Here is a 57,671-nt window from a genome sequence, read left to right as displayed (position 1 = left end):
AAACCGTGATCATGCTTGGAAACAGTTACGTGCAAAATTGTATGAACTGGAAATGAGTAAGCGTAATGAAGCTGCTCAAGCACTTGAAGATTCAAAATCGGATATCGGCTGGGGCAGTCAGATTCGTTCATATGTACTGGATGACTCTCGTATTAAAGATTTGCGTACTGGTGTTGAGAACTCGAACACGGGTGCAGTATTGGATGGCGATCTAGATAAATTTATTGAAGCCAGCTTAAAACAAGGTCTTTAATTTAAATTTTTAACAAAAGCAAAGCTTTATCCGTATTTTTGCAATATATCTAAAAAAATCGATATTAAAATCGAAAAAATGCGATATATTGGGTGCAAAGATGCTGAATGGAGCTTTGCTCTGAATTGAATGTGTCTAAGATGGATATTGATTTAATTTCTAAAGCATTAGCGAATCCGACTCGCCGACAGATTTTGGAATGGCTCAAGAAGCCACAACAATATTTGTCGGAAGAGCAGTGCGGTGGCTTTGGTCGTGGTGTCTGTGCAGGGAATATCGAGAAGCTCGGTAATGTCTCTCAATCTACGATGTCAAATCATTTGTCTGTTTTGCAACAGTCAGGATTAATTCAGGCCGAGAAATATGGGCAATGGTCATATTTCTCGCGTAATGAAGCTTTAATTCAGCAATATATTGATTATCTACAAAACTCGCTTTAACACCTGATTTCAATCAGAAAGCGAGTGATGAGGCAAATATGGCTGAACTTAACTCTCCCCTTGTACTTGGCGATTTACATTTAAAAAATCGTGTCGTGATGGCGCCTTTAACCCGTAGCCGTGCTACCGCTGATCGGGTACCCACGGCGATCATGGCTGAGCACTATGCACAGCGTGCCAGTGCGGGTTTAATCATTACTGAAGCAACAGTGATTTCTGAACAGGCCAATGGTTATTTAAATACACCAGGGCTATTTACAGACGCACAAGTTGAAGGTTGGAAGTCTGTAACCCAAGCGGTTCATGATCAAGGTGGCTTGATTGTGGCGCAGTTATGGCATGTGGGACGTGTCTCACATCCAGATCTACTCGATGGTGAAACGCCTGTATCTGCAAGTGCAATACAACAAGCAGGACAAGTCAGCTTATTACGTCCAAAACGTGACTATGTCGTGCCACGCCCTTTGGAAATCTCCGAAATTCATACCATCACCGAACAGTTTAAACAGGCTGCAATTAAAGCCAAGGCGGCTGGTTTTGATGGCGTTGAATTACATGCTGCCAATGGCTACCTAATTGATCAGTTCTTACAAAGCTCAACCAATCATCGTGAAGACGAATATGGTGGTTCTGTTGAAAACCGTGCACGTCTTTTACTTGAAGTAATGGATGCTTTAATTGAAGTATGGGGCGCAGGCCGTGTGGGCATACATTTAGCGCCTCGCGGTGATGAGCATGATATGGGGGATGCTGATCCACGTGAAACCTTTGGTTATGTCTTGGAACAATTAGGTAAACGTAAAATTGCGTTCTTCTTTACACGTGAATATTTAGCCGATGACAGTATCAGCGAATATATGAAACAACGTTCAAATGGTGTGCCATATATTGCCAATATGCGTTTAAGCCGTGAAGATGCCATCAAACTCTTGGCATCAGGTCAAGCAGATGCGGTGTCTTTTGGTAAGGCTTATATTGCTAATCCTGATTTGTATGAACGTCTAATTCAAGACGCACCTTTAAATGAATTGGTGTTTGAAAATATGATTGGTTCACAAACTGCGGAAGGCTATATTGATTATCCTGCTTTAGGATAAAACAAAGACTGTATTTTCTCTGGATGTGAATGGAATACCCATTCACATCCACAACTCAGATAAATTTAACCAGTTTTCTTTTTGCATCGTTGAATCTTACAAGGCATATCTATTGTACGATGGCATGGATATCGCTATTGGTTAAGGCGTACAACACTACCTCTTAACCAATAAGCGTTTTTTCATCCCTGTAAAGCCAAGTTTTGCTAGTGTTGTTGCTGGTTGATGGATCAGATTTGCTCTAGCATGCGGTCGACTACCTTGCTGACAACAAATCGTTAAATATTATTCATTAACAACTGAATATGGCTCTGTTATATTTGCCCATTCATCTATATTGAGACATTCTGTTTGGCTACTCCTTTTTGGTATAACACAGCACTTAAAATCGTTAAGCCTTTGTATCAATGGCGTATCAAAAAACGTGCGAAAGATAGCGCAGAATACCAACAAGAATGTCTTGAGCGCTTTGGCCCCTTTCAAGATGTAAAGAATCAGCATGCCATTTGGTTTCATTGTGTTTCAGTCGGAGAAACCAATGCTGCTCAGCCTTTAATCGAACATTATTTAAAAGCAGGTCATGCTGTTTTAGTCACCAATACGACAAAAACAGGCCAAGCACGTGCCAAATCGTTATTCTTAAAAGCACCTTATCAAGCATTATTTCAAGCGGTATATTTGCCTGCCGATCAGCGCTATTTAGTTGCTGATTTTTATCAGAAATACCAACCCAAATTACTGATTTTGGTTGAAACTGAACTATGGCCAAATCTTATTGACCAAGCTCAACAGTTTAAAGTGCCTTGTATTTTAGTGAATGCACGGCTTTCGGAAAAATCTGCCAAAGGCTATGCTAAAGTTCCAAGCCTGACCCGTCCAATGCTACAGAAATTAGATCAGTTATTGGCGCAAGATGTTGCAACGAAGCAACGCTTTATTGATCTAGGTATGCCACAAAATAAAACACAAGTACTTGGAAGTATTAAATTTGATATTTCTGCACCTGAACAATTTATCCATAAAGCACAACAGTTGCAGCAGGACTGGAACTTAGCAAATCGAAAAATCATCACCATCGCCAGTACACACGCACCTGAAGAAGAAAAATTATTTCTCGCATTTAAAACCTATTTAGAACAATATCCAGATTGGTTGTTAATCGTTGTCCCGCGCCATCCTGAACGTTTTGATGAGGTTTTTGCTGCTGCACAAAGTTTAAATTTAACAACACAGCGTCGTAGCTTAGAGCAAGCAATCGAGTCGAATACCCAAGTCTATTTGGCAGACAGTATGGGTGAAATGTGGCTGTGGTATGCATTGAGTCAGGCATGTTTTGTTGGTGGGTCGTTAAATGAACCCGGTGGTGGACATAATATTTTAGAAGCTATGGTTTTAGATGTACCCACCGTGATTGGACCGCATTATTTTAATTTTCAAGCCATTGTGGATGAGTTCTTACAGGCAGATGCCTTAAAAGTGGGGCAAACTGTTGATGAGGTGGTTCAGTTATTGGTGCGCTGTTTGGAAGATCAAGCTTTTGCCCAGCAATTAAGCCAGCATGCGATTGATGTTTTAAAGCGTAATCAGGGTTCTTTATACAAACATATTGCAGTGATTGATCAGTATTTATAATTTATACATTGTTGATGAATAAACACCATCAGCTAAAAGTAAAACGAACCAGAATTTTTTATGAACATCGTCCTTCTTGATCCTCGTCAAACACAAGCTGAAACTTGGACAATCAGTTCAAAAAGGCAAGTTGAACATTTGCATAAGCATCTTGCTGCCAAAGTTGGAGATACGCTTAAGGTTGGCGTTCGGGGTGCCAGTCGTTATTTAACTGAAATTGTTGATATTTCAGAACATACGATTTTACTTCGACCGATTCAAGAAGAGCCTGTTCCTGCAAAATTACCCGTAACTTTAATTGTGGCATTACCACGCCCCAAAGTGTTACGCCGCTTAATTATGGATGCGGTGACACTGGGGGTAGAAAAATTAATTTTGATTCATAGTTATCGCGTTGATAAAAGTTATTGGCAAAGCCCTTTTTTACAGCAAATTGATCATTACATTACCTTGGGATTAGAACAGGCGGGGGATACCATCGCTCCTCAAATTGAACTTTACAAACGCTTTAAACCCTTTGTTGAAGATGTCTTACCTAGCTTCATTACGCCACAAAATCCTGCTTATGTGGCGCATCCGTATACTGAACAGAAAATGCCATTTGCTATCGATCATTCATGTACTGTGATCATTGGACCTGAAGGGGGTTTTATACCTTATGAGGTGGATTTACTGATAAAAAACGGCTGCCAAGCAGTGAGCTTAGGCAACCGTATTTTGCGTACTGAAACCGCGATCCCTTATGTATTGGGGCGTTTATTTAGCACGAGCTGATTCGATGTCATCCGCTGATGGATCACCGCGGTAGACTTTGACTTCCTGAACAGGATAAGGAATCGAAATATTATTATCCGCAAAGGCTTCTAGCACACGTTCTTGAATTTCACTGATCGAAGCCGCTGTAACCACTTGCGTGGTATCTACCCACCAACGAACGGTTAAATTGACAGAGAAATCCGCCAAAGCAGAAACATTCACTGTAAAGCCCGGCTGGCTTAAAATACGTTGATCTTTATCAAGCAATTTAAGAATAATGTCTTTGGCTTTCTGTACATCATCTTCATAACCGATCCCCACCACAAACTCACAACGACGGCGTTGGTAAGCGGTATTTACCGTCACGGCACTGGTATACACAGTTGCGTTTGGAATCACGATACGTCGCCCGTCAGGAGAACGTAAAAAAGTTGCACGAATTTGAATGTCTTCGACAGTACCTTCCATATTGTTGACAATGATGTCATCACCAATCTTGAACGGTTCACCCAAAAGAATCAAAATTCCAGAAAGTAGATTTTGGAAAATATCTTTAAATGCAAAACCAATCGCGACCGAACCAATCCCCAAAGCACTCATCAGTTGAGCAGGAGTAAAGCCGGGAATTGCAATGACCATGGCAATTAAAAACCCAAAAAAGATAATTGCGGTACTACCTACACGATTCAGTACCAGAACTAAATTTTGGCGCGTATAGGTACGGTTTTCGAGTGTTCTACGGACAAAGAATTTAAAAAGCTTAGACAGCAACCAAAAAATAGTGATGACGATCAGCGCAATACATAAATATGGCATACGCTCCCAAAAACCATCGACAAATTTATCGATGGTTGAGTATGCGTCTTTATATTTTTCAGTATGTTGAATCACTGTTTGTGCAGTTTTTTCGCCTGCAGAATGGATCAATTGAGTGGTGTCTTGCGCAACGGTACTCAATGCATTTGCTTCTTCAGCCACAATCATGTCCAATAAAATAATTGGCATATTTTGCCTGAAATTTCAAAGAAGTTAAGCTTTGATTACAGTTTTTCTTATGACGGACAAATAAAAATAATATTTGTGAATCAATATTCAACTCATGTTAAGGCATCATTAAGCATTAATTATCCTTAAAAATATTTAGTCCCTTTTTCAATGATTGTTGTTGGATTTTCAATTTCTCCAGTCCCCAGCATAAATGACACTACGCTTACAGAGGTCAATAAGCTGATGATAAAGCCTATTAGCATCAGCCAAGCCATTAATTTTTCAATAAAAGTTGATGGACGTGGGTGACCAAAACGATTGGCACGATTACAACCACGCGCAAGGAGTAAATACAGCAGCATCAAAAATTGCACAATGGGAATCAGCAATAACAGAATAAACCAACCAGATTTATTACGATCATGCAGTCTGCGAATAATCACAACCATCATTCCATATAAATAAAGACAGCTGAGTGCGAGGTAAGTGAACTGTCCTAATCCTGAAATCGAATTTATCGCATGTTGGCTGAATTGCAGTGAATGTAAATTCACAATGCCAAAGACTAGACCGAGGGCAAGCAATGCAATGGTAAAAATGAGATGCAAAAATCCAAACCAAGCAATATAACTCAAACGATTAAAGCGGCCTTGAGTAGAAAGGGGATGATCTACTGGTGATACTTGATGCTTTGAAAAAAAAGTCGACGATTCTTGTATTTGCATGACGATCGCGTCCAGTTGAATGAGTTCGGTAAGGAAATGTTTTTTTCTGAAAAAAACCATATGCACTTCTGAATACAAATTATAAGATCAAAAAAACTCCATAGATATTGAAAATTCGAATATTTTGGCAAATGACTTAAGATTTTCCGATGGTTAAAGTGACCCCCGTGTCTACGACCAAAGCACAATTGTTAACCGAAATGCGCTATCGTAATACTGAACACATGCAGCAAATAAAATCAAGAACGTAGGCATACATCTCGTGATGAGGTGACAAATCAAGGAAGCAGAATATGAATGAAATCTATCCAGTTCCAGAACAATTTGTTAAAACAGCAAGGACCAATGAACAAGAATACTTCGATCGTTATCAACAGTCAGTAGAGCATCCAGATGAGTTTTGGGCAGAAGCTGCAAAGAAATTGGACTGGATTAAGCCATTTACTCAAGTAAAAAACACCAGCTACGACAAAGATAATTTTAAAATTGAATGGTTTGCAGATGGGCAACTGAATGTCAGTGCCAACTGTTTAGATCGTCATTTAAAAGAACACCCACTGAAACCTGCAATTATTTGGGAGGGGGATCATCCATCTCGCCATAAAATCATTTCTTTTGAGGAACTGCATGATGAAGTGTGTCGTTTTGCCAATGTTTTAAAGAAAAATGGAATCGGGAAAGGTGATCGAGTCATTTTGTATATGCCGATGATCCCTGAAGCGGCGATTGCCATGCTGGCCTGTACCCGAATAGGGGCAGTGCATTGTGTGGTATTTGGTGGATTCTCTCCAGACTCATTGGCAAGTCGGATAGACGACAGTCAAGCCAAATTGGTGATTACTGCTGACCAAGGTATGCGTGGTGGTAAAACGATTCCGTTAAAAGAGAATGTAGATGCAGCATTGGCGCTGGATGGAACCACTTCCGTTGAAAAAATGATTGTAGTGCATCGTACAGGCCATCCAATAACAATGCAGGAGGGGCGTGACCTGTGGTATCACATGGAAATTATGACGGTCACAGATATCTGTCCGCCAGAACCAGTGAATGCCGAAGATCCTTTATTTATTTTGTATACGTCTGGGTCAACCGGAAAGCCTAAAGGGGTGTTACATACCACGGGGGGTTATTTAACCTATGTCAATTCAACTTTCCGTGAAGTTTTTGATATTAAACAAGATGATGTGTTCTGGTGTACTGCAGATGTGGGCTGGATTACGGGGCATTCTTATGTACTTTATGGACCATTATCCAATGGTACAACCACGGTCATGTCGGAAGGCATCCCGCAATATCCAACATGGGCACGCACAGGGCATATTGTAGATAAGCATAACATTACCATTCTCTATACTGCACCAACAGCGATCCGCGCCATGATGCGTGAGGGTGATGCTTTTGTGCGTGAAAGCGACCGTAGCAGTTTGCGTCTATTGGGTACCGTGGGTGAGCCGATTAATCCAGAAGCATGGAATTGGTACTATACCGTTGTGGGTGAAAGCCGTTGTCCAATTGTGGATACATGGTGGCAAACTGAAACAGGCGGTATTTTAATTTCTCCACTGCCGGGCGCAACTCCACTTAAACCGGGTTCGGCCACTCGTCCATTGTTTGGCGTACAACCGGCATTGGTTGATGCTGAGGGTCAAGAACTCGAAGGTGAAGCAGAAGGCAATTTGATTATTAAGAATTCTTGGCCGGGGCAAATGCGGACCATTTGGGGCGATCCTGAGCGATTTATTGAAGCGTATTTCTCGACCTATCCAGGCAGTTATTTTACTGGTGATGGTGCGCGTCGTGATAAAGATGGTTATTACTGGATTACAGGCCGTGTAGATGATGTTCTGAATGTTTCGGGCCATCGTTTGGGCACTGCTGAAATTGAAAGTGCATTGGTTGCGCATGCAAAAGTCGCTGAATCTGCAGTTGTTGGTATGCCACATGAGATTAAAGGGCAAGGCATAGCGGCCTATGTGACCTTGCAGGCGGGTGAAGCTGAAACTGAAGAATTACGTAAAGAATTGGTCAGTTGGGTACGTAAAGTGCTGGGACCTGTGGCAACACCTGATGCAATTTATTGGGCACCTGCTTTGCCAAAAACCCGTTCTGGAAAAATCATGCGGCGCATTTTAAGAAAAATTGCTGCCAATGAGCTAGATAGTTTAGGCGATACTTCTACTTTGGCTGATCCAGGTGTGGTAGATCAGTTAATTACGGAGGTTAAGGCCAATTCTTAGTGATTGAAGTCTCTTGATTTTGCTATCCAAAAGTTGAATACCGTTAGAGAAATTCTAGCGGTATTTTTTGTTATTGATTTTCAAACTACAGAATAAGTAATGCAGGCATTGAGATAAGGAAATCTTACTTGATTTGATAAGCTCAAGGCACTGGGAATAAGAGTAAATATGATGAATGCACCTCAACAGGCGGTAAACCTTTCTGCTTTAGCAACGGCAAAGCAATTGGCAGAACAATTTGCGCAGACTGCTGCTGAGCGTGATAAAGCAGGTGGTAATCCAAAGCTGGAACGGGATTTGATTCGTCAAAGTGGCTTATTGGGACTGTCTATTCCACAACAATATGGCGGGCAAGGAGCGAACTGGAAAACAATTTTCCAGACCATTCAAAGTATTGCACAAGTCGATAGCTCCTTGGCACATGTATATGGCTTTCATCATTTACTAATCGCCACCGTACAGTTATTTGCTCAACCTGAACAATATTCGTCATGGTTTGAACATACTGCCCGCAATAACTTGTTTTGGGGCAATACCTTAAACCCTTTAGATCAGCGCACGAAGGTACAACAACTCACTGAGAACGACTTTATTTTTCATGGTGATAAAAGCTTTTGCTCAGGATCAATAGATTCAGACATACTGCTTTGTTCGGGCTTTAATGAGGCTGGAAAATTACTGATAGCTGTGATCCCAACACGTCGAGAAGGAGTCAGCTTTTTAGGCGATTGGAATAATATGGGGCAGCGCCAAACAGACAGTGGTACCAGTCATTTTGAACAGGTCAAAATTCACAAAGATGAGTTATTGTTAAATCCAGGACCATTAAGTACACCTTACTCCAGTTTACGACCTTTGATCGCACAATTGATTTTTGTACATCTGTTTTTAGGCGTTGCTGAAGGTGCCTTTGATCTTGCACGACAAACCATACAAAGTCAGAAAGCATGGTCAACGTCTTTGGCTGAAAATGCGGTGAATGATCCGTTTACCCAAAAGCATTTTGCTGAGTTTTATGTACAGCTTGAAAGTGTACGTTTACTTGCCGATAAAGCCATTGCAGCATTGCAAACGGCTTGGAATATTGGTGAGCAATTAACAGCAGAACAACGTGGTGAAGTCTCAATTGCCATTGCGACTGCAAAAATTGCTGCAACCAATAGCTCACTGTTTATAACGCAGAATATTTTTCAAGTGATGGGTGCCAGAGCGACAACAGCCAAATTGAATTTAGATCGTTTTTGGCGAAATGTCCGTACTCAGACCTTGCATGATCCGATTGATTATAAGTATCAGGAAGTAGGGGAATGGGTATTGACTGGAAAAGTGCCCGATCCAAGTTTTTACGCTTGAACCTAAGCCGACCGATGACATTTTATAGACGTTCATTCTTAGCGCTTTAGCGTTGGTATTGCCTTATCTTAGATTGAAAAATCTGTGTTGGATAAGGGGTAGGTTATACCCCTACCAACAGCGACAATTATGTTGCCATGCAATAGATACAGTATGAATGATTTAACAATGCACAAAGTTAAAGCCTAGCCCGATCTGACGTGTTTCAGCATCAAGGATTGGATTTTTGCTTTAAGCTATTGAGCACTTCATACGCTGCCTTAATTCGTTCAGCATTGGGAATTTTTTTATTCATTAACATCACCAAGCCAAAGTTCTCTTGTGGAATATAAATCACATAGGTCCCAAAACCATTGGTAGAGCCAGTTTTATGAAAGACTCTTGAACCAGTCTTCACGAGAGTTTTTTCAACGGGGTTAGATTGCATCACAACCCGATCAGAATTGCTTTCTAATAGTGTGTTTAATGTGGCTGGGTAGCTGAACGATTCCCAGCCAAGGGCTTGGGTCATACCACCCATTTTAAAGTAACCCGTATGTGTCGCTAGAATCGCAGGTTTAATCGCTGCTTTGGCTTGATCTGGATTTAAGTTTAAATTTAAAAAATGTAGCATGTCAGGTAGGCTAGATTTCACTCCATAAGCTTGCGCATCAAAAGCGCCAGCAGTGACCCGAAGCGGGTGATTATTTTGATCATAACCAAAGGCATAGTTGCCTTGTTGTGCTTTAGGAACTTGGACATAAGTATGTTGGAGTTCTAGTTTGGGGAAGATCACTTGTTCTAATAAAGCACTAAAAGGCATGTTCATCGCTTTAGCGGTCGCTTCACCGAATAACCCTATGCTTGGATTGGAATATTGTCGAAATTGACCAATCGGGTTTTTGACTTTCCAATCTTGAAAATATTGAAGTGTTTGTGCATCTGTTTTTATTTGATCAGGAAATTGCAATGGAAGATTACCACTGGTATAGGTGGCCAATTCTAAGAGTGTGACTTGATTAATGTCTGAGTTTTTTAATGCGGGTATATATTTACCAGGATGGTCTTGAAGAGAAATTTTACCTAAATTTTGTGCATAAGTGCCAGCTGTTGCAGTAAATATCTTACTGACTGAGCCTAATTCAAAAAGGGTATTTTTATTTACGGCTTTCGCATTCGCAAGTGATTGTACGCCGTAGTATTTTTCATAACTTTTCCCGTTATACAAAACACCTATTGCCATACCAGGCACTGCATAAGTTTTCATTAATGGCTGAAATGCAGTATTCATCGCAGTTTCAACCTTTATAGACGTTGCAGGTATGTCGTTGGCGTTTACATAGGTCGTCAAGCTCATACTGCCAATGAGGACGCAAAATATCGTTTTTGTTTTATTTAAAACTACCATACCCACTTTTTCCATCTATGCTACAAAAAGGGCGTATTTTAAAGTTGAAAGAAAGTTTTTCCAAGATTGCGGTTGTTGAGTATATGTATAGAACAAATACACTCGATGATTCAATAAAACAAGAGTAGGCTAATTTATATAAGGATAATTGTACTGATTTATACGATTCTATTTTTATAAATACTTTTTATTTATTCTAAAAAAAATCCCTCAAGCCGAGTCAAGAGGGAAAGCTGCAAAGCTGTTTTAGTTATTTATTGTTGTTTTCACAGCACCATCGATGAAGAGATAAACCTTAAGCTGATTTTGCAGTAATTTGATCTTTTTGTGCTTCTTCAATTTGACGAACCAAAGGCAAGACCTTTTCACCGAAATATTCAACTTCTTCAATGAAATGTAAAAAGCCAGATAACACCAGATCTACCCCTACATTTTTGAGTGCAACAATACGTTCAGCAATTTGTTGCGGCGTACCAATCAGATTGGTTTTAAAGCCATCGTTATATTGCACCAAGTCTTCAAAGGTTGATTTTGCCCAGTTACCTTCACCTTCTTTAGATGCTGCGCCTGCTTCACGGGTTGCATCGCCAAAGGCATTGACCGCTTCAACATTGGCTTGGTCAATAATCTCTTGTAGCACTGCTTTAGCTTCTTCTTCAGTATCGCGAGCAATGATAAAAGCATTAACCCCGATTTTGACTGAGTGGTTATTTAGCTTGGCTTTTTCACGAATATCATCGATTTGTTTTTTGAGTTCCTCAGGTGTGTTGCCATTGGTAAAGTACCAATCTGAAACACGCGAAGCCATGTCACGTGCAGCACGTGAACTTCCCCCTTGGAATACTTCAATATGGGGTTTCTGCAAAGGCTTTGGTTTTAAAGTGTAGTCTTTAAACTGATAGTATTTACCATCAAAACTATAGTTATCTGTTGTCCAAATACCTTTTAACGTACGAATAAACTCTTCTGAGCGAATATAGCGTTCATCATGTTCAGGCCATGGCTCACCAATAGCATCAAACTCGCCACGGAACCAACCACTTACTACATTAATTGCTATACGCCCATTGGTCAGATAATCAATGGTCGCCAACTGTTTTGCGGCTAAAACTGGTTTCCATGGTCCCGGAAGAATCGCTGCAATCACTTTTAATTTTTCAGTCTTGGCTAAAAGTGCATGACTAAAACTCACAGATTCATGTTGATTTTCAGCGCCATACCCTGCGGTAAAACGAATTTGGGTGAGGGCATATTCAAAACCACTTTTTTCGGCAGCTTGTGCCAAACGGACATTGTAGTCATAGCTCCAGTCTGTCCGTTGTTCAATATTACTGACCACTAAGCCGCCACTGACATTGGGAACCCAATAGGCGAATCGAATTGCTTGACCATTATTCGATGAAAACTGTGACATATCATAACCCTCAATTTTTTATGATTTATTCATAACAAGGTTGCGTTTAAGCAACCTGTGATTGTGGTGTTTTGGATTTTGCATGTAGACGAGACTCTGCCGCATCCAAGTCTGGTATCGCCGCGGAAGGAAGCACATCATCTTGCTCAATCTGTTTGTTGATGCCTAAATTTTGATTGGCTTGTTCTGTTTTGGCTTTTACCACTTCTGCTCGCTGACCTTTTGCAGGCGCCCATTCTAAAATTGGCAATGCACGTGCGACAGCTAAAGTGATACGGTCTTGGATGTGTTCACTTTTAATGGTGTACTCAGGTGTGAAGTCACGATCTGTTGCATAGACACCAATAGGCAGCGTTTGCGCTTGAAAGAAGCTAAATAATGGACGTAACTGATGCTCTAGAACTAAAGCATGACGGTCACTACCACCCGATGCAGCAAGCAATACAGGAACATCGACTAGCGCTGTTTGTTCAACAAAATCAAAGAAATGTTTAAATAACCCAGTAAATGATGCACGATAAACAGGTGTTCCCACGATGAGCGCATCTGCTGCTTCTACGGCAGCTAAGTCATCTTGAACACGTTGTGGCAGTTGGTTGCGATAAATTGCGCCCCCTAACAAATGGCCTATTTCACTGAATTTAATAAAGTGAACATGAATCGGTGTTGCCTGACCCAGCTCATCTAAAATCGCTTGAACTAAACTTTCGGTTTTTGAAGGATTATTTAATCCCCCTGAAACAGCAACAATATTTAATGGTTTTTGTTGAGTATAAATAGACATGTTGGCAACCTAATAAATTGAATCTCGGAATGCCATTCATTAATCTATATTTGACGAAGCGCTGTAAAATAATGAAAAACAGATTGGTTATCTGTTTTTAAGATAAACCGGAAAGACATGGGATAATGCACGATTTCGTCTTTTAAGTATTTGAAGTTAAATAATATTCTTAAAATGAATAAGTAATTCATTTTTAACTGTTTATTTTATATTTAAAAGTGATATTCAAATCTTAATTTCGATAAATGACCTAAAGATTGTAGGGAATTTTAATTAAAGCCGACAAATTATTCAAAAATTCGTTAATATTTACGTATCCTAAATAGCAATAGTGCGGTTAGAATGAAATAACTGCGCTAGAGATCTCTCGCTTCGCTTATGAATATTTTAATCGTTGATGATCATCCACTGTTTCGCCATGCGTTAATTCAGGCGGTTCGTTATAGTTTGCCACAGGCTCAAATTAGTGAAACTGCGGCTGTTAATGAATTTTATGAGCGTTTGGAAAATGGTCCAGAACCAGATCTCGTCTTGTTGGATTTAAATCTGCCAGGCGCATCGGGTTTCTCTGCATTGGTACATGTTCGTGCACAGTATCCTGCACTTCCTATTATTGTGGTTTCTGCTCACGAAGATGCGTCCATTATTCAACGTGCAATTGCACATGGCGCAATGGGCTATATTCCTAAATCTGCACATCCAAGCCATATTGGGGAAGCAATTCGCCAAGTGCTGGATGGTGATATTTGGTTACCGCCAAACTTACCCGCAGCGAATATGAATTTTGACCCACGTGCCGCAGATGAAACCGCTTTAGCTGAACGTATTCAATCGTTAACACCACAACAGTTCCGCGTATTGATGATGGTTGCAGAAGGTTTATTGAATAAGCAAATTGCTTATGAACTTGATGTTTCGGAAGCGACCATTAAAGCGCATGTGACGGCAATTTTCCGTAAATTAGGTGTACAGAACCGTACTCAAGCGGTACTCGCAATCAATGCACTCAATATTGAAGAACGAAAAGTTTAAGATTCTTGCTGGTTAAATTTAACCTCAATATATTGAAAAATTACGAGAAGAGTGTATTAAAAATATGCTCTTTTTTATTTTCTTATTTCTGCATTTTCTCATGTAATTTTATTCTAAATCAAATATTTAAAATTCATATCTAACTTGAATCATCAAGGCATAGTCTGCAATAAAACTTTAGCTTTTATCAAGAGTTAAAAATAGGCGTATACTGAACGGACATGAGGAATAATTATGTCTGAAGCACCTGAATCTACAGCTTATATTGAGTATGGCACTCGGCCTTTTATCGCAATTTTACTTTCATTGTTTTTAGCTGGCTTTGCTGTATTTTCATCGTTGTACTGTGTTCAGCCGATGATGCCGTTTTTGGCAAGTTTTTTTCATGTTACGCCAACCCATAGCAGTTTCCCGCTTTCATTTTCTACCATTGCCTTAGCCTTAGGACTTCTTTTTGCAGGACTGATTTCAGATCGTTATGGTCGTAAGCAGATCATGGCCATTTCCTTATTTTCCACGGCAAGCTTGTTATTGCTGAGTTCGTTTTTACCGTATTGGGAAATATTTCTTGCAACCCGCATGATGATTGGCTTGGCTGTTAGTGGTGTTGCTTCTGTCGCAATGACCTATATCGGTGAAGAAATTGCACAAAAAGATGTTGGCTTTGCCATGGGACTGTATATTTCAGGGACAGCAATAGGGGGAATGGGCGGGCGTTTGATTGCAGGGGTATTGCTGGATTATATCTCTTGGCAAACTGCGACGATGATTATTGGTCTACTCAATTTATTGATCGCGATTACATTTTATATTGCCTTACCCGCCTCTAAACACTTTAAATCTTATCCCATTCAATTCACACGTTTTATCGAATCCTTTAAGAAAAATCTTTCTGACCCAAAGCTCAGATTATTGTTTGTAGAAGGTTTTATTCTGATGGGATGCTTTGTGACTGTGTTTAATTACATGAGTTACCATCTGTTAGAAAAACCTTTTGAATTGTCACAAACTTGGATTGGTTTAATTTCGATTGCCTATTTATCTGGCATTTATAGTTCACCTCGTGCAGCCAGTTGGAGTCGTCAATTTGGACGAGGTAAAGTACTGATAGTGATGTTCTCAAGCATGATTCTGGGGTTATGGATGATGCTGATTCCATCACTATGGGTGATCTTGATTGGCCTATTGATTTTCACTTTCTCATTTTTTGCCGCCCATTCCACATCAAGCAGCTGGGTATCAGTACAATCCTTACAGTATCGCGCAGTCGGCTCTTCGCTTTATCTATTTTGTTATTATCTTGGTTCAAGCTTCCTAGGCAGCAGTAGTGGTTTAGTCTGGGAAAAATATGGATGGTTAGGCCTAACGGTTACGATTACTTGTGTACTTTGTATCGGGCTCTTGGTGGCTTTAAAACTCAATCAAACACAGCATAAAGATCAGGTAAAAGTATGAGCGGCTACATCTAAATAGCGTTAAATAACTTTTTCTATTCAATTTCTCTGCGCTTTTAAACAATCCATTATGATAGGTAAATTTTCCTTTTATAAGGTATGACGAATATCTTTAACATCTTAAAAAGCTATCAATAACAGACTAAATAGAAGACCAAGAAGAAATGTTTACTTTTTAATCAAACAACATGAGTAAAATTCATGGTAAAATGATCAACTTTCATTTTAGATCTCTCCCGATCGCCAACTGCCAATCGAGAAACTCACCATGTCGACCGCTTATACTGCTCAGACAGCGCCTACTGCGTTGTTTGATTATGACAAATATTGGGCATCGTGCTTTGAACCAGCACCATTTTTGCCAATGTCACGCGAGGAGATGGATCAACTCGGTTGGGATAGTTGTGACTTTATCCTCGTATGTGGTGACGCTTATATCGATCATCCATCGTTCTGTTCAGGAATTATTGGCCGAACGCTTGAAGCACAGGGTTTTCGTGTCGGGATTATTGCACAACCAGATTGGACTTCTGCTGAAGCATTTAAAGTGCTAGGTAAACCGAATATTGCATGGGGTGTGACTGCGGGTAATATGGATTCTATGATCAACCGCTATACGGCTGACCGTAAAATCCGTTCTGATGATGCATATTCACCAGATAATTTACCCAATAAACGTCCTGACCGTGCTGCAACTGTATATTGTCAGCGTTGTCGTGAAGCATTTCCTGATGTACCCGTATTATTGGGCGGTATCGAAGCATCATTACGCCGTATTGCACATTATGATTACTGGTCAGACAAAGTTCGTCGTTCAGTGCTGATGGATTCAAAAGCGGATTTATTGATGTATGGCAATGGTGAACGTTCTGTTGTTGAAGTCATGCATCGTCTTGCCAAAGGCGAAAAAATTCATGAAATCACCGATGTTCGTGGTACTGCATTCATCGTCAATAAAATTAATCGTGTTTCTAAAGCCAAGTTTGTTGAAATTGCATCGAATGATGTCGATGCGATTGGTCGTGTTGATCCAATCATCAATCCTTATGTGATGACTGAAGATTTAGATGGTTGTGAAATTGAACAAGGTAAAGGAAATTCTTTAACCCAATATCAAAATTTCCAAAAAGAATTGGTGGCAAATCCTGTTGTTCGTGAAGGTGATCAACTGGATGAGAATACCCAGATTGTACGTTTATTGCCGACATCTAAAGCAATTAAACATAAATTACCGCCACGTGAATTGGCTGTGATTCGTTTGCCTGCTTTTGAAGAAGTGGCAACCGATCCTGTACTTTATGCACATACCAACCGTATCTTGCATCTTGAAACCAATCCGGGGAATGCTCGTGCATTGGTACAAAAGCATGGTGAACGTGATGTATGGTTAAATGCACCACCGATTCCATTGACCACTGAAGAAATGGATTATGTGTTTGACTTGCCTTATGCACGTCTACCACATCCAGCTTATGGTGAAGCGCGTTTCCCTGCATTTGATATGATCAAATTCTCTGTAAACATCATGCGTGGTTGTTTTGGTGGTTGTACATTCTGTTCGATTACCGAACATGAAGGCCGTATTATTCAAAACCGTTCAGAAGAATCAATTTTACGTGAAGTTGAAAAAATTCGTGATACAGCCCCAGGGTTTACAGGCATCATTTCAGATTTAGGTGGTCCAACTGCAAACATGTATCGCTTGCAGTGTAAAGATCCTGAGATTGAAAAGAACTGTCGTAAACCTTCTTGTGTGTATCCAGGTGTATGTCAAAATTTACATACTGACCATGCACCACTTACTCAACTTTATCGCAAAGCACGTTCGCTTAAAGGCATCAAAAAGATTCTGATTGGTTCAGGCTTACGTTATGACCTTGCGGTATTGAACCCTGAATATGTCAAAGAACTGGTTCAACACCATGTTGGCGGTTATTTAAAAATTGCACCAGAACATACCGAGAAAGGTCCATTGTCGAAGATGATGAAACCGGGAATCGGGACCTATGATCGCTTTAAACAGATGTTTGATCGTTTTAGTAAGGAAGCGGGTAAAGAACAGTATTTAATCCCGTACTTTATCGCAGCACATCCGGGAACAACGGATTATGACATGATGAATCTTGCGATTTGGCTTAAGAAAAACGGTTTCCGTGCCGATCAGGTGCAAACCTTTTATCCATCACCAATGGCGACAGCGACCACGATGTATCACACGGGGAAAAACCCGTTGGCCAAAGTGGCTCGTTATACCGAAAGTGTGGATATTGTAAAAGGTGAAAAGCGTCGTCGTTTACACAAAGCCTTCTTGCGTTACCATGATCCAAACAACTGGCCATTACTACGTGATGCATTACGTGAAATGGGTCGGGTAGATTTGATTGGTAACTCTAAGCACCATCTGATTCCAACTTATCAACCGCAAGGAACAGAAGGGCAATACCAATCTGCGCGTAAGAAAAACTCGACTGTAGACGGTGATTCGCAAAAGCGTACTGGGGATAGTCGTAATTCGCAGGCGAAAACGCAATCGCGTCCTTCCAATACCAAAAAGCGTCCTGAACGTGGTCAAATATTGACACAACATACAGGTTTACCACCGCGTGAAACGGGTGATAAAAAACCATTTGCTGGAAATAGCAAAGCAAAGTCTAAGCCAAAAAGTAGAGCTTAGGGTTTATTTGAGAAAGTAATAAGAAAGGATGCTTAAGCATCCTTTCTTAAATCATCAATTGAATAATAAAAATACTCAATTGTGGATAAGTCTTTGTAAACTGTTGAAAACTTTAGTGTACTAAAAACACACAATTCTCGAATATCCTTGTCCTACAATAGTACTCAAGATTCATTAAATTCAGTTGTATTCGCATTCAATACGCGATATATATGAAGTGTAATTAAATTCAGTTGGTTGAAATACCAAGTGAATAAAACAAATAATAGTTCAATAAATAAGTTAAAAATGTGATTTATTTGAGTATTTTGAAAAAGCAAATATGAGAATGCGTCTGGCATATTACAAAATTGAACTGATTAAAAATAGTATCTTTGATACACAAGAACTGGTCGTAGACCAAATTATAATAAAGAATTAGGAAATGAAAAATGGACATGATAATCGTTGCGAGTTTGATATTACTTGCTGTCGTGATTGGTGCTGCTTATAAAGGATTGAAAAATAAGCAACAAGCAGATAGTGCTTTACGAAGAAGAGCAGTATTTAACTCACATGAACAAATTACGTTTACGCGTTTAAAAGAAATTTTACCTGAAGCCAATATCTTGGCTCATGTATCTTTTGATGCCTTGTTAACGACAAAATATTTACATACACGTCGTAAGTATCAGCAAATGTTTGCAAATTTTGTTGTGCTGGACAAAGATTATAAAGTTTTAGCTGTGATTGCTTTAGATGATACCAATGCGATTAAGCGCTCGAATCAAAATACCTATGAAGATGCTTTGTTACAGTCGGCAGGTTATCGCGTGATTCGTTATATGGGAATTCCAGAATATCAGGATTTGCGAGAAGATTTTTTAACAGAATTTTCAGAAATGAGCCATTCGCAAATGTTGGAGGAACATGTACTGGGGAAGTTTGATCTCTACTCAAATCGCGCATATGGCTAATCAAAAAAATGCATGTTTAAACATGCATTTTTTACGCTTTCCAAAAATTAAATAACGAGCTTATTCTGGTTTGACCGCAACAACCGTCATTTCAACTAAAACATCAGGTCGATAAAGTTTTGTTTCTACGCAAGTTCTCGGCAGAGCTTGCATATCTGAACACCAAGCATCCCAGATTTCGTTCATTCCTGCATAATCATTTTCAATATCTTTTAAAAAAATCATCACAGACATAATATGCTTTTTATCTGTGCCCGCATCTGCAAGAAAACGATCAATGATATCTAAGGTCTGTTGAGTTTGCCCTTTGATATCCAAACTTAAATCCGTAGCCAATTGACCCGCCAAGTGAACTAAATTTCCCGAAATTGCGATTTCAGAAAAGCGTTTTTCTACGTGCAAACGTTGTACAGTCATGATCATTCTCAAAGTTTGTTTATGTTTTAAATTTTACGTCATGATTTACAATCTGCAAATTAACTTTGTTGCTTGTTGGTGAATCTATCTATACGAATGAGAGTTTTATACTTAAAAATAATCAAACAGTTATATTCTGGGCAAATAATGAAATTGCCTAAATTTAAAAATTGAATTTGCGCACCACGTAACTGATTTAAACAAAATGCAATTGAACATTGCAGAGGACAAAGTTGTTGCAACTGCTTAAAGTGTTGTTGCTCCTGTGGTATGGAAGTATTCATTGAAATACCTATTATTTAGAATCTATTTTAAAGCCAGTGAATCGCTTTAAGCTATTCACTGTGCCGTTATCAAGCTTGCGGAGGTGTATAGGATTTGAGTTTTTGTTCAGGCTTATTGTTGATTTGATACCAGTCGATATGCCGTGTAATAAACATCACCACAGTAAGTAAAACAAAGGAAATGATAGAGCCGATCAGGAAAGTTTTGCCTGAAGATTGCAACAGCATATACATCACGGCATAAAGTGAACTCAGGATGATGCTGAATAGGCCAGCGGCTTTAAAACCTTTCATCACATAGTATAAGTACCAGCTCATGAGCCCGACACAGGCAATTCCAGCAACGAAATAAGCCCATGCAAAGGCATAGTATTCACTGATCGAAAGCAGTAAAACAAAGAACACCACTTGAGCCATCGCCACCAAAGAATATTGAATGGGGTGAATCCGTAAGCTTTTAAGCACTTCAAAGAGAAAGAAACAAGCAAAGGTGATGATGATAATCACGATACCGTATTTAATTGCACGATCTGTTTGTGTATAGACATTGACTGATTCTAGGAATTCTGTCGATAAACCAATACTTTGACTAGGTTCACCCATATAAGCTGGCTCTTGGGAAAAATAGCCATTACTAAACTGGCGAATACACTCATTGTTGTCGCAATCAATCAACTTACTGATGTTTTGATGACCTAAAGCAATATTTTTCCATTGTGCAGTGAATTGTTGTGGTGTACTGGTTTTTGCAAAGGGTAAGTTTTGTCCTGAATATTTGGTATCCGCCCAATTGCCTTTGGCCTGATAAGTGACACTACGACTGGTTGGGATCAGGGTGAATTTCCCCAGACCCGTAATATTGGCGGTTAAATCAAAAGTGAAACCATTTTGAATGGCATTGATTAATTCAGGATATTTTTTTGCAGAAACATACATAAAGTCAAAACCAGAACTGTTACTGCCTTGAGCACTCATTTCAAAAGCATAAGTTTTATTGAGCATGTTTAAGCTCGGTTGGGTATCCAAACCGCGAGGATCATGCACAGGGAAGATAATTTCAGCTCGGTCCCATTGGTAATCTTTCTTTTCAAGTGTTGGTTTTTGGAATACCCCTTTGGCCATGAGATTGGCGGTGTAGCTAATTGCTCGATAGATGGTGCGTTTATAAGTGTTGTCAGAAACATTAAAGTTGGATGACCATTGTGTGCTGTCAGCACTGATATATAGCCATTGTTCCTCAGTACACAAATAGGCCACCTTCTTTTCATCTAGGCAGTTTTTTTGCTCATTGTAGGGCACACGGATATACGGTGAAATCACGGTTTGAGGGCTAATATTGTTTTGTGCAATTTCTTTCAGAAATGCCCGTTGATAATCTTGTCGTTCTGAGACCAGACTGGTAATAAAGAGTAAGCCTATCCAAAATAAGGCAACTAAAATTGAGATTGCAATAATTTTGAATGTCAGAAAGTTGGAGCGCATCACTGTTTTCCTTCGCCGTTGTTTTTTGTCAGTGTTGAGTGTGCGAAACAGCAATGTGTTTTGTTTGAGGTGTATCGGTTTTTTATATGAATTTTAAGTGAAGTTTGGCCGTGCTAAGGCAATTGAATTTTTACCAATACACCCTTTTGGTGGGGTTGTAAGATGGTGATTTCATTTCCTTGAATATTGCCAATGTGAATCTGTCCATGGTGTTGTTCAATGACCTGTTTAACAATGCTTAGTCCAATACCAGAACTGCGTTGCTGGCTAATCGGACGAGGCAAGGAAAAATAAGTATCAAACACTTGTGTAAGTGCATAATCTGGAATCCATTCGCCCTCATTAAAAACCTGTAATTCTACCTGCTGGTGTGTTTGACGATGAAGCCGAATCAGGATTTTTGCTGAATCTGCAGAAAAATCCAGCGCATTATCTAAAATATTGGCAAGGGTTTGTTGAATCCAAAATCGATCTGCACGAAGCATACAATTGGCTTCAATATCCAGTAAACACTGGATTTTTTTGGCCTGAATTTGACTGGCATGCTGGTCTAAAGTCTGTTGAATTAGTTCAGATAAATTGAAATCTTGCATTTCAATTTGATGTTTAGATTTTTCCAGACGGGTCAATAAGAGCATCCGATCAATCAGGCTACGTAAGCGCTGGCTTTGTTCATGAATATGCGTGGCAAATTGTTGTTGATCATTTAATGGTAAATCTTCTTTGAGTAGTTCTGCACTGGCTTGAATTGCAGTAAGTGGGCTTTTGAGTTCATGGGTCAGTGTATTGACATAGTGTTCTACATAAGCACGATCTTCGAGTTTTTCTCGCATATTTTCAACGGCTTGAGCAACTTGATTGAGTTCTTTTGCTGAACGAAAATAGGGGGTTTGATTGACAGGTGCAAGTGCCTGCGCGTATTTACGCACACGGTCAATACTGTGTTTTAGCCAATAGGCCACCAAACTGGCGAGAAACAGACTGAGTAATGTAATCCAAGCTGCTTGTCGGATCAGCTGATTTTCAGCGCGCTGAATATAAGGCTGTACTGAAATATTGGGCTTTCCAATGCTGACAACGCCAATCAATTGCTGTTGTTGACCAACTTGATAATAGATTGGCGCTGCAATAAACATAGTGCTGCTATTGCTGTCCTTTTCATAACTGCGTGTAGAGCGAACGCCGTATTTTCCCTTTAAGGTTAGGTAAACATCATTCCATCGTGAGTAATCTTGTCCTGTGGCGATACCTTGTGAGTCATAAATGACGATACCGTTGTTGTCGGTAATATAGATTTGTTGATTGATCTCATTTTTATTATGTTTCCAGATCGTAGCATTGAGTTTTCGATTCAGTGCTTTTTGAATTTTTTCATCAAACTGAACAGTACTGACTTTATTTTCATAGACATCTTCAGCCACTAACATCGCGATAATATTGGCATTTTCTGCAAGAGTATCTTCTACGACCTGTCGTACATTGGGCTTTACTTGTTGATTGAAGGTATAAGACATAAACCATAAACCCAGCAAGATGATCAATCCAAAGAAGAACCAAATGCGAATAAAAATGGACATGGTTTATCCTAACCTTTTTAAACTATAGCCAAAGCCTCGATGGGTTTCGATCGGGTCTTGCTCAGGAGAGATCTGCTTGAGTTTATTGCGAATACTTTTGATATGAGTATCGACTGTTCTTTCTAAACTATGTTCAGGGTGTTCCCATACATGATCCATCAATTGTTGACGGCTAAACACCTGTTCAGGGCGTTGAATCAATAATTTAAGTAAGCGATATTCATAGCGAGTCAGCTGTAGTATTGTGCCTAAGTAATGAATTTGTAAAGCCTCATCATTGCATTGCCAAACTTTAGCTGGCGTTGCAGATAGCTGTGTGTTTGGCTGTGAGGTGTGCTGTAACTGATTCTGTATCTCCATTCTGCGCCAAATGGCTTTAATCCGAGACACAATTTCACGCGAACTAAATGGCTTGGTACAGTAGTCATCTGCGCCAATTTCTAAGCCCACAATACGATCTATTTCGTCATCTCGTGCAGTTAAAAATAGCAAGGGTGTGTGATTAAAGAGACGAATTTTTTTACAGACATCAAAACCATTTAAATCAGGTAATCCGACATCTAAAATAATAAAATCAAAGGGTTGCTGTTGAATAAAATCAATGGCTTGCAGACCTGAATTGGCCCAAGTCACTTGCCAGTCTTCTCGTTCAAGTGCGTAACGTAACGGCATAAGAATAGCAGCATCATCTTCTACACATAAAATCTGTTTTTTATTATTCATTGCATTTAAAAACTCATAATCTCAATAGGAGTGTACTCAAATTGAAATACTTAGGCGAATGAATTTTCAGTGAAGTTTAGATGAACTGTTTTATTGTTTGAAATTGGCTGAATGCCTATTGGTGTGGGCTTTTACCCATGTGAATTTCTGAGCGCCCTGTAATCTTCGGATTTGATCGTCACGCCAATCACAGGACAGCAAATCAAAAGTATTGGTGACTTTTGATATCTCGGCAACGACATGGGTAATGTATTGCGGAAAATAGATTACTCTAATTTTGATCAATTTGGGTAAATTTTTATCGAATTATATTTCTTTTGAGTAAAAATTATTCAATTTGCCCACATATCTAAGCAAGGTTAAAAACGATTTTGAAGAATAAAACAGGATGCCAAAGCATCCTGTTTTAACGATTGATTGATCAGGCCATGCCTGAAAATTGGATCAGCGTTTAACTACAATAGAGTCAATACCACTATGTTGTAAGGTTTGTTGGGCAATTACTGCTGCATTTTGTGATTCATAAGGGCCTGAAATCACACGATACCAAGTTTTTCCAGCTTCTGTGCTTTGAACCACATCGGCAGATAAACCATTTAAGATAATTTCAGCACGACGTGCATCTGCAGCATCAGGATCATCATAACTACGAACTTGTAAAATATATTCGGGTTGAACAGGTGTTGTACGTTCAGCATTTACACCGACATCAACATTTTCAGATTGAGAAGGCGCTTCAACAATTACTGGTTGTTGTTGATTTCTGCTTTCAGGAACAGCTTGTTCAGGAATAGGGGTAACCTGTTGTTGAGGTAACAGATCATAAAAACGATAGTCTTTGTTGGTATCTTCTTGATAATGCTCAGACGTGATTTCGTTTTTGGGTTGGACGGGCGCCCACGGTTTCCAGAGCATCAGTGCGACACCAAAACTTAACACGATTAAAATGACGACAAGCATCCCTAACCATTTAGGAATCAATGGTTGTTTAGGTTTGGTTGGCCTTTCTGAAACACCGCGTTGCGTTTTTCCAAACACGTGGAACCCTCTTATTATGTATTGCTTAGATCGTGTTCAAGCATAGTTTTGCTTGAACACGATGTAAAGTAATGATTTATTACACACTTCAATGCTTACTTTGAGCCAGACCTTGGTCTTGGGAACATGTAAAGCAATTCTTGACTTACATACTTTCAGGTGCAGATACACCCAATAATTCAAGACCATTATGTAAGACTTGTTTGATATTTGCTGAAAGCAATAAACGGGCTTGAGTCAATTCGGCATCATCACCCAATACTTTATTCTCGTTGTACCAACCATGGAATAAAGCAGCAAGTTCTTTCAAATAATTACCAACTTGATGTGGTTCATAATTATTTGCAGCGCGAATAAGGACTTCAGGATAAGCCGCGAGTTTCGCTAAAATTTCAGTTTCAGCATCAAGTTCTAATTTTGCAGCAAATTGACGTGCATTTTCAGTATCAAATTGAATATTTGTTGTTGCTGCTTTTTCTAACATACGGCAAATACGAGCATGTGCATATTGAATATAATACACGGCATTGTCTTTGCTTTGAGATACCGCTAAATCTAAATCGAAATCAATGTGCTGTTCAGATTTACGCATCACATAATAAAAACGTGCTGCATCATTGCCGACTTCTTTACGAAGATCGCGCAATGTCACGAATTGACCTGAACGAGATGACATTTGTACCATCTCACCACCACGCCATAAGCTGACGAACTGTACTAAAAGTACCGTCAATTTAGATGAGTCATAGCCCATCGCATCAATTGCAGCTTTAACACGTGCAATATAGCCATGGTGGTCTGAACCCCAGATATCAACAAGGTCAGTAAAGCCACGTTGTAATTTATTTAAATGATAGGCAATGTCAGAGGCAAAGTACGTGGTTTGTCCATTACGACGTTTGACTACACGGTCTTTTTCATCACCAAATTCAGTTGATTTAAACCAAATGTTGCCATCTTTTTCATAAAGAAAACCACGTTGGTCTAATGTTTGTAAGGCTTCATCAATTTTTTCAGCCAAAGATGCTTCACTAAACCAGTGATTAAACGTTACGCCAAACTCACCAAGGTCATCTTTAATGTCATCTAAAATGGCATGTAAAGCTGCTTGATGGAATACACGATAACCTTCACCCACTAAAGCTTGTGAGTTGTGAATTAAGCCATCAATGTGCTTTTCTTTATCGCCTGAAATAACCACTTTATTGCCATCGGCATCAAGCTCTTCAGCATATTGCACATCTTCTGGAACATCTTTGTAAACATCAGCCACACTACGTACATAAGCATCAGCATGTTTGTCGATGATACCTTGGGCGATTTCTTTAACGTAATCACCTTGATAAGCATTTTTAGGGAAAACTAAAGTTTGGCCGCTTAATTCTAAATAACGTAAATAAGTTGATGTGGCGAGGATGTCCATTTGACGGCCAGCATCATTGACATAATATTCACGTTCAACTTTGGCACCTGTTGCTTCAAGTAAGTTTGCAACAGTCATACCATATGCAGCACCACGACCATGACCTACATGCAGGCTAGAGGTTGGGTTTGCAGAAACGAATTCAACCTGAATTTTCTTGGCTGCATTTGCTTGGGTTTTACCAAATTGTTCTTTTTGTGCTTGGATCTGATCCAACACAGTAAAGCGTTGATCGGCATTTAAAAAGAAGTTGATAAAACCAGGACCCGCAATTTCAGCTTTGGCAATATCAACCACTTCGGGTAAATTTGCCAAAATTTTCTCTGCAAGATCACGTGGCTTCATACCAGCAACTTTAGCGCCCATCATGGCAATGTTTGATGCGAAATCACCGTGGCTTCGGTCTTTAGTTCGCGTTAAAACACTCGTGTTTTTCCAGTCAGATGGAAGAGTCCCTTCAGCTTGTAGGGATTGCACTGCATGATCAAGAGCTGCTTGTATGGCCGTATTCATAATCTATAGAGAAATAAATGTCGCAGAAAAACGCTAAATATAGCAAATTTTGCGCCTTTTAGGTGAATGCATTTGTATAGAATAAAACTTATTCGATAAGAAAAATGGCAGTATGCTCAATTTCACTGTGTATTGGCGTTTAGATTTCAAATGGATTTGACGGATTACACTGCTTTAATCACTGGATAAAAAATATGTTTGTGAGTTTTTTAGATCAAATTGATCATGAGAGTATAGAAAAAGAACAAGTTATACAGTTATTTGCGAAGATTCAGCCCACAGACTTGGAATATTCAAATTCAGGTTATCTTGCGCTAGATATGCCAAAACAAGGTCAGATCATTTTATTGTTTTGGTGGATAGATACGACTCACTTGATTTTGCGTTACGATAAAAATATCCCTACTGCCCAACTAGGCGAGTCGTGGCTGTCTTGCAATGAAGATCTGAACTTAGCGTTATTTGATGTTGGTGATGACACCTGGCTCCCTTTAAATTCAATTATTTCACTCGATGATGCAATCAATGTGATATCTGAGCTCTATGATCAGCCTTTAAATTTGTCCAATCAAATCAAATGGCAAAATGTGGCCGATGTTATGTGGAAGGATTAATTGTTTCAGGTCCATTAAAAGAATAAAATGTGTCCTGTTGGTAAATTTAGAGCGATATATGTCAAATACTCCTCCCACAATTATTGGCAATATCCCAAAACTCCCTGCAAAATTTGCAGCATGGATTATGCCGTTGTTCTTATCTTGTTTAATGAGTGGCATGGTGTCATTGATTAATATGTTGATCAATGTGGGTTTGATTAACGGATTTTGGGTCAAATGGCTTGCTGCATGGATGGTATCATGGGCTGTGGCATATCCTGTGGTTCTGATTGTTTTACCCTTAGTACGACGTTTAACCGCCGTATTTGTGGATATGCCTAAATAATGGATCTACTCTTTACATGTGACAGGCTTGCTAAGCAATTCAGCATGGCCATTTGTAAAGGTATAAAGTTTGGAATTGTTAAAGATTTTAATCACTTTGGCTTTGTTCAGTGCCGTTTTAAATGTCGGCATTTTTTTCGCATTGACTAAGTCAAATGGATTGCCATAGTTGTTATTGTCGATTAAGAATTGAACCTGACCCGTTTGCGCATCATGTGCTTTGAGCAGCTCTTTGCCATCTTTATCTTCAATCGTAAAACCAGACTTCTGCGAAGGAATCTTACAATTCAAACGCAAATATAGGACGTTTCCATCACTGGATTTGTTTTGTAAGGTGTAAATACCTTGAAGATCATTTTCAATATAGACCCATTGTCCAGTGGGCATATTGATCTTCATTTGTTCTAGTTTTTCGAGGGTGGCTTTACTGACATCAACCACACCTTGCTGATCAACTTCTGGAACTTTGGCTTCGCCTAAGCCCACCATACTTTTGACTTTTTCAGTGGTTTTAGAAACACCAGAAGAGACCTTTTTTGCAGTTTGGCAGCCAGTACATGCAATGACTGTGCTAAGAAGGAGTAGAGAGATCTTTGTGTTCATTGTTATTGGTTTAGCTTCATCGTATTTTAAACAAAATAAATCTAAACCGAAAAAAAATCAATGATTGGTCAAAATTGCGTACAAATATGCAGTTTTAATGGCGGGATCATGGCTCATTATTTTAGGGGAAAATATTAAATTGCTTAAAAAAGAGAATTTGATCAGTAAAACTGAGAATAATTTATCATTCTGTAAAATACTTTGAATATCATTATCACGTATCTAAATACCCATTTAGTCAAAAATAGGCTTAAGCTTGTATCAGACCAAAGTCGTAGCTTAGCAAAAGATAGAAGCAGGCAGTCTGCTTCAATGAGAATGGAAATGCCAACGGAAACCCTGAAAAAATATCCTCTATATATTCATTATGCAGGTAATGCCTTATTAGAGCTGCCTTTATTAAATAAAGGTTCAGCCTTCACAGAAGAAGAACGAACTCAATTTAACTTACACGGTTTAATTCCTCATGTGATCGAAAGTATCGAGGAACAAAGTCAACGTTCATACCAACAGTTCTGTTCTTTCAGTGAAGCGATCAATAAGCATATTTATTTACGAAATATTCAAGACACCAATGAAACGCTGTTTTACCACCTGATTGAAAACCACTTAAGTGAGATGATGCCGATTATCTATACACCGACAGTGGGTGAAGCATGTCAGCGTTTCTCCGATATTTATCGTCGTCATCGTGGCGTATTTCTTTCCTATCCTGACCGTAAATACATTGATGAAATCATTCACAACGTAAACCGTAAAAATGTCAAAGTGATTGTAATCACAGATGGTGAGCGTATTCTTGGTTTAGGCGACCAAGGTATTGGCGGCATGGGAATTCCAATTGGAAAACTGTCTCTTTACACCGCATGTGGTGGTATTAGTCCAGCCTATACATTGCCGATTACCATTGATGTGGGAACCAATAATCAACAATTATTGAATGACCCGATTTATATGGGATGGTCGCAACCTCGTGTCAGTGGGGATGAATATTATGAATTTGTCGATGAAGTGATTGCAGCGGTTAAACGTCGTTGGCCAAAAGCATTGATTCAATTCGAAGATTTTGCGCAAAAAAATGCCATGCCTTTACTTGAAAAATACCGTGATAAGATTTGTTGTTTTAATGACGATATTCAAGGAACAGCGGCAGTTTGTGTCGGTACTTTAATTGCTGCGAGTAGAGCCGCAGGTAAACAGCTCAAAGACCAGAAAATTACCTTCTTAGGGGCTGGTTCCGCAGGTTGTGGTATTGCAGAACAAATTATTGCACAGATGGTTGCTGAAGGCCTGACGGATGCTGAAGCGCGTGCCAAAGTATTTATGGTAGATCGTTTTGGTTTAATCACTGAAAATCAGCCAAACTTATTAGATTTCCAACGTAAGCTTGCGCAGAAACCTGAAGATGTTGCACATTGGGGTAATGCTGAGGAAATCATTTCACTACTTGATGTTGTGAAAAATGCCAAACCAACCGTATTGATTGGGGTATCCGGTCAACCCGGTTTATTTACAGAAGAAATCATTAAAACGATGGCTGAAAACTGTGAATATCCGATTGTATTGCCTTTATCCAACCCAACTTCACGAGTTGAAGCCGTGCCAGCTGATATTATTCAATGGACAGATGGTAAAGCATTGATTGCGACAGGTAGCCCATTTACCCCTGTGAATTATCATGGTGAAACCTATCAGATTTCACAGTGCAATAACTCTTATATCTTCCCTGGTATTGGTTTGGGTGTGGTAGCAGTTCAAGCAACCCGTGTTACAGACAATATGCTGATGGCTTCAAGTTCAGCTTTGGCCGATTGTTCACCGAAGTTGCAAGATATCCATGCAGATTTATTGCCTGATTTAAATGAATTGCAGCAAGTATCTAAAATTATCGCGTTTAAAGTTGCTAAAGCCGCTATTCAAGATGGTGTAGCGCCGATGATCAGTGATGAGCAATTGCTAGAAAGTATTGAACAGAACTTCTGGAAACCAGAATATCGTGATTATAAACGTGTTCCGTTTTAACTTTTATTGATAGGTAATGAAGATAAAAAGGGAAGTTACTAGATAATTTCCCTTTTTTTAAAAGAGATATTGATTAAAAAATATAACAATTTATCGGTGTCTTTTTTTGAATTTTTAATTAAAATAAGGACACTTGTAATTAAATATCAATAACTAAAATGCTGAAAAATATTACGACCTTACTTGAAAGCTTTGGCTTGGGACTACAAACACGAGCGATCCACGTTCAATTCTCAAATCAAGCCTTAAACAGCAGTGTATTCTTGCAATGCATTCAGGGGCAACAACAGATCAACCAAGGCTTAAAGGCAGAATTACTCTGCCTTTCAACCAATGCGCATATTGCTTTAAAACAATTTATCGGGTGTCAGGTTGCAGTTGATCAAGTCACCGATTTTGGTGAATTGTACCGAACCACTGGAATTGTGACAGGGGCAAGCCAAGGGCAGAGTGATGGGGCGTTAAGTGTTTATAAATTAACGCTTGAAGATGCAACCAGTCTTTGGCATAAGCGTCGTAATAGCCGTGTTTTTATGAACAAAAGTGTTCTGGAAATATCGGAAATCTTATTTAAAGAGTGGCAAGCGAAAAGCGCCTTATTTTCTGCCAGTCTCAGTCTGGACAGTACTGGTTTAAAAAAACAATACGATATCCGTCCTTTTGTAATGCAAGCCAATGAAACGGATTATGAGTTTTTAACTCGCTTGTGGCGCAGTGAAGGTATTAACTGGTTAGTTGATGAATCTGTACGAATTGTGCCTATTTCGGCAACGCAGATTCAGGCACAGAAATTACGTCTCATTGATGACAATACGCAATATGAGGCAATGCCTAGACGAAGTATTCGTTTCCATCGCAGTCATGCAACAGAACGCTTTGACACGATCACCAGCCTCATCGCCCAGCGTTCAATTCAATCAACAGCAATACAAGTACAACGTTGGCAAGCGGATAGCCTTTTACAAGATCAGGGCGATAGCCAGTTAAGTAATCACCAACATAGTGATCAACAAGACAATGAAACTTTAAGTTTAGAGCAGGCTTGGACAATTAGCCCAGCTTGGACCAGTGATCTCAATGGCGAAGACCAAACCACAGTTTCCAGTTCAGCCCAAGTTGATAAATTAAATACCCAACTAACACAATACCAAGAATTACAGTCCAAATATTTTACTGCAACCAGTTCAGTGCGTGATGCGCAAGTTGGTTATTGGTTTGAACTAAGAGAACACCCTGAAATTGATCAACATGATGGTTCGGATCGTGAGTTCTTAATCTTAGGTAAGACTTTTTACAATCAAAATAACTTACCCAAAGAGTTACAAGATCAGTTATCCAAGCTGCTTAATTTAAATTACTGGAATCATTTAATTAAAGACCAGCGTCAAGCCAATGAGTTGTCCTTGGTGCGCCGTAGAATTCCGATCGTTCCTGAGTATAACCCTTTAGCACATAGACCTTCTGCATTTCCACAACGTGCCAAAGTGGTTGGCCCGCAAGGCGAAACGATTTATGTCGATCAATGGGGGCGGATCAAAGTTCGTTTCCTCTTCACCCGTACCGATGACAATAGTCATGATGGTGGTGCAGGCTCGAATGACAATGATACAGACTCAGCTTGGGTTGATGTATTGACCTCTTGGGCGGGAGAAGGTTATGGCACAAGATTCCACCCACGAATTGGTGAAATCGTAGTTATTGATTTCTTTGATGGCAATGTCGACCGTCCATTTGTGATGGGACGTTTACATGAAGCAGAACGTCATCAAACCATGTTTGATATCAAAGGCCAGTTGCCTGATACCAAAAAATTAAGTGGTATTCGCTCATCGGAAGTGGGTGGATCAGGTTTTAATCAACTCCGCTTTGATGATACAACAGGCCAAATCAGCACACAGCTACAAAGTAGTCATGCAGCGACACAACTTAATCTCGGGAACTTAAGTCACCCGAAAGATAAGGAAACCAGCAATGGGCGTGGTGAAGGTTTTGAGTTAAGAACCGATGCTTATGGTGCGATGCGTGCAGGCAAAGGCATGCTTATCACGACGTATGCCCAAGAAAATGCGATTGCAGACCACTTAGAAGCAGCACAAGCGCAGTCCTTGTTAAATCAAGGTGCAGAAAGTATGAAAGTGCTGAGTGAAATAGCAGTCAAACAACAAACGGATGCCTTGAATGTTGTCAATCGTTTGCCGAAACTGATTAATTCTTTAGAACTAAAAGGTGCAAATCAGGCTTTACAGGCAACCGTGGGTTTATTTAAAAATGCTGTAGGTAGCGATCCAATTTCAGCGCTGAAAAACAGTGGTGATTTTATCGAGGACATCCAGAAATTTGGTAAAGATACAAAGAATATTGTAGATGAATTTAAAGACTTTTTTAATGATTCCAAAGAGTCGATTGAGAACTTAAAGAGTTTTATTGAAAATATTGAAGAACATGGTTCTGATGTTTTAAAAGGTAAATTAACCAGTTTAAAAGACAAATTTGATACAGAACCGTTAAGTGCTTTAAAAGATGTGGGTAAGGTAATTGCCAATGTTGAAATTAAGGATTTTGATTTAACCAGTGTTTGTGGAACTTTTAATAAAGGCAGCAAATTGGATGTGAATCCGATGCAGGCTTTAGGCTCCTTACAGGGCTTTATGGAAAGTTATACAAAAGACTTAGAAAATAGTGGTGATAGTGCCAAACAAGAGCAAGGTAAGATTTTTCGTCAGGCATTGATGTTACTGGCTTCACCTAACGGGATAGCTCTGACAACTCCAGAAGATATCGTGTTACAAGCTTCACAAGATATTGCTGAAAGTGCGCAAGGCTCAATTAATTTGAGTGCACAGAAGAATATTGTCGGTCATGCACAAGATAAGATCAGCTTGTTTGCAGCACAGAAAGGTTTAAGTGCTTTTGCTGCAAAGGGTCCGATAAAAATACAAGCTCAAACAGATTGGTTGGAGATCCTTTCACGTAAGTATATAAAAATCATTTCAGTAGAAGATAAAATTGAAATTGTTAGTCCTAAAGAAATTATTCTTAATGCTGGTGGTAGTCAATTAAAAATTTCGGACAAAGGTATATTTATTGAAACCCCACGATTATTTCATGTAAAAGCTGGACAGCATAAATTTGATAGTGGTGCTATTGTTAATTATCCGGTACCTAATATGCCTAGTTTGTACTATGGAAGCTTTAATTTAACAGATGAATATAATAATCCACTCATTGGGCAAAAATATAAATTAACTTTACCTTCTGGAAAAGAAATTTTAGGTTTAACAGATGATCAAGGTAAAACTTTAACAGGATATTCAGCTGAAAATAATCAAGATATAAAACTAGAGGTTATTGAAAACATTAATGAGGACATATGGTATCAACCAGAGAGTACTTTTGAGTATGAGCAGTTAGATAGTATGGAATATCCAATTGTTGATGAAGATGAGGTGGAAAATGATGATTAAAATACAAAAAATTCTATTGTGTTTGTCAGTATTAAGTATTAGTGCTTGCTCTACAGCAAAAAAAAATGAAGTTGAAGATAATTATAAAAGGTATGAATCTAAACAAATTCAATGTGGGCAAGAACAAATTAAAGTGGTTTCATATTGTTTTGATCCTGAGGAGGGGTTAGTTGATAGAGGAAGTGGTGGAATAGTTAGGGAATGTAAAAGTAGTCAGCTTTTTATAGGTAAGAACAAAGTTATTGATTTGCCAATTTTGAAGCAGGAAATTAATAAAGTTTATAGTCCCCATATATTAAAAGAAGGTAATGTAAGCTTAGTTAGTTTTTCTTGCGCACAAGATGATAAAGAAGCTTACATCATTCTTAATCAGGGAGTCACAAATAATGCTAATGCTATGGATAATAGTGAAAAAAAACGATTTGATACTCCTGTTATATTAAGTATTAAAGGTTTTCTTATATCGGAAAATGATAAAATCTTAAAAAACAACAGATATAGAAAGAGTAGAGCAGTTTCAGCAAACTCAGTTTATGGAGTTAACTAATGACAGATATATATGAATTATTGCAACCCAAAAAAGGATATGCATACAAAGATGATCAAATAATAGATGCATCATTAGTTAATATACCAATTCCGAATGGAAAAAGATTAAAAGGTAATTCACGAATAATTGGGGATGTTAGTAATGAAACATACAGGTCTATTGTTGATATTATAATTTCTTTATGCTCTAGATTTAATTTAGATTATAAGGAGACAGCATATACATTATTAATTTGTATGGCTGAGTCTGGATATAATCCTGATGCTGCTGCAGGAACAACTAGTGCATCAGGCCTGGCTCAATATACACGAGGTACGGCGGATGCTTTTAAGGCAAGGTCAAAAGAAATACTTGGTATTGAAATTGACATGAGCGGAATGAAGGTTTTCGACGCTACGATAGGGGCATATGGTGTTTTAGTTGCTTTTTTATTTAATCGAGGATTGGCTGTTAAGTGGGGCTTTAAGCCAAATGATGAAAAATATTGGCAATTAATATATATGCTACATCATGATGGACCAGGATACTACAATGATGATAGAGGTAAAGAGAGAGCATTACGATTCAAATGGAGGGATGATGCTGTAAAAACGTATGAACGTGTATTTAAAAGTAAATTAGTGCTATTAACAAGCTTATTAAAACAAAAAGTAGAAACTAAGTTAAAATTAACAGATTCGGATGGTAAAAGTATTGCAAATAAAAACTATGTATTAGCTACAATAAAAAATTCCAGTAATGAAAAACCCTCACACTTATCAATGGATAGAGGTGAAAAAAAAGAGGTTAATGTTGTTTTTGGAAAAACTAATTCTCAAGGTGAGTCATCACCTATTTTATCAAAAATAGGTGATGAAATAATATCAATTCTTCTTCCAGATAATTTTAGAAGTTTGATTAATACTAATTCAGTAAATGATTATACTGTAAAAAAAGGAGATACTTTAGCTAGTATTGCGAAAAGGAACAATACTACAGTTGAAAAAATTGCTCGAGATAATAATTTGAAGAATATTAATCAGATTTCGATTGGGCAGAAGTTAAAATTAAATGAACAGAGTCAATATGTTGTAAAAAATGGAGATACTTTAGCCGAAATTGCAAAAAAACATGATACTACAGTCGAAAAAATAGTTAACGATAATAATATTAAAAATCCAAATAGCATAGCTGTTGGTCAAAAAATTAAGATAAATAAATATCTTAAGCATAAACCTTCTAACAGTGCATTAAAAGATATTTTTGGTAATATTGGTTTAGGTAATTTAAATCTAGATATACTTACGTTTTCAAAAAACCACACGACCAAACCAAGAAATAGCACAACCAGTTCGGCAAATAAAAGTACTTCAAATTTGCTTGAATTAAGAACACCTGTGGATAAAAGTGCAGTGGAGCCTAAGAACCAAACTGTTCCAAAAATAGAACAAAACCAAACTCAAACGAATGGGAGTAATAAAAATGTGAAAGTGAATATAACAGATGGTATGGCTGTTATATATACTTTTCAGGATACATCATATACTTTCAGTGAAACACCGCGGACAGGTTATACAGTCTTTTATGATCATTTAGGTAATAAAATATATAGTTTCAAGTCAGGAAGCAAGGTTGCTTCCAATGCTAAAAGTGGTGCAGATGGTGTATTTAGTGGATACTTTACAGAAGTTCATGGTGGTAAAAGAACCTCCAATTTGGGAAAAGCCTATGGTACAACGAAAATAAGAACTACAGATGCACGCGCGAGATGGGTTCATGGTGGGGGTTCAGGGTTAAAGGACCCTCTTGCCGAACGACAAGGTTGGAAAGGTACGATGGGTTGTACCAGAGCACAAAATATTGAGTTAGAAACTTTAGCACAAAAAATCACAGAATTTAAAGCAAAATACCCTAAAATAAAAATTAAGTATATTCGCGATAAAAATGGGACTTATCCACAATGAAAAATTATATTTTTTTTACAGCAGCTCTTCTAGTATTGAATACAAATGCATCTGCTAACTTTGGATTAATTTTTGATAAAGATGGATATGTTAATTTACGAGAGGGAATGAGCCTAAATTCAAAAGTTATTGGGAAAGTTAATAACAATGAGGTGATTTCTTGTATTTTGGAGGAAACTAGTTCAAAATTTTGTTTTGTAAATTTAGATAATGGAAAAGAAGGGTATATTTATAAAGATAGAGTCAATTTCTTTAAAGATTATAGTAAAATTATTTTAAATAAAACCACATCTAATACTGCTATTTTCAAAAGCGATAAAGCTGACGTAAAAATATATTCTCAAGATTTAAGATTGACTGAAAAGGACTTTAGAAAAAGCGGAGAAAAATATTATTTAGGAAACCAGATTGTATGGGGGGTAGAAAATACTATTCCAAATAATGCTTATTCTCAACTATCAAAAATAGAAATTAAGTATAATGGAAAAGATATTGTTATACCCTACGATATTTTGAAAGGGTATTTTTTTCCGAAGAAATCTCTTAATGGTAAAAGCGAAATATCTCAATTTAATGTTTACTTGAAAGGACAAGAATTATATTTAGTTAATCAATTTAATAGTGGAGGCGCATCTGCATATAATGTTGTTTTTCATATAAAAGATCATAAGTTAAAACAGGTTAAAGTTTGGAGTGAACAAGTATAATTTTTTATATGGTTTAAGATCTTTTAGGTGTAATGTTTTCTCGTGTGAAGCAAAGTGATGATAAATTTTGAGCCTATCACTAACCAATATATTATGAATGAAATATCCATAAAAAATATTTCAAAATATAAAAAATTTGATTGGTTTAAAGAATGACGGGAAACGATTACATGATTAAATTTTCTAGATATATAATGTTATGTATTCAGTAGTATGAAAAAATCATTAGTTTGGTAGAGTAAGTTTAAAATCAACATAAAAAGTAGCTACGTCCGTAGCTACTTTCTTATTCTAGTCTTCCAAAATCTCTTCCAACACTTCTTCATTTGGTGCAAAGAAATAAGCACCATCCATAGGTGTTACAAAGTGCAGCAAACGGTCATGAATCCCATCGCCTTGAGTACCAAACATATTAACTAACATACGATCAATACGGCTTAAATCTTTGGTATAAGCAATAAAAAATAAACCTTGCTCACCTTGACCATCACCATAAGGAAGAGAGTGACGCAGAATTTCTAATTCATCGCCTTCATCATCTTCAATGACAACACGAGCAATATGGGCATTTTCAGGTTTGTGTTCATCGTCCATCTCTATACTTTCTAATTTAGAACGACCAATCACATTTTCCTGTGCATCAACTTTTAAACGTTTCCACTTTTCAAGCTCGTGTACATAACGTTGTGCAAAAATAAAAGAACCATCTTCAAAAATACCTGAATCTTCACCTAATAACGCAGTCTCAGCACGATCATCAGGGAATTGAGGATTTTCAGTACCATCAATAAAACCAGTCAGGTCACGACCGTCGAGATAGCGGAAGCACACCCGTTCATCCAGAACCTCAACTTGATTTTGGATACCATCAAAAAAGGATTGGCTAAGCGCAAAGCAAATATCTGTACGTGCAGACGCAATATGAATGAGTACATCAGCAGCAACCACAGGCATCTCAAATGCGCCTTGAATCGGTTCTAACTGCTTAAACCCTTCAGGAGTTGTGTGATAAAGTTTTGCCCAAAGTTCAGGACCAAAAGCGATTGAGGTTTTAATTTCGGCTTCAGGATGTTGAGTGATTAGGCGATCACGTGTACTTAACAACGCATTGAGCTGTTGTTTTAAGCCATCAATAGACAGATTTTTTAAATTTAAAACAATGAAACGGGCATGATTAGAAGGTAAAGGTAGAATTACAGATTGGGCTGTCATATGGTGATGGCTCCTCAATTTTTATTTATCAATCCTCTTATTGTGCATGATCAAGCAACAGCTGAATAGTAAAGTCTTATACTTTTTACCAATTAAATTAATCGAAATGTATCGTTTTAAAACCGCTATAATAGCGTGTTAAAAGTTTTCTATCCTTTTGTTATGTCGTATCAAGTCTGGTTTGCCTATATGTTGGCGTGCTGGGTGATCAGTATTTCACCTGGTGCGGGTGCGATCGCGTCTATGTCGAGCGGTCTAAATTATGGTTTTCGCCGTGGTTATTGGAATGCAATCGGTTTACAACTGGCATTGTTGGTTCAAATTGCGATTGTCGCAGCAGGTGTTGGGGTATTGTTTGCAACCACGCCGCTGGCATTTTTCGTGGTGAAATGGTTTGGGGTTTTATATTTACTGTATTTAGCTTACATACAATGGACGACGAAAACACAGTCGATAGATATCCCAACAGAGCAACCGACAAAATCTATTCCCAAGCTGATCTTATATGGCTTTATTGTCAATATCAGTAATCCAAAAGCCATCGTCTTTTTACTTGCTGTTTTGCCACAATTTCTAGACTTGTCTAAACCACAATGGATTCAATATGTGATTATGGCAGTGACCATGATTACCATTGATTTGATTGTCATGGCTGGTTATACGGGATTGGCAGCCAAAGTGTTAAGACTATTAAAATCACCGAAACAACAAAAATATATGAACCGTACTTTTGCCGTATTGTTTAGTTGTGCCGCTGGCTTATTAAGCCTGGTGCACCAATAACAACATAGGCGATTAAATGAGCTATGTGTTAGAGATTTGACCATATAAATAAGCCATTGTTCCGAGGATGCTTTGAATTATTTAGAATTTTATTTGTATGCCATTAGTGTGATTATCATGATTGCAACGCCTGGTCCAGTCATGATCTTGGTTGCAAGTGCAGGTTTAAAAGGTGGCTACCGACAGTCTTTACTGACTATTATTGGGACAAATTTGGCTTCTTTGGTACTTATCACAGCCTCTATTTTAATTTTAAAAGGCATGTTTAGTGTCAATGAAACCCTTTTCTTGATTATTAAAGTTTTAGGATGTCTTTATATTGCCTATCTAGGTTATGGAATTCTAAAAGAAGTGTTATCCCAACAGGAGCATCAACTCAATACGATGTTGTCGCCTGTGGATGGTGGTCTCAGCAAAGGCTTTTTAGTGGGTATCTCAAATCCTAAAGATATCATTTTCTTTTCATCATTTTTTCCGCAGTTTATTCATATTCATGCTGATATAAATACCAGTCTGGTTATCTTAGTCGTGACATGGATTATTTTAGATTTTCTCACGTTATCTTTGGTCTATCTGTCGTTTAATAAGCTTTCTAAAAGTCAAATTTATCCAAAAATATTAGGGCTTTGCGGATTAATTCTGATTGTCATTGCTATATATGGATTATATGTTTCGTTAAAAAGCATGGTTTAAATATTGATTGGGGCCTAAAGATGGAATTGATCAATCAAGCCATCTTTCTTACTTTCATTACACAGAAAATCACAGCAAACAGCAAAGACATGGTTAATACGATGCTTAGCCCTGTAGAGATGTTCAGGGCTGCACTTGACCATAAACCCACAGTCACACCAATTTGAGCAATCACAAACGCCCCCATCACCATTTGTTTCGGTGAGTGCGAAATAAGACGTGAAGCCAGTGCGGGGATGACCAATAACGCACCCATCAATAACGAACCAACGGCACGTAAAGCGAGTACAGTGAATAAAGCCAATAACAACATAAAAATTAAGCGTTGCCATTTGGCGTTTACGCCTTCACTTACTGCAATATCAGGATCAATCGCAATTTGAATTTGTGCTTGCCAGTAACGGTAGAGGACAGCTAAAGCAACAATAATCACAGTTGCAAAAATCGGTAAGTCTGACCACTCAATTGTTAATAAATCGCCAAATAAATAACTTAATAATTCAGGACGTAATGCGGGTAAATGTTGAATTAACAATAGACCAGAACAAAGTAAGGTCGCAGCACATAATGCAAGTAAGGCATCATTGGGTAAACGCGGGTCATGTAAAACCCAAAGTACAGCCACCAAGAGTATCGCAGTAAAGGTAACACCGACCCAAAGCGGTAAAGTTAAAACAGCGGCTAACGCAACACCCAGCAAGGTACCATGTGCCATCGTATCAGCAAAAAAAGACATTCTACGCCATAGCATCAAACAACCTAGCGGGGCTGTTAGAAACACTAAAAGTGTTCCCATAATCCATGCAGGTAACAGTAATTCTAACCATTCCATCATGGTTTAAGCTTCCGGTTCTGGGTGAATGTGTGGATGTGGGCCATGTTCACAAGTTTTGGCGGAGTCACCATGTGCACAATGGTCATGATGGTGTTGGTAAAAAGCGTGGTATTTTCCAAAAGTATCACCAAACAAAGCTTGATACTCTGGATGCTGCTGAATACTGTCAGGTAAACCACTACAGCAAATGTGCTTATTTAAACAGACAACTCGCTGAGTGCCTTGCATGACCCATTGTAAATCATGAGACACAATTAAAATGGCACAACCATAACGTTGTGGCAGGCTACGCACATATTCATACAGTTCAGCTTCAGATTGGATATCTAAACCTTGCATAGGTTCATCTAAAACCAAAATATCGGGTTGGCGTAATAAAGCACGCGCCAATAAAACCCGCTGACGTTCACCACCTGAAAGTTGTTGTACTTTGGCGTACTCTAATTTGGCAATACCTGTATCTCGAATGATTTCAGCTTTAATGGCCTTATCACATTTCTCAAGATTCAGTAGATCTTTAACTCTTAAAGGCAGACTATGAGAGGGATTAAATTTTTGTGGTACATATGCCAGTTTAATTTTTTTTGAGCTGATAATTTTGCCCGCATTGGGTTTTAAAATACCCAATAATACTTTGATCAGGGTAGATTTGCCTGCACCATTGGGACCAATAAGCGTGACAATTTCTTTTTCTTGTAATGAAAAATCTATATTTTTTAGAATGTCACGATCATCAATTCGGACATTAATTTGTTGCAGTTGAACGAGAGGGGAGTTTACGCTTTGTTCGAGCACTGCTGACATATTCCTGAAATCTCAATAATACTGTGATGTGCATTGAAGTGATCAGACGCTGCTAAGTGATTTAATTCTTGAATCAAACCTTTTGCTGAAGCTTCTTTCACTGTATGACATTCAGTGCAAATTAAAAATGCGGCTTGATGTCCTTCACGTGGGTGACAACAAGGGATATAAGCATTAATAGAGGTTAAACGATGAATAAAACCTTTTTCTAAGAGAAAATCTAAGGTTCTATACACAGTAGGTGGTGCAGCTGGACGTTCTGCAGCACCTTTCATCTTGGCTAAAAGATCATAAGCACCTACAGGACCTGAGGCATTCAAAATTAATTCAAGTACTTCTTTACGCAAAGGGGTAAGGCGGGCACCTGAGGTTGCACAAAGGCTTTCTGCTTCTGATAAACGAGCTTCTACATTGAGATGATCGTGTACACCATGCAAAGTATCATGCTGCTCGTGTGAACATAAGCTCATATCAGACCTCAAAACTTGTTATTTGAATGGAAGAGAATCGCAAATATTAACATGAAGCTCTATCAACTTACGAATGGCGTAGGTATTTTTTAACTTCTGTTATACTATAACATAAATTTTTTTTGGTAATACACTCCCATGAATCGCATTATCGCCTTTTGCTTATGTGCATTATTTATTAGTGTCACTTGGGCTCAAGCGCCTTTAGTGGTGTCAACTCATCCTATTTATTTGATTGCAAAAGAAATAACAGAAGGCATAGAAGAGCCTGTTTTACTTTTGGGAAATCAAACGGGGCATGATGTGCAACTTACACCAGATAATCGCAAAACGATTATGGACGCTTCATTGGTGATTTGGCTGGGAAAAGAACATGAAGCGCCTTTGGAAAAAGTTTTAGGCGAGAATGCGAAAGCGATTTCAATACTCAATTCAGGCATTATCCAAGCACTTCCTTTAAGAAGTCCAAAAGGTGTTGCACTGAAAGATACGATTGATACACATGTGTGGTTAGATCCAAATAATGCTGTACGTATCGGTTTCTTTATTGCAGCCTTACGTTCACAACAACATCCAGAAAATAAAGCAGCATATTGGAATAATGCGAAGAAGTTTGCCAGTGAAATGCTGCGCGTTTCACAGAAAAGTATCAGTGCTGGTAGTGCACGCCCATACTGGGCTTATCATGATGCTTACCAATATTTAGAACGTTCATTAAACTTAAAATTTGCAGGTGCGATGACAGATGATCCGCATGTTGCGCCGACTGTGACTCAAATCAAGTTTTTAAATGACACGAGACCTTACAAAAAAATGTGCTTGCTGGCAGAAGGTAGTGCAAGTCCAAGTCAGTACCGAAAATTGGGTGAAATTTCATTTCAAGCGGTAGACGAAACTTTGGCTAAACAACAAGATTTTGTGGTTGCATGGCAGACTTTGGCTCAACAAACACAAGCTTGCGTACTTAATGCACGGAAATGATGCAAAAATTAATCAACAATTGTTCATATGCAAAGCAACCTGTATATCGAAAAAAACACGACTAAGGTCGGGAAAAGATTGCATGTTCAGGGGTGTAACTCTATAATGCCTGCGATTAAAAACGATCATCAGCTAAACTTGTCAAGCATTTATGCTGTGAGTGGATAAAAAATGAGCCAAACTAGTCGCTTGATTGACCGACGATTAGCAAAAGCTTTGGTCTATTTGCAAGCGTTTATGATTCCTGTTTCAGCCTTGGTAGCGTGGGTCTTGAAAGACTCGACTGCGGCTCTGAGTGCAGCGTTAGGTGCACTGATATGTTGGCTTGCCAGTTGTTATTTTTCTTGGCAGTCGTTTCGAGCAGCAGGGGCACGTGCTTCAAAACAGGTTCTTTCGAACATGTATAGAGGCTTAATGGGCAAATTTGCAATTGTGATCGTTGGTTTCATTTTAATTTTATGCAATGTCAAACCGTTATCTCCGGTGGCATTGTTTTGTGGTTTTATTCTCGTTCAAGCGATGTCGTGGATTGCACCTTTTTGGGTAGCACGACAACAAAAACGAGTATAAGCGCAGCAGAAATTGAAAATTTTTTTGGGGATTAACGAGATATCATGCAGCACGCGATATTCGTTAACTCTATTTATTATTTGACATTGACCAGGTGTGATTTATGGCTGCTGAAGAACATGCCCTGACTTCGACCGAGTATATCAAGCATCACTTGACCAATATGACCTATGGCAAAATGCCAGATGGTACTTGGAAATTGGCTGAAAGTGGTGCAGAAGCTCAACAGATGGGGTTCACTGCTATCCACTTGGATTCAATGGGTTGGTCAATTGGCCTTGGTGTGATTTTCTGTTTGATATTCTGGTGCGTAGCGAAAGCTGCAAACTCTGGTGTTCCTACCAAGTTCCAGTCTGCAATCGAAATGATTATCGAGTTTGTTGACTCAAGTGTTCGTGATACGTTTCATGGTAAATCACGTTTAATTGCGCCTTTAGCCTTGACCATTTTCGTGTGGATTTTCCTCATGAATGCGATGGACTTAATTCCTGTTGACTGGATTCCGTATACAGCTCAATTGATTGGTGCAAACGTATTTGGTATGGACCCTCACCACGTTTACTTCAAGGTTGTTCCATCTACAGATCCTAACATTACCCTTGGTATGTCTTTGTCTGTATTTGCGTTGATCTTGTTCTATAGTATTCGTGAAAAAGGCATCGGCGGTTTCGTTGGTGAATTGGCACTTAACCCATTTAATCCAAGTAACCCAGTTGCAAAAGCGTTATTGATTCCAGTGAACTTAATTCTAGAATTAGTAACATTCCTTGCACGTCCAATTTCATTGGCACTCCGATTATTCGGTAACATGTATGCGGGTGAGTTAATCTTCATTCTTATCGCGTTGTTACCTTTCTGGATCCAGTGGGCGTTGTCTGTGCCTTGGGCTATCTTCCACATTCTTGTTATTACATTGCAAGCCTTCATTTTCATGATGCTAACAATCGTATACTTGAGCATGGCAAGCGAAAAACATTAATGGTATTGCCTAACTGTCATCCGGTGGTTAGGTATAATTTTTTTACTTTAATTTGGTATAAACCTAACCTCTGAGGAATTATCATGGAACTCACTTTAGGTCTAGTTGCAATTGCATCTGCTATCTTGATCGCTTTTGGTGCTTTAGGTACTGCGATTGGTTTTGGTCTTTTAGGCGGCCGTTTCCTTGAAGCTGTTGCTCGTCAACCAGAATTGGCTCCACAACTTCAAACTCGTATGTTCTTAATCGCAGGTCTTCTTGATGCTGTGCCTATGATCGGTGTTGGTATTGGCTTGTTCTTCATCTTCGCTAATCCATTTGTAGGTTAATCAGCTTAATTCCGAAATTCACTATTTGAGGAATTTGCAATGAATATCAACCTCACATTGTTTGGCCAAGCGATTGCATTTGCGATATTTGTCGCATTCTGCATGAAGTTTGTATGGCCACCACTAATCAATGCGATTAGTGAGCGTCAGCGTAAAATCGCTGATGGCTTAAATGCTGCAGAGAAAGCGAAAGCTGATCTTGCTGATGCACAAGCACAAGTTAAGCAAGAAATTGATGCGGCGAAAGCACAAGCGGCTCAATTGATCGAACAAGCGAACCGTCGTGCGGCACAATTGGTCGAAGAAGCGCGTACTCAAGCATCTGCTGAAGGTGAGCGTATTCGTCAACAAGCGAAAGATGCTGTTGACCAAGACATCAATTCTGCTCGTGAAGAATTACGTCAACAAGTTGCTGCTCTTGCAGTTGCTGGTGCAGAGAAAATTCTGAACCAACAAGTTGACGCAGAAGCTCATAATGCCATGCTGAATCAGCTGGCTGCTAAACTTTAAGAGAGGCGAATATGGCTGAATTCTTGACGTTGGCACGCCCATACGCTAAAGCAGCATTTGCTTATGCATCTGAGCAAAATGCAACTGACGCTTGGTCAAATGCATTACAACTGCTCAGTGCTGCGGTGCAAGATGAAGCATTCTCCGCTTATTTAAATCGCCCTGAGTTGACACCTGCAGAGCAGGTTGATCTTTTTGCGAAAGTTTTAGGTAATGAACAAACTGCGGCTGTGTCAAACTTTTTGACACTTCTTGCAGACAATGGCCGTTTAGCATTGTTACCTGAAATTGACACAGAATTTGAGCAACTCAAATCGCAAAATAACAACACTGTAGACGTTGTGATTGAATCCGCTTTTCCATTGGATTCAGTACAAGAACAGAAGTTGGCTCATGCGTTAGAAAAACGCTTGAACAGCGCTGTGAAAGTTACAGTTGAAGTAAATCCAGCATTGATTGCTGGTGTTGTTATTCGTGCAGGCGACCAAGTGATAGATGATTCTGCGCTTAGCAAGCTTGAAAAAATGCGGACTCGTCTTCTAGCGTAATTGTTAAAAATAACTACGTCTAAAGAAGACTGAACTTTAAAAAGATTGAGGTATAGCGCAATGCAACAACTGAATCCATCCGAGATCAGTGCGCTCATTAAACAGCGTATCGGCGATCTGGACACCAGCGCGACCGCTAAGAACGAAGGGACCATTGTTATGGTTTCCGACGGTATTGTGCGTATTCACGGCCTTGCTGATGCAATGTACGGTGAAATGATCGAATTCGACGGCGGCTTATTTGGTATGGCACTGAACCTAGAACAGGATTCAGTGGGTGCCGTTGTCTTAGGTAACTACTTAAGCCTTCAAGAAGGTCAAAAAGCTCGTTGCACAGGTCGTGTATTAGAAGTTCCGGTTGGTCCAGAACTTTTAGGCCGTGTAGTAGATGCTTTGGGTAACCCTATTGATGGTAAAGGCCCTATTGATGCAAAACTTACTGATGCTGTTGAAAAAGTAGCACCAGGTGTAATTTGGCGTCAATCAGTGGATCAACCTGTACAAACTGGTTATAAATCAGTAGATACAATGATCCCTGTTGGTCGTGGTCAGCGTGAGTTGATCATCGGTGACCGTCAAACTGGTAAAACAGCAATGGCGATCGATGCGATCATTGCTCAAAAACAATCAGGCATTAAGTGTGTATACGTTGCGATTGGTCAAAAACAATCAACAATTGCAAACGTAGTACGTAAGCTTGAAGAAACTGGCGCTATGGCGTACACAACTGTTGTAGCAGCTGCTGCAGCTGATCCTGCAGCAATGCAGTATCTTGCTCCATATGCTGGTTGTACAATGGGCGAGTACTTCCGTGACCGCGGTGAAGACGCACTTATCATTTATGATGACTTGTCTAAACAAGCTGTTGCTTACCGTCAAATTTCATTGCTTCTTCGTCGTCCACCAGGTCGTGAAGCTTACCCAGGTGATGTGTTCTATCTTCATTCACGTCTACTTGAACGTGCTTCTCGTGTATCTGCTGACTATGTTGAGAAATTCACTAATGGTGAAGTTAAAGGCCAAACTGGTTCATTAACTGCATTGCCAATTATTGAAACTCAAGCGGGTGACGTATCTGCATTCGTACCGACAAACGTAATTTCGATTACTGATGGTCAGATCTTCTTAGAAACATCATTATTCAACGCAGGTATTCGTCCTGCTGTGAACGCGGGTATCTCTGTATCGCGTGTTGGTGGTTCTGCTCAAACGAAGATCATCAAAAAATTGTCTGGTGGTATCCGTACTGCTTTGGCGCAATACCGTGAATTGGCAGCATTTGCTCAGTTCGCTTCTGACCTTGATGAAGCAACTCGTAAGCAACTTGAACATGGTCAACGTGTAACTGAATTAATGAAGCAAAAACAATATGCTCCATATTCAATTGCTGACCAAGCTGTTTCAATTTATGCATCTAACGAAGGCTATATGGCTGACGTTGAAGTGAAGAAAATCGTAGACTTTGATACTGCGTTAATTTCTTACTTCCGTTCAGAACATGCTGCGTTAATGCAAAACATCGATGAAACTGGTAACTACGACAAAGACATCGAAGCTGCAATCAAAGCAGGTATTGAAAGCTTTAAAGCGACTCAAACTTACTAATTTCAATGTATGTTGTTGTTAGTTATGGTTTGGTTCACGGATCAACCTTCGGAAGCTCGAAAGGGCTTTCGAATACTAGGTTAAGCGTATGGCAAATTTAAAAGAAATTCGCGCCAAAGTAGCTAGTATCAAGAGCACGCAAAAGATTACTCGCGCGATGCAAATGGTAGCAGCTTCTAAGATGCGTCGTGCGCAAGAGCGCATGGCTCAGGGCCGTCCGTATGCCGAAAATATGCACCGTGTAATTGCTCATTTGGTCCAAGCGAATCCTGAATACAAACATCGCTATATGGTTGAACGCCCTGTAAAACGCGTTGGCTATATCATTGTTTCTTCAGATCGTGGTCTTGCTGGTGGTTTGAACATTAACTTGTTCAAAAAAGTGGTAAAACACGTACAACAGCAACAAGAGCAGTCAATTGAAGTTCAATTTGCTTTAATTGGTCAAAAAGCGGTTTCGTTTTTTAAAAACTACGGCGGTAAAGTACTTGGCGCAACTACGCAAGTAGGTGATGCTCCAAGTCTTGAACAGTTAACTGGTTCTGTACAGGTGATGTTAGATGCATTTGATAAAGGCGAGTTAGATCGTATTTATCTTGTGTCAAACGGCTTTGTCAATGCCATGACTCAAAACCAAAAAATCGAACAACTTGTTCCTTTAGCTGCGGCTGATACGGACGAGGATCTTAACCGCCAATATGGTTGGGATTATCTATATGAACCAGAAGCTGAAGAGCTTTTAAATGGTTTATTGGTTCGTTACATTGAGTCTATGGTTTATCAAGGTGTGATTGAAAACATCGCATGTGAGCAGTCTGCTCGTATGGTTGCAATGAAAGCTGCAACTGACAACGCAGGTGATCTTATCAAGAGCCTACAACTCATTTATAACAAGCTGCGTCAAGCCGCGATTACTCAGGAAATTTCTGAGATCGTTGGTGGTGCCGCTGCCGTTTAACATTATTTTGAATTGAGGAGACAGCAATGAGTAGCGGTCGTATCATTCAGATCATCGGCGCGGTTATCGACGTCGAGTTTGAACGCAATAGCGTTCCTAAGATCTATGACGCTCTCCAAGTTGACGGTACTGAAACTACTTTAGAAGTTCAGCAACAACTTGGTGATGGTGTAGTTCGTACCATCGCAATGGGATCTACAGAAGGTCTTAAACGTGGTCTAAACGTATCTAATACTGGTGCACCTATTTCTGTACCTGTAGGTACTGCATGTTTAGGTCGTATCATGGACGTTCTTGGTCGCCCAATCGACGAAGCTGGTCCAGTTGCGACTGAAGCGCGTTTGCCGATTCACCGTCAAGCACCTTCTTATGCTGAACAAGCTGCTTCTACTGACCTTTTAGAAACTGGTATTAAAGTCATTGACTTACTTTGCCCGTTTGCTAAAGGTGGTAAAGTTGGTTTATTCGGTGGTGCCGGTGTTGGTAAAACTGTAAACATGATGGAATTGATCAACAACATCGCGAAAGCTCACTCAGGTTTATCTGTGTTTGCTGGTGTTGGTGAGCGTACTCGTGAAGGTAATGACTTCTACCACGAGATGAAAGATTCTAACGTTCTTGACAAAGTAGCAATGGTCTACGGTCAGATGAATGAGCCACCGGGTAACCGTTTACGCGTAGCGTTAACTGGTTTGACCATGGCTGAATACTTCCGTGATGAGAAAGATGAAAACGGTAAAGGCCGTGACGTATTGTTGTTCGTTGACAACATTTACCGTTACACATTGGCTGGTACTGAAGTATCTGCTCTTTTAGGTCGTATGCCATCTGCAGTAGGTTACCAACCGACGCTTGCAGAAGAGATGGGTGTTCTTCAAGAACGTATTACATCGACTAAGTCTGGTTCGATTACATCTATCCAAGCGGTATATGTACCTGCCGATGACTTAACAGATCCATCGCCTGCAACTACATTTGCTCACTTAGATGCAACTGTAGTATTGAGTCGTGACATCGCATCTTCTGGTATTTACCCAGCGATCGATCCACTTGACTCTACTTCACGTCAGTTAGATCCACTTGTTGTTGGTGCTGAGCATTATGAAATTGCACGTTCTGTACAGAACGTATTGCAACGTTATAAAGAGCTTAAAGACATCATCGCAATCTTGGGTATGGACGAGTTAGCAGAAGAAGATAAGTTGATTGTTTACCGTGCGCGTAAAATCCAACGTTTCTTCTCTCAACCGTTCCACGTAGCTGAAGTGTTTACTGGTGCTCCTGGTAAACTTGTACCACTTAAAGAAACAATTCGTGGCTTTAAAGGTCTTCTAGCTGGTGAATACGATCACATCCCAGAACAAGCGTTCTATATGGTTGGTGGTATTGACGAAGTGATCGCTAAAGCCGAGAAGCTTTAATTAGCAACTCTAATTTAGGAGATTCACATGTCGACTATGCAATGTGATGTTGTAAGTGTTAATGAGTCTTTGTACTCAGGCACTGTGACAATGCTTATCGCAAAAGGTGCTGGCGGTGAATTGGGTATCATGCCTGGTCACGCTCCGTTAGTCACTTTGCTCAAGCCGGGCGCAATTCGCGTTCTGCTTGAAAACGGTACAGAAGAGTTAATCTATGTATCTGGGGGTGTTCTAGAAGTTCAACCGCATGTTGTTACTGTACTTGCAGATACTGCAGTTCGTGCTGACAACTTAGATGAAGCTGCAATTCTTGAAGCACGTAAAAATGCTGAACAATTGCTTGCAAATCAAAAAAGCGATTTGGACTCTGCTGCTGCTTTGGCTGCTCTTGCAGAAACTGCTGCTCAGTTGGAAACCATCCGCAAAATCAAAAACCGCGCGCTATAAGACGCAGTTTGAGATTGAAAAACCACCCGCGAGGGTGGTTTTTTTATGCAATTAATTTATGGATGGTTCAAATTTATATTGGTTCAACATGCTAGAAACTTATCCTTGGGGAGTGTCCAATAAAAATTGTGTTTGTATAAATTGACTATAATCCTCTCCCAAAGGTAATTCATAGTCTTTAAAAATGTGACGACGAGTTGATACTGTCGGCTGTTTAGTTTTCGGATTAAAACCACTTTTTTCAATTTCTGTCCAATATAAACCTGTGCCACGCTTTTGCCATGATGGTAATTCATTGAAGTTAATGTCACGGCTAAAGAGTAAATCATGCTTCTCTTGGCGAGATAATCCTTTTACTTGGTCGGTTGCATTTTTTACATTTTCTCCTTCCTTGCGTAACATCCAATAGCAATGTGCATTGAGTGCGTTGCGATGAGCATCTTCATGACGCCAACGAAAATAATCTTCAACAGTTTTTGCATTGGGCAGTATACAAATTCGAGCATCAAAAGTTGCCATCTCACCATGTAATACACTGAATTTTGCACTGGCTTCTGCGGCTAAAATAGAAATAATTTTTCGTGTTTTACGATTAAAGCTGTCATCTTTTAAATGAAACAGTAAGGAGATTTCATCGCTTTGTGTATAGCCATAAATAATATTAAAGCCACATTGCATTAAGTGAGCTGTTGTTTCGACCATCAAGTCCCTAAAACGAAGGTCAAAGGGCGCTTCAAATTTCCAAATATCTTTGGTGAGTTTGGTAAAGCCACGTCCATCCAAACGCACAACGATATATTGTTCTGGCGGTACACAGAAATCATAAGCTGTTTCATAAACACGTAATCGTGTATCTAGATCATCAAATCTCATGGTTAAACTTCTTCGTTATTCTCATGCTAAAGTTATATTTCATCACTGACTAGTTTTAGCATAATCTAAATAATAAAAAAGGAGATATAGAAGACAATGTACCTCATCGAACAGCAAGCGCACTTTTGGGAACTTTATCAAACTCAAGATGACTACTATCTCAGTATTGCCGTAGATATGAGTTCTGTTGTTTCATGTTGGGATATTTATTTAACCGAAGTAGAAATTCAGGCGTATCACAACAAAGGGCGAATTGCGATTGAGGAACTCACCAATTTAATTGTGGCTGAAACCTATCGTGGAGATTTTTCCAATTTAGCAGCTCGGAAAGTACCTAGAGAAATACAACTACAGATGCAAACCGCATTTAAAACATGGCGGTTGGCTCAAGATTAAATTTTTTATTCAGTTATGACAGCAATTGAAAAGCCATTATTTTCTATCATGTTTACTTTAAACAGCGCATCAAACCCTTCTGAACGATTCGGGACTTCTAATTTATAAAAGGTGGCTTTAACGCCTTTTTCAGCAATATTGGCTTTACTCTCACGTTGTGCATTACGCTGTAAAGTGCTGTCTAAATCCGTTTCAAAATAATATGAAATAACCTCGAAGCCAGCAGTTTTGGCAAGTTGAATATAACGGGCTCGATCGGCTTTGCTTATGTTGGTGTTATCTATCACGATTTTGGTTTTAGAGGCTATAGCTGCTTCAAACAGTATCTTTTCACGATGGCGAGTTTTTAGCATATCGAGATTGATACGTAGATGTGTATGGTAAAAATACTGTTGATAAAAAGTAGATTTACCCGAAGCTTGTACGCCTGTGAATAAAATCAGTTGCATGAAACACTACAAAAATACGCTTAATCTGCTATTAAATCATGTTCATGAACTTTGCTACAATCTATTCATTGTTGTAGAAAACCAATAAACTTAAAATGAAAAAATTAGTTCAATGTCGGTATTTATTTTCAATACTTCTACTGAGTGCTGTTTCAGCATGCCAAAGTCAATTTGTCACCACACCCAATTCACCCACTGAAGCAAGTTTGGTGGCAAATTCAGTGGGGAATGGTTTAGAAACCGAATTAGATATCGATTATGTTGTGGCATTTAAAAATTTGAAAATGGCCTATGGGCAATGTATTGCGTTTACTGGCGAAAAAGATTTTGTCTTTACTGACAATCGGCTTGAACGAGATTTAGAAATGGGAACCTTGTTTACCCGTACAGAGGGTGGGGCGTATTTATCAAAAACTTTGGTGGAATCCATTGGAAAGAATAAAACCCGTTTAACGCTATTTTTACCCGCAAGTTATAAGTCTGCTCAAGCTCGTTTTAAGTTAGATGCTAAACGCGCGCTAGGACTAGACCGATCATGTAATGTCGCAAAGCCAAGCCAAGGCTGGTCTGTTCAAATCTAATTAACTTTGCTCAGGGGCTTGTTCTGTATTTGATCCCGGGATCATCATGCCTGCGAGTTTAAGCATATCTAATTGGATGGTATTCATTTGTTGTTCGATTTTCTTAAAATCAACTTTTGAAATGTCTAAATCACCGTTTAACAATGCTGAGTTAAGCACTTGCTTATTGGCCTGTAGCACTTGTTGGCGGATACCATCAATCTCTTGGCTTTTTAAATCTAATGAAATCAATGCTGTATTAAAGCCTTGTAGTTCACGGGTCAATGTTTTGACAGATTGTTGCAGCTCAGCTTGATTTTGTGATTGTATTGCTTGTTGTAAATTAGCTTGGCTTTGCTGTAATTTTTCAACATAGTCACCAGTTTTCAGCTGTACGTTGGCAACATCACGTGCGATATAAAACATATTGCCTTGTTTTAAATCTTCAGTACTTTTTGCTGTTGATTGATTATTATTATTTGAGTCGGATGTATTCTCACTCATTTGCGCAGTTTCAATCGCTTGAGCGTCATCTTGTTGACGTGATTGTTCAGCGGCTTGATTACAGCCTAGTAGTAACATGCCAGAAATAAAAATAACAAAAGGCAAAACCGCACCTTGTAAAAGCTTTTTCATCGTTGTCCAAAAGTAATTTAATCGGTTATGGATTGACTATAATTTGCAAAAGTGTAGAGATTGAGGATTGTTGCAAAGGACATACAGTCTGTAACTTTAGAGATTCATTTCTACTCAAACAAAAGCAAAAAAGAATGCATTTTTAGCACGCTATTGAAGATGGTTGAAATTTTAAATTGTGAATAAAGCTAGAGGAAGTTTTGATCGAAAATATAAAATTTTCGATCAAAACTGTAAAATATAAAAATTTATTTAAAGCATAGAGCTTTTAATGCTCGATTTATTTTGCTAATTCAGCTTCAATCGCAGATGTAATTCGTGGATCATCAGCAGTGATATCTGGTGCAAAACGCGCCACGATTTCGCCATTTTTACCGATTAAGAATTTTTCAAAGTTCCAAAGGACTTCAGGTTTTGGGTTTGGAGTTAGGCCATAATCGACTAAGTCTTTCCACCAAGGACCTTCACCAATACGTTCAGGGATTGCATGAATTAAGCTATCATAAAGTGGATGCTTATCATCACCTGCAACTGAAATTTTAGCAAAAAGCGGGAAGTCGACATTGTAAGTTAAAGAGCAAAATTGCTCGATTTCATCATTTGTTCCAGGCTCTTGTGCAAGAAAGTTATTTGCAGGAAAGCCGAGGATTTCTAAACCTTGATCTTTCTTTTCAGTATATAGTTTTTCTAAACCTTCATATTGTGGAGTAAGGCCACATTTAGATGCAACGTTAACGATTAAAAGAACTTTACCTTGATATTGATTCAAGGTCGTAGATTCACCTTTGATGGTATTGACTGGGATGTCATAAACGGAATTGCTCATAGGGGTATCCTTAAAAATCAAAAGACAGTGATTAGAAATATGTCTAATGTTTTAGCGATATTCCAAGATTTCAGCAAGTTACATTTGTATATAAGTGTAATAAAAAAAGCAGATCATAGGATCTGCTTTTAAAAACTGCATCAAATTTAATCGATTATGGTGCAGCGTTTGCTTTGGCTTGAAGTGCTTGCATTTCAGTTAACAGGCTTTGTTGTAATTCAGTACCTTTCTTTTGTAGTTCCATGATTTTTTGTGGATCTGGTGAAGTCGCTAAACCAGCTTCAGACATTTCAACGCCTAGGTTATTTGACTCTTTCATTTTGTCACGTACAGATGCAACTTCAGTACTTTTAAGTGCTAAACCATCAAGATCTTTGTTGAAACCGTCCACATAAGTTTTCATTTTATCGACAACACCTTTCAGTGCATCTTTATCACCCTTTTGTGCAGCTTGCATTACTTCTGTTTGGAAGTTCAAAGCTTCTTTAGCTTTCGCTGTAGACATTGTTTGAAGTGCAGTTAAATCGCTTTTGATATCAGCAGTATTGTTGGTACTTAAAGAAACCGCAGCTGCAGCAGGTTTGCTCTCAGTTCCTGAAGCTGAATCAGCTGGTTTTTTATCACATGCAGTTAAAGCAAACGCTGAAGCACATAGTGTAGCTAGTAGTAATTTTTTCATTTATTCGAACCCTTCATTATTTAAAATTCTTATGAATTTGACGGTAATATATACAAATTCAAAAAGTTATATGCTTAATCTAGAGCATAAGATGCAAAATGCACAATTTTAAGGCAATTTTCTATAGTATTTTTGTATATAAACTTATCAATAAAGTGGAAATAGATTGTTTGAAAAATGTCCTAATCTTAAAGATTTCGCATTTGTGCTGGGGTTTGATGGGTATAGCGTTTAAAAAACTCAATGAAGCTAGACGTGTGTTGATAGCCGAGATCTAAGCTAATTTTTTTAATTGAGATGCCTTGTTGGATCAATGAAATTGCATAAATAATCTTGGCGCGATTACGCCATTCAGACAGCGAAAGTTTAAGGTGCTCTTGGCTAAGTCTAAGAGCATGCCGTTCAGTAATCTGAAAAGTATCGAGAATTTCCTGAAGGCTTTGGGGGAAGCGTGTTGTATCAGACAAATGCTCAAGAATAGGCTTGAGTGTGGGATGGTTGGTTTGTGGTAAATAATGCTCATAGCACACACTATTTTGGATTTGATCGACCAACAGTTCTAATAAGTGTTGATAATAGGGAGATGATGGAATCCCTTGTTTCTGCTGCTCTAAAACTTCTTCAATGGTATGACGTAAAAAAGGGCGAATACTTAAAGTCTTTGTGCTTTGGGATAAGCTTTGACAAAGCTGAGGATGAATACGGATACAGATATAATGCGTCAGTTGATCATCCACAGCAGTACAACAATGTTCGGTTTGCGGTGGAATCCACAAACCATAACTTGGTGGGGACAGATAGGTTTGTTCTGCGACGTTGAGTTCTAAAGTCCCATTTAGACTCAAATTAAAATCACCCCATAAATTTGAATGGGGTGTCACTACATCATGCTTTTGGTAGAAAAATTCTTCTACAGAAATCAGCGCTGAATACATAGTTGAAAAGACTTAACTCTCACATTGAATGGCAGTGTTTTCAGCTTTGGGGTTATTTAATCCACGACTCAGCGTGAAGATTGAAATAAAGGCCAAAAGAATAAAACTCAGTACACTATACAATAAAATGTTGGCATTAAAATGGTCAACAACATAGCCACCGATTAATGCACCTGTTGCAATCATGACTTGGAAGAAACCAACAAATAACGGCATGCCTTTTTCTACAGCTTGAGGGGCATGTAAAAACATCCAAATATTGGCAGTGGTTGGAAATGCACCAAATGCAAAGCCCCAAAGCGCTGTAAGAATAAAGGCGCCTGATGGATGAATGGCAAATAGAGGAAAGCCAAAAAATACAACCGCAAAACAGATGGCAACGAATGCAAAGGTATAACGCACATTCAAATTACCGCTATAACCAGCAAAAGCATTACCAAAGATACCAGCGATACCAAATAATAGCAGTAGCGAACTGATGGTAGCACTGTCAAAGCCTGCTGAATTTTTAAAAAACGGGGTCAGATAGCTATATGATGAAAAATGAGCTAAACCAATCAACAAAATAATAATCAAACCTTGTCTGGCTTTACTGATTCTTAGCAATGCGGGTAAGTCTTTAAAATGAATGGCAGACTCTGGTTTTAAACTTGGGATAAATTTAATCCCCAACAGTAAAACAACGAAGCCGATGGCGGAGGTAATTCCAAATGATGTTCGCCAGCCATATGCATCACTTAGCCATGTCCCAATCGGTACACCAAGAACAGTGGCTAAAGTTACCCCAGCCATGACAGTTGCTGTTGCTTTCGCAATAGGTAAATGGGTTGGTGCTAAACGGCCACTTAAGGCAATCGCAGTCGCCCAGAATCCACCAATTGCAAATCCAAGAATAAAACGGCTCAGCAATAAAATTTCAAAAGTTGATGCAATTGCAGTGATGGCATTGGCAAACACCATCGTTGCAGACAATGCCAGAAGTAAGTAACGCCGATCTAAATTTTTGACTAGAACCGGAAGGAGTGGTGCTGCTATGGCGGCCATGATCCCTGGGAGGGTGATCATCAAACCTGCTGTACCGACAGATACATGCAAATCACTGGAAATGTCGTTGAGTACACCGATTGGGAGAAACTCACTGGTGACCAAAGCAAAAGCAGTAATTGCAACGGTTAATAGCGCCAACCAGCTCCCTTGGCTACTGGGGGGAATCTCAGAGGGCTGTGGTTCTGAAACTTCTGATTGCATCATATTCATGAAGATATATTCCTGCTGTAAAGCGAAAGCATATGGAGGTATTTTTTAATTCATTAACGATCGTTATAAAAATAAAATATTTGATTAATTTTGTGTTGTCAATTAATTTAATAATGTTCGTTATAAAAATATATGTGAAAGTTATGGCTGATTCTGAAAAACATGCTTTAGTCGCTGAAAAACAAGCACCTAAGCGTGGGCGTGGTCGTCCTAAATGTTTTGATGAACAACAAGCGCTACAAAAAGCCATGTTGTTGTTCTGGGAATATGGCTATGAATCCACATCGATGAGCGATTTAACCAAAGCCTTAAATCTTACTGCACCCAGTATCTACAGTAGTTTTGGGGATAAATCACAGTTGTTTCATGCCTGTTTGGAATACTATTTAAAGCATGAGGCATGTCCTTTGGAAGTTATTTTTCAACAAGCCAAAACAGCAAAAATCGCCATTGAAATTTATTTATACGAAAACCTTAAAAAACTGGTTCAACAAAATAAACCGACGGGTTGTATGTTGGTTACCGCAACCATGAATTGTTCACAAGAACATGCACCGATTCAGCATGATCTTTTGCTGAAAAGACAACAAGTCAAAGAAAATATCTACCAACGTTTGCAACAGGGTGTCAAAGAAGGTGACTTAAACCCACATGCTAATATTCAAGCGATGACAGATTATTATTCAACGGTGATTCAAGGTTTAACCATGCAAGCCCGTGATGGGGTTAGTGCTGAACAATTACAAAGTGTGGTGACTTTGGCAATTAAAACTTGGGAATTATTCTAGGTTTAAAAACGCATAAAATAGCATTTGTCTGAAAAGCCCTATAGATGTCTGAAATGCCATATTTAAATTTATTCCGACTTCATCGATAATCATTTCCAGATCCTATTCGACAGTCAAAATTATGTATAGCAATTCAAAACCCATGTGGTGGGCAATCAGTTTACCGATCATTGCAGTATTGATTTGGTCAATGAATATTGCAGTTACACGTTATGTTTCGGATTATATTTCACCTGTCAGTATTAGCTTTTATCGCTGG

58 protein-coding genes (2 of these 58 cut by a window edge) are annotated in these 57,671 nt (G+C 38.9%); 34 read left to right on the top strand and 24 right to left on the bottom strand.

Annotation, left to right across the window (positions count from 1 at the left end):
• From prfB to AS4_RS20940, 5 genes are all read left to right on the top strand, one after another.
• The gene (prfB, locus tag AS4_RS20960; protein ID WP_096735380.1) for a peptide chain release factor 2 occupies positions 1 to 253 on the top strand; it begins 843 nt to the left of the window's first position. Within the gene, positions 1 to 253 belong to an annotated coding region that runs on past the window's edge; the region does not span the whole gene.
• Positions 254 to 393: 140 nt separating this feature from the next.
• On the top strand, positions 394 to 693 hold the full coding sequence (locus tag AS4_RS20955; protein ID WP_034614967.1) for an ArsR/SmtB family transcription factor: 300 nt from the start codon (positions 394 to 396) through the stop codon (positions 691 to 693).
• A 38-nt stretch (positions 694 to 731) separates the two neighbouring features.
• A complete protein-coding gene (locus AS4_RS20950; protein ID WP_096735379.1) occupies positions 732 to 1,790 on the top strand; it encodes an alkene reductase in 1,059 nt (352 codons plus the stop codon).
• A 351-nt stretch (positions 1,791 to 2,141) separates the two neighbouring features.
• On the top strand, positions 2,142 to 3,422 hold the full coding sequence (locus AS4_RS20945; RefSeq protein WP_096735378.1) for a 3-deoxy-D-manno-octulosonic acid transferase: 1,281 nt from the start codon (positions 2,142 to 2,144) through the stop codon (positions 3,420 to 3,422).
• A 60-nt stretch (positions 3,423 to 3,482) separates the two neighbouring features.
• A complete protein-coding gene (locus tag AS4_RS20940) occupies positions 3,483 to 4,196 on the top strand; it encodes a 16S rRNA (uracil(1498)-N(3))-methyltransferase (protein WP_096735377.1) in 714 nt (237 codons plus the stop codon).
• Here the strand turns inward: AS4_RS20940 and AS4_RS20935 are convergent.
• Together AS4_RS20935 and AS4_RS20930 are read right to left on the bottom strand one after the other, a co-directional pair.
• Positions 4,179 to 5,162, bottom strand: coding sequence for a mechanosensitive ion channel family protein (locus AS4_RS20935; protein ID WP_373868811.1), 984 nt, complete (start codon positions 5,160 to 5,162; stop codon positions 4,179 to 4,181). The two genes, AS4_RS20940 and AS4_RS20935, sit on opposite strands and share 18 nt — an antisense overlap.
• A gap of 146 nt (positions 5,163 to 5,308) precedes the next feature.
• Complete coding sequence (locus AS4_RS20930) at positions 5,309 to 5,890, bottom strand: DUF805 domain-containing protein (protein ID WP_096735576.1); 582 nt, start codon at positions 5,888 to 5,890, stop codon at positions 5,309 to 5,311.
• Positions 5,891 to 6,183: 293 nt separating this feature from the next.
• On the opposite strand from AS4_RS20930, the gene acs reads away from it, so the two are divergent.
• A complete protein-coding gene (gene acs / locus AS4_RS20925; protein WP_096735376.1) occupies positions 6,184 to 8,127 on the top strand; it encodes an acetate--CoA ligase in 1,944 nt (647 codons plus the stop codon).
• A gap of 168 nt (positions 8,128 to 8,295) precedes the next feature.
• Positions 8,296 to 9,480, top strand: coding sequence for an acyl-CoA dehydrogenase family protein (locus tag AS4_RS20920; RefSeq protein ID WP_096735375.1), 1,185 nt, complete (start codon positions 8,296 to 8,298; stop codon positions 9,478 to 9,480).
• A gap of 211 nt (positions 9,481 to 9,691) precedes the next feature.
• On the opposite strand, the gene ampC is transcribed toward AS4_RS20920, so the two are convergent.
• From ampC to msuE, 3 genes are all read right to left on the bottom strand, one after another.
• Positions 9,692 to 10,816, bottom strand: a complete 1,125-nt coding sequence (gene ampC, locus AS4_RS20915) for a class C beta-lactamase (RefSeq protein ID WP_406565188.1) — start codon at positions 10,814 to 10,816, stop codon at positions 9,692 to 9,694.
• Between the two features lie 346 nt (positions 10,817 to 11,162).
• On the bottom strand, positions 11,163 to 12,281 hold the full coding sequence (sfnG, locus tag AS4_RS20910) for a dimethylsulfone monooxygenase SfnG (RefSeq protein ID WP_096735374.1): 1,119 nt from the start codon (positions 12,279 to 12,281) through the stop codon (positions 11,163 to 11,165).
• 46 nt (positions 12,282 to 12,327) lie between these two features.
• Positions 12,328 to 13,065 carry an FMN reductase gene (gene msuE / locus AS4_RS20905; RefSeq protein ID WP_004723461.1) on the bottom strand — a complete coding sequence of 246 codons (738 nt, stop codon included), beginning with the start codon at positions 13,063 to 13,065 and terminating at the stop codon, positions 12,328 to 12,330.
• 378 nt (positions 13,066 to 13,443) lie between these two features.
• On the opposite strand from msuE, the gene AS4_RS20900 reads away from it, so the two are divergent.
• From AS4_RS20900 to AS4_RS20885, 4 genes are all read left to right on the top strand, one after another.
• A complete protein-coding gene (locus AS4_RS20900; RefSeq protein WP_004823671.1) occupies positions 13,444 to 14,097 on the top strand; it encodes a response regulator in 654 nt (217 codons plus the stop codon).
• A gap of 234 nt (positions 14,098 to 14,331) precedes the next feature.
• Positions 14,332 to 15,552: an MFS transporter gene (locus AS4_RS20895; protein WP_096735373.1), complete on the top strand. Its 1,221-nt coding sequence runs from the start codon at positions 14,332 to 14,334 to the stop codon at positions 15,550 to 15,552.
• 267 nt (positions 15,553 to 15,819) lie between these two features.
• The gene (locus AS4_RS20890) at positions 15,820 to 18,225 is read left to right on the top strand and encodes a YgiQ family radical SAM protein (RefSeq protein ID WP_096735372.1); all 2,406 of its coding nucleotides are present in this window, start codon (positions 15,820 to 15,822) and stop codon (positions 18,223 to 18,225) included.
• A 431-nt stretch (positions 18,226 to 18,656) separates the two neighbouring features.
• Complete coding sequence (locus tag AS4_RS20885; protein WP_096735371.1) at positions 18,657 to 19,181, top strand: DUF2726 domain-containing protein; 525 nt, start codon at positions 18,657 to 18,659, stop codon at positions 19,179 to 19,181.
• Positions 19,182 to 19,241: 60 nt separating this feature from the next.
• On the opposite strand, the gene AS4_RS20880 is transcribed toward AS4_RS20885, so the two are convergent.
• From AS4_RS20880 to argS, 7 genes are all read right to left on the bottom strand, one after another.
• Positions 19,242 to 19,598, bottom strand: coding sequence for a RidA family protein (locus AS4_RS20880; RefSeq protein WP_096735370.1), 357 nt, complete (start codon positions 19,596 to 19,598; stop codon positions 19,242 to 19,244).
• Positions 19,599 to 19,657: 59 nt separating this feature from the next.
• Positions 19,658 to 19,882, bottom strand: a complete 225-nt coding sequence (locus AS4_RS20875) for a hypothetical protein (protein ID WP_096735369.1) — start codon at positions 19,880 to 19,882, stop codon at positions 19,658 to 19,660.
• A gap of 69 nt (positions 19,883 to 19,951) precedes the next feature.
• Positions 19,952 to 21,364, bottom strand: a complete 1,413-nt coding sequence (creD, locus tag AS4_RS20870) for a cell envelope integrity protein CreD (protein WP_096735368.1) — start codon at positions 21,362 to 21,364, stop codon at positions 19,952 to 19,954.
• A gap of 113 nt (positions 21,365 to 21,477) precedes the next feature.
• Positions 21,478 to 22,941 (bottom strand): two-component system sensor histidine kinase CreC, encoded by a 1,464-nt coding sequence (gene creC / locus AS4_RS20865; RefSeq protein ID WP_096735367.1) that lies wholly within the window; start codon positions 22,939 to 22,941, stop codon positions 21,478 to 21,480.
• A 3-nt stretch (positions 22,942 to 22,944) separates the two neighbouring features.
• On the bottom strand, positions 22,945 to 23,664 hold the full coding sequence (creB, locus tag AS4_RS20860) for a two-component system response regulator CreB (RefSeq protein ID WP_096735366.1): 720 nt from the start codon (positions 23,662 to 23,664) through the stop codon (positions 22,945 to 22,947).
• A 444-nt stretch (positions 23,665 to 24,108) separates the two neighbouring features.
• The gene (locus tag AS4_RS20855; RefSeq protein WP_004723450.1) at positions 24,109 to 24,702 is read right to left on the bottom strand and encodes an SPOR domain-containing protein; all 594 of its coding nucleotides are present in this window, start codon (positions 24,700 to 24,702) and stop codon (positions 24,109 to 24,111) included.
• A 145-nt stretch (positions 24,703 to 24,847) separates the two neighbouring features.
• Entirely contained in the window at positions 24,848 to 26,638 is a 1,791-nt protein-coding gene (gene argS / locus AS4_RS20850; RefSeq protein ID WP_004823680.1) for an arginine--tRNA ligase, read from the bottom strand.
• Positions 26,639 to 26,832: 194 nt separating this feature from the next.
• On the opposite strand from argS, the gene AS4_RS20845 reads away from it, so the two are divergent.
• Together AS4_RS20845 and AS4_RS20840 are read left to right on the top strand one after the other, a co-directional pair.
• Complete coding sequence (locus tag AS4_RS20845) at positions 26,833 to 27,252, top strand: hypothetical protein (RefSeq protein ID WP_096735365.1); 420 nt, start codon at positions 26,833 to 26,835, stop codon at positions 27,250 to 27,252.
• A gap of 58 nt (positions 27,253 to 27,310) precedes the next feature.
• Positions 27,311 to 27,580, top strand: a complete 270-nt coding sequence (locus AS4_RS20840; RefSeq protein WP_004723447.1) for a DUF2798 domain-containing protein — start codon at positions 27,311 to 27,313, stop codon at positions 27,578 to 27,580.
• A 5-nt stretch (positions 27,581 to 27,585) separates the two neighbouring features.
• Here AS4_RS20840 and AS4_RS20835 read toward each other — a convergent pair whose 3' ends face one another.
• Complete coding sequence (locus AS4_RS20835; protein ID WP_096735364.1) at positions 27,586 to 28,182, bottom strand: hypothetical protein; 597 nt, start codon at positions 28,180 to 28,182, stop codon at positions 27,586 to 27,588.
• Between the two features lie 324 nt (positions 28,183 to 28,506).
• Here AS4_RS20835 and AS4_RS20830 point away from each other — a divergent pair, with 324 nt between their 5' ends.
• The 5 genes from AS4_RS20830 (at position 28,507) to AS4_RS20810 (ending at position 36,868) form a co-directional block, all read left to right on the top strand.
• On the top strand, positions 28,507 to 30,204 hold the full coding sequence (locus AS4_RS20830) for an NAD-dependent malic enzyme (protein WP_034614981.1): 1,698 nt from the start codon (positions 28,507 to 28,509) through the stop codon (positions 30,202 to 30,204).
• A gap of 158 nt (positions 30,205 to 30,362) precedes the next feature.
• The gene (locus AS4_RS20825; protein WP_096735363.1) at positions 30,363 to 33,668 is read left to right on the top strand and encodes a type VI secretion system Vgr family protein; all 3,306 of its coding nucleotides are present in this window, start codon (positions 30,363 to 30,365) and stop codon (positions 33,666 to 33,668) included.
• The gene (locus AS4_RS21895; RefSeq protein ID WP_197724422.1) at positions 33,661 to 34,215 is read left to right on the top strand and encodes a hypothetical protein; all 555 of its coding nucleotides are present in this window, start codon (positions 33,661 to 33,663) and stop codon (positions 34,213 to 34,215) included. Before AS4_RS20825 ends, AS4_RS21895 begins: the two co-directional genes overlap by 8 nt.
• Entirely contained in the window at positions 34,215 to 36,161 is a 1,947-nt protein-coding gene (locus tag AS4_RS20815) for a LysM peptidoglycan-binding domain-containing protein (protein ID WP_096735362.1), read from the top strand. The genes AS4_RS21895 and AS4_RS20815 overlap by 1 nt, the downstream gene beginning before the upstream one ends.
• Complete coding sequence (locus tag AS4_RS20810; protein ID WP_096735361.1) at positions 36,158 to 36,868, top strand: SH3 domain-containing protein; 711 nt, start codon at positions 36,158 to 36,160, stop codon at positions 36,866 to 36,868. The genes AS4_RS20815 and AS4_RS20810 overlap by 4 nt, the downstream gene beginning before the upstream one ends.
• A gap of 291 nt (positions 36,869 to 37,159) precedes the next feature.
• Here AS4_RS20810 and AS4_RS20805 read toward each other — a convergent pair whose 3' ends face one another.
• Positions 37,160 to 38,080 (bottom strand): Dyp-type peroxidase, encoded by a 921-nt coding sequence (locus tag AS4_RS20805; RefSeq protein ID WP_096735360.1) that lies wholly within the window; start codon positions 38,078 to 38,080, stop codon positions 37,160 to 37,162.
• A gap of 162 nt (positions 38,081 to 38,242) precedes the next feature.
• Between AS4_RS20805 and AS4_RS20800 the strand changes: the two genes are divergently transcribed.
• Together AS4_RS20800 and AS4_RS20795 are read left to right on the top strand one after the other, a co-directional pair.
• Positions 38,243 to 38,863 carry a LysE family transporter gene (locus tag AS4_RS20800; RefSeq protein WP_004823696.1) on the top strand — a complete coding sequence of 207 codons (621 nt, stop codon included), beginning with the start codon at positions 38,243 to 38,245 and terminating at the stop codon, positions 38,861 to 38,863.
• 72 nt (positions 38,864 to 38,935) lie between these two features.
• On the top strand, positions 38,936 to 39,556 hold the full coding sequence (locus tag AS4_RS20795) for a LysE family translocator (protein ID WP_034617240.1): 621 nt from the start codon (positions 38,936 to 38,938) through the stop codon (positions 39,554 to 39,556).
• A 34-nt stretch (positions 39,557 to 39,590) separates the two neighbouring features.
• Here AS4_RS20795 and znuB read toward each other — a convergent pair whose 3' ends face one another.
• Genes znuB through AS4_RS20780 form a run of 3 tightly spaced genes read right to left on the bottom strand, consistent with a single transcriptional unit; the run spans position 39,591 to position 41,665 of the window.
• On the bottom strand, positions 39,591 to 40,391 hold the full coding sequence (gene znuB / locus AS4_RS20790; protein ID WP_004723435.1) for a zinc ABC transporter permease subunit ZnuB: 801 nt from the start codon (positions 40,389 to 40,391) through the stop codon (positions 39,591 to 39,593).
• Between the two features lie 3 nt (positions 40,392 to 40,394).
• Positions 40,395 to 41,195 carry a zinc ABC transporter ATP-binding protein ZnuC gene (znuC, locus tag AS4_RS20785; protein ID WP_096735359.1) on the bottom strand — a complete coding sequence of 267 codons (801 nt, stop codon included), beginning with the start codon at positions 41,193 to 41,195 and terminating at the stop codon, positions 40,395 to 40,397.
• On the bottom strand, positions 41,168 to 41,665 hold the full coding sequence (locus tag AS4_RS20780) for a transcriptional repressor (protein ID WP_004723431.1): 498 nt from the start codon (positions 41,663 to 41,665) through the stop codon (positions 41,168 to 41,170). Before AS4_RS20780 ends, znuC begins: the two co-directional genes overlap by 28 nt.
• Positions 41,666 to 41,803: 138 nt before the next feature.
• On the opposite strand from AS4_RS20780, the gene AS4_RS20775 reads away from it, so the two are divergent.
• From AS4_RS20775 to AS4_RS20730, 10 genes are all read left to right on the top strand, one after another.
• Positions 41,804 to 42,646, top strand: coding sequence for a metal ABC transporter solute-binding protein, Zn/Mn family (locus tag AS4_RS20775; RefSeq protein ID WP_056518357.1), 843 nt, complete (start codon positions 41,804 to 41,806; stop codon positions 42,644 to 42,646).
• A gap of 171 nt (positions 42,647 to 42,817) precedes the next feature.
• Positions 42,818 to 43,216 (top strand): ATP synthase subunit I, encoded by a 399-nt coding sequence (locus AS4_RS20770; RefSeq protein WP_004723429.1) that lies wholly within the window; start codon positions 42,818 to 42,820, stop codon positions 43,214 to 43,216.
• Positions 43,217 to 43,319: 103 nt separating this feature from the next.
• Positions 43,320 to 44,195, top strand: coding sequence for a F0F1 ATP synthase subunit A (atpB, locus tag AS4_RS20765; protein WP_004723427.1), 876 nt, complete (start codon positions 43,320 to 43,322; stop codon positions 44,193 to 44,195).
• Positions 44,196 to 44,278: 83 nt separating this feature from the next.
• Positions 44,279 to 44,524, top strand: coding sequence for a F0F1 ATP synthase subunit C (gene atpE / locus AS4_RS20760; RefSeq protein ID WP_000424060.1), 246 nt, complete (start codon positions 44,279 to 44,281; stop codon positions 44,522 to 44,524).
• Between the two features lie 39 nt (positions 44,525 to 44,563).
• Positions 44,564 to 45,034: a F0F1 ATP synthase subunit B gene (locus AS4_RS20755; protein WP_004723424.1), complete on the top strand. Its 471-nt coding sequence runs from the start codon at positions 44,564 to 44,566 to the stop codon at positions 45,032 to 45,034.
• An 11-nt stretch (positions 45,035 to 45,045) separates the two neighbouring features.
• Complete coding sequence (locus AS4_RS20750) at positions 45,046 to 45,582, top strand: F0F1 ATP synthase subunit delta (protein WP_004823704.1); 537 nt, start codon at positions 45,046 to 45,048, stop codon at positions 45,580 to 45,582.
• Between the two features lie 60 nt (positions 45,583 to 45,642).
• Entirely contained in the window at positions 45,643 to 47,187 is a 1,545-nt protein-coding gene (atpA, locus tag AS4_RS20745) for a F0F1 ATP synthase subunit alpha (RefSeq protein ID WP_004723422.1), read from the top strand.
• An 88-nt stretch (positions 47,188 to 47,275) separates the two neighbouring features.
• Complete coding sequence (atpG, locus tag AS4_RS20740) at positions 47,276 to 48,145, top strand: F0F1 ATP synthase subunit gamma (protein ID WP_004723421.1); 870 nt, start codon at positions 47,276 to 47,278, stop codon at positions 48,143 to 48,145.
• A 26-nt stretch (positions 48,146 to 48,171) separates the two neighbouring features.
• Positions 48,172 to 49,566, top strand: a complete 1,395-nt coding sequence (gene atpD / locus AS4_RS20735; protein WP_004723420.1) for a F0F1 ATP synthase subunit beta — start codon at positions 48,172 to 48,174, stop codon at positions 49,564 to 49,566.
• A 27-nt stretch (positions 49,567 to 49,593) separates the two neighbouring features.
• Positions 49,594 to 50,013 (top strand): F0F1 ATP synthase subunit epsilon, encoded by a 420-nt coding sequence (locus AS4_RS20730; RefSeq protein ID WP_056518359.1) that lies wholly within the window; start codon positions 49,594 to 49,596, stop codon positions 50,011 to 50,013.
• Positions 50,014 to 50,112: 99 nt separating this feature from the next.
• Here the strand turns inward: AS4_RS20730 and AS4_RS20725 are convergent, their stop codons facing one another.
• Positions 50,113 to 50,886 (bottom strand): tRNA(His) guanylyltransferase Thg1 family protein, encoded by a 774-nt coding sequence (locus tag AS4_RS20725; protein ID WP_096735358.1) that lies wholly within the window; start codon positions 50,884 to 50,886, stop codon positions 50,113 to 50,115.
• A gap of 96 nt (positions 50,887 to 50,982) precedes the next feature.
• On the opposite strand from AS4_RS20725, the gene AS4_RS20720 reads away from it, so the two are divergent.
• Entirely contained in the window at positions 50,983 to 51,282 is a 300-nt protein-coding gene (locus AS4_RS20720) for a hypothetical protein (RefSeq protein ID WP_096735357.1), read from the top strand.
• A 5-nt stretch (positions 51,283 to 51,287) separates the two neighbouring features.
• Here AS4_RS20720 and AS4_RS20715 read toward each other — a convergent pair whose 3' ends face one another.
• Positions 51,288 to 51,731, bottom strand: coding sequence for an ATP-binding protein (locus tag AS4_RS20715; RefSeq protein WP_096735356.1), 444 nt, complete (start codon positions 51,729 to 51,731; stop codon positions 51,288 to 51,290).
• A 95-nt stretch (positions 51,732 to 51,826) separates the two neighbouring features.
• Here AS4_RS20715 and AS4_RS20710 point away from each other — a divergent pair, with 95 nt between their 5' ends.
• Complete coding sequence (locus AS4_RS20710) at positions 51,827 to 52,312, top strand: hypothetical protein (RefSeq protein WP_096735355.1); 486 nt, start codon at positions 51,827 to 51,829, stop codon at positions 52,310 to 52,312.
• Here AS4_RS20710 and AS4_RS20705 read toward each other — a convergent pair whose 3' ends face one another.
• The 5 genes from AS4_RS20705 to AS4_RS20685 all read right to left on the bottom strand — a co-directional run bounded on the left by AS4_RS20705 (position 52,313) and on the right by AS4_RS20685 (position 56,618).
• Positions 52,313 to 52,927 carry a hypothetical protein gene (locus AS4_RS20705; protein ID WP_096735354.1) on the bottom strand — a complete coding sequence of 205 codons (615 nt, stop codon included), beginning with the start codon at positions 52,925 to 52,927 and terminating at the stop codon, positions 52,313 to 52,315.
• A gap of 280 nt (positions 52,928 to 53,207) precedes the next feature.
• The gene (locus tag AS4_RS20700; RefSeq protein ID WP_096735353.1) at positions 53,208 to 53,753 is read right to left on the bottom strand and encodes a glutathione peroxidase; all 546 of its coding nucleotides are present in this window, start codon (positions 53,751 to 53,753) and stop codon (positions 53,208 to 53,210) included.
• 154 nt (positions 53,754 to 53,907) lie between these two features.
• Positions 53,908 to 54,432 carry a hypothetical protein gene (locus AS4_RS20695; RefSeq protein WP_004823717.1) on the bottom strand — a complete coding sequence of 175 codons (525 nt, stop codon included), beginning with the start codon at positions 54,430 to 54,432 and terminating at the stop codon, positions 53,908 to 53,910.
• Between the two features lie 188 nt (positions 54,433 to 54,620).
• A complete protein-coding gene (locus AS4_RS20690; RefSeq protein WP_004723409.1) occupies positions 54,621 to 55,367 on the bottom strand; it encodes a helix-turn-helix domain-containing protein in 747 nt (248 codons plus the stop codon).
• Positions 55,368 to 55,379: 12 nt separating this feature from the next.
• Positions 55,380 to 56,618, bottom strand: a complete 1,239-nt coding sequence (locus AS4_RS20685; RefSeq protein WP_171478455.1) for an MFS transporter — start codon at positions 56,616 to 56,618, stop codon at positions 55,380 to 55,382.
• A 149-nt stretch (positions 56,619 to 56,767) separates the two neighbouring features.
• Between AS4_RS20685 and AS4_RS20680 the strand changes: the two genes are divergently transcribed.
• Positions 56,768 to 57,412, top strand: coding sequence for a TetR/AcrR family transcriptional regulator (locus AS4_RS20680; protein ID WP_004823720.1), 645 nt, complete (start codon positions 56,768 to 56,770; stop codon positions 57,410 to 57,412).
• 142 nt (positions 57,413 to 57,554) lie between these two features.
• Positions 57,555 to 57,671, top strand: the 5' portion of a protein-coding gene (locus AS4_RS20675) for a DMT family transporter (protein ID WP_096735351.1). 777 nt of this gene lie beyond the right edge of the window; only the first 117 of its 894 coding nucleotides appear in the window; it begins with the start codon at positions 57,555 to 57,557; its stop codon lies beyond the right edge, outside the window.

This window comes from Acinetobacter guillouiae (assembly GCF_002370525.2).
GTDB lineage: Bacteria > Pseudomonadota > Gammaproteobacteria > Pseudomonadales > Moraxellaceae > Acinetobacter > Acinetobacter guillouiae.
The sequence above is the reverse complement of the archived record's forward strand: the minus strand, read 5'-3'. Positions and strand labels throughout refer to the sequence as shown.

Coding starts and splice junctions, on each gene's coding strand:
- AS4_RS20955 (WP_034614967.1), top strand. CDS start 394: ATGGATATTGATTTAATTTCTAAAGCATTAGCGAATCCGACTCGCCGA.
- AS4_RS20950 (WP_096735379.1), top strand. CDS start 732: ATGGCTGAACTTAACTCTCCCCTTGTACTTGGCGATTTACATTTAAAA.
- AS4_RS20940 (WP_096735377.1), top strand. CDS start 3,483: ATGAACATCGTCCTTCTTGATCCTCGTCAAACACAAGCTGAAACTTGG.
- AS4_RS20935 (WP_373868811.1), bottom strand. CDS start 5,162: ATGATTGTGGCTGAAGAAGCAAATGCATTGAGTACCGTTGCGCAAGAC.
- AS4_RS20930 (WP_096735576.1), bottom strand. CDS start 5,890: ATGCAAATACAAGAATCGTCGACTTTTTTTTCAAAGCATCAAGTATCA.
- acs (WP_096735376.1), top strand. CDS start 6,184: ATGAATGAAATCTATCCAGTTCCAGAACAATTTGTTAAAACAGCAAGG.
- AS4_RS20920 (WP_096735375.1), top strand. CDS start 8,296: ATGATGAATGCACCTCAACAGGCGGTAAACCTTTCTGCTTTAGCAACG.
- ampC (WP_406565188.1), bottom strand. CDS start 10,816: ATGAGCTTGACGACCTATGTAAACGCCAACGACATACCTGCAACGTCT.
- sfnG (WP_096735374.1), bottom strand. CDS start 12,281: ATGTCACAGTTTTCATCGAATAATGGTCAAGCAATTCGATTCGCCTAT.
- msuE (WP_004723461.1), bottom strand. CDS start 13,065: ATGTCTATTTATACTCAACAAAAACCATTAAATATTGTTGCTGTTTCA.
- AS4_RS20900 (WP_004823671.1), top strand. CDS start 13,444: ATGAATATTTTAATCGTTGATGATCATCCACTGTTTCGCCATGCGTTA.
- AS4_RS20895 (WP_096735373.1), top strand. CDS start 14,332: ATGTCTGAAGCACCTGAATCTACAGCTTATATTGAGTATGGCACTCGG.
- AS4_RS20890 (WP_096735372.1), top strand. CDS start 15,820: ATGTCGACCGCTTATACTGCTCAGACAGCGCCTACTGCGTTGTTTGAT.
- AS4_RS20885 (WP_096735371.1), top strand. CDS start 18,657: ATGGACATGATAATCGTTGCGAGTTTGATATTACTTGCTGTCGTGATT.
- AS4_RS20880 (WP_096735370.1), bottom strand. CDS start 19,598: ATGACTGTACAACGTTTGCACGTAGAAAAACGCTTTTCTGAAATCGCA.
- AS4_RS20875 (WP_096735369.1), bottom strand. CDS start 19,882: ATGAATACTTCCATACCACAGGAGCAACAACACTTTAAGCAGTTGCAA.
- creD (WP_096735368.1), bottom strand. CDS start 21,364: ATGCGCTCCAACTTTCTGACATTCAAAATTATTGCAATCTCAATTTTA.
- creC (WP_096735367.1), bottom strand. CDS start 22,941: ATGTCCATTTTTATTCGCATTTGGTTCTTCTTTGGATTGATCATCTTG.
- creB (WP_096735366.1), bottom strand. CDS start 23,664: ATGAATAATAAAAAACAGATTTTATGTGTAGAAGATGATGCTGCTATT.
- argS (WP_004823680.1), bottom strand. CDS start 26,638: ATGAATACGGCCATACAAGCAGCTCTTGATCATGCAGTGCAATCCCTA.
- AS4_RS20845 (WP_096735365.1), top strand. CDS start 26,833: ATGTTTGTGAGTTTTTTAGATCAAATTGATCATGAGAGTATAGAAAAA.
- AS4_RS20840 (WP_004723447.1), top strand. CDS start 27,311: ATGTCAAATACTCCTCCCACAATTATTGGCAATATCCCAAAACTCCCT.
- AS4_RS20835 (WP_096735364.1), bottom strand. CDS start 28,182: ATGAACACAAAGATCTCTCTACTCCTTCTTAGCACAGTCATTGCATGT.
- AS4_RS20830 (WP_034614981.1), top strand. CDS start 28,507: ATGCCAACGGAAACCCTGAAAAAATATCCTCTATATATTCATTATGCA.
- AS4_RS20825 (WP_096735363.1), top strand. CDS start 30,363: ATGCTGAAAAATATTACGACCTTACTTGAAAGCTTTGGCTTGGGACTA.
- AS4_RS21895 (WP_197724422.1), top strand. CDS start 33,661: ATGATTAAAATACAAAAAATTCTATTGTGTTTGTCAGTATTAAGTATT.
- AS4_RS20815 (WP_096735362.1), top strand. CDS start 34,215: ATGACAGATATATATGAATTATTGCAACCCAAAAAAGGATATGCATAC.
- AS4_RS20810 (WP_096735361.1), top strand. CDS start 36,158: ATGAAAAATTATATTTTTTTTACAGCAGCTCTTCTAGTATTGAATACA.
- AS4_RS20805 (WP_096735360.1), bottom strand. CDS start 38,080: ATGACAGCCCAATCTGTAATTCTACCTTTACCTTCTAATCATGCCCGT.
- AS4_RS20800 (WP_004823696.1), top strand. CDS start 38,243: ATGTCGTATCAAGTCTGGTTTGCCTATATGTTGGCGTGCTGGGTGATC.
- znuB (WP_004723435.1), bottom strand. CDS start 40,391: ATGATGGAATGGTTAGAATTACTGTTACCTGCATGGATTATGGGAACA.
- znuC (WP_096735359.1), bottom strand. CDS start 41,195: ATGTCAGCAGTGCTCGAACAAAGCGTAAACTCCCCTCTCGTTCAACTG.
- AS4_RS20780 (WP_004723431.1), bottom strand. CDS start 41,665: ATGAGCTTATGTTCACACGAGCAGCATGATACTTTGCATGGTGTACAC.
- AS4_RS20775 (WP_056518357.1), top strand. CDS start 41,804: ATGAATCGCATTATCGCCTTTTGCTTATGTGCATTATTTATTAGTGTC.
- AS4_RS20770 (WP_004723429.1), top strand. CDS start 42,818: ATGAGCCAAACTAGTCGCTTGATTGACCGACGATTAGCAAAAGCTTTG.
- atpB (WP_004723427.1), top strand. CDS start 43,320: ATGGCTGCTGAAGAACATGCCCTGACTTCGACCGAGTATATCAAGCAT.
- atpE (WP_000424060.1), top strand. CDS start 44,279: ATGGAACTCACTTTAGGTCTAGTTGCAATTGCATCTGCTATCTTGATC.
- AS4_RS20755 (WP_004723424.1), top strand. CDS start 44,564: ATGAATATCAACCTCACATTGTTTGGCCAAGCGATTGCATTTGCGATA.
- AS4_RS20750 (WP_004823704.1), top strand. CDS start 45,046: ATGGCTGAATTCTTGACGTTGGCACGCCCATACGCTAAAGCAGCATTT.
- atpA (WP_004723422.1), top strand. CDS start 45,643: ATGCAACAACTGAATCCATCCGAGATCAGTGCGCTCATTAAACAGCGT.
- atpG (WP_004723421.1), top strand. CDS start 47,276: ATGGCAAATTTAAAAGAAATTCGCGCCAAAGTAGCTAGTATCAAGAGC.
- atpD (WP_004723420.1), top strand. CDS start 48,172: ATGAGTAGCGGTCGTATCATTCAGATCATCGGCGCGGTTATCGACGTC.
- AS4_RS20730 (WP_056518359.1), top strand. CDS start 49,594: ATGTCGACTATGCAATGTGATGTTGTAAGTGTTAATGAGTCTTTGTAC.
- AS4_RS20725 (WP_096735358.1), bottom strand. CDS start 50,886: ATGAGATTTGATGATCTAGATACACGATTACGTGTTTATGAAACAGCT.
- AS4_RS20720 (WP_096735357.1), top strand. CDS start 50,983: ATGTACCTCATCGAACAGCAAGCGCACTTTTGGGAACTTTATCAAACT.
- AS4_RS20715 (WP_096735356.1), bottom strand. CDS start 51,731: ATGCAACTGATTTTATTCACAGGCGTACAAGCTTCGGGTAAATCTACT.
- AS4_RS20710 (WP_096735355.1), top strand. CDS start 51,827: ATGAAAAAATTAGTTCAATGTCGGTATTTATTTTCAATACTTCTACTG.
- AS4_RS20705 (WP_096735354.1), bottom strand. CDS start 52,927: ATGAAAAAGCTTTTACAAGGTGCGGTTTTGCCTTTTGTTATTTTTATT.
- AS4_RS20700 (WP_096735353.1), bottom strand. CDS start 53,753: ATGAGCAATTCCGTTTATGACATCCCAGTCAATACCATCAAAGGTGAA.
- AS4_RS20695 (WP_004823717.1), bottom strand. CDS start 54,432: ATGAAAAAATTACTACTAGCTACACTATGTGCTTCAGCGTTTGCTTTA.
- AS4_RS20690 (WP_004723409.1), bottom strand. CDS start 55,367: ATGTATTCAGCGCTGATTTCTGTAGAAGAATTTTTCTACCAAAAGCAT.
- AS4_RS20685 (WP_171478455.1), bottom strand. CDS start 56,618: ATGATGCAATCAGAAGTTTCAGAACCACAGCCCTCTGAGATTCCCCCC.
- AS4_RS20680 (WP_004823720.1), top strand. CDS start 56,768: ATGGCTGATTCTGAAAAACATGCTTTAGTCGCTGAAAAACAAGCACCT.